51 protein-coding genes (2 of these 51 running past the window's edge) are annotated in these 57296 nt (G+C 56.1%); 21 read left to right on the top strand and 30 right to left on the bottom strand.

Annotation, left to right across the window (positions count from 1 at the left end; translation table 11 throughout):
- A protein-coding gene (locus ACQG0S_RS11315) for a flavin reductase family protein (RefSeq protein WP_045622528.1) crosses the window boundary here: on the bottom strand, positions 1 to 310 show its 5' portion. The gene continues 263 nt to the left of window position 1, outside the view; the window shows 310 of its 573 coding nt (coding positions 1-310); its start codon is at positions 308 to 310; its stop codon lies beyond the left edge, outside the window.
- 105 nt (positions 311 to 415) lie between these two features.
- Between ACQG0S_RS11315 and nhoA the strand changes: the two genes are divergently transcribed.
- Positions 416 to 1261 carry an N-hydroxyarylamine O-acetyltransferase gene (nhoA, locus tag ACQG0S_RS11310; RefSeq protein WP_048965892.1) on the top strand — a complete coding sequence of 282 codons (846 nt, stop codon included), beginning with the start codon at positions 416 to 418 and terminating at the stop codon, positions 1259 to 1261.
- Between the two features lie 78 nt (positions 1262 to 1339).
- Here nhoA and narI read toward each other — a convergent pair whose 3' ends face one another.
- The 6 genes from narI to ACQG0S_RS11280 all read right to left on the bottom strand — a co-directional run bounded on the left by narI (position 1340) and on the right by ACQG0S_RS11280 (position 10232).
- Positions 1340 to 2020: a respiratory nitrate reductase subunit gamma gene (gene narI / locus ACQG0S_RS11305; protein WP_022648214.1), complete on the bottom strand. Its 681-nt coding sequence runs from the start codon at positions 2018 to 2020 to the stop codon at positions 1340 to 1342.
- Positions 2017 to 2712 (bottom strand): nitrate reductase molybdenum cofactor assembly chaperone, encoded by a 696-nt coding sequence (narW, locus tag ACQG0S_RS11300; protein ID WP_048965893.1) that lies wholly within the window; start codon positions 2710 to 2712, stop codon positions 2017 to 2019. Before narW ends, narI begins: the two co-directional genes overlap by 4 nt.
- Complete coding sequence (gene narH / locus ACQG0S_RS11295) at positions 2712 to 4256, bottom strand: nitrate reductase subunit beta (protein ID WP_023306263.1); 1545 nt, start codon at positions 4254 to 4256, stop codon at positions 2712 to 2714. The genes narW and narH overlap by 1 nt, the downstream gene beginning before the upstream one ends.
- Positions 4253 to 7993 (bottom strand): nitrate reductase subunit alpha, encoded by a 3741-nt coding sequence (locus ACQG0S_RS11290; protein WP_048965895.1) that lies wholly within the window; start codon positions 7991 to 7993, stop codon positions 4253 to 4255. The genes narH and ACQG0S_RS11290 overlap by 4 nt, the downstream gene beginning before the upstream one ends.
- A gap of 67 nt (positions 7994 to 8060) precedes the next feature.
- Positions 8061 to 9446 carry a NarK family nitrate/nitrite MFS transporter gene (locus tag ACQG0S_RS11285; RefSeq protein ID WP_063137776.1) on the bottom strand — a complete coding sequence of 462 codons (1386 nt, stop codon included), beginning with the start codon at positions 9444 to 9446 and terminating at the stop codon, positions 8061 to 8063.
- A 210-nt stretch (positions 9447 to 9656) separates the two neighbouring features.
- Entirely contained in the window at positions 9657 to 10232 is a 576-nt protein-coding gene (locus ACQG0S_RS11280; protein ID WP_015570471.1) for a TetR family transcriptional regulator, read from the bottom strand.
- A gap of 116 nt (positions 10233 to 10348) precedes the next feature.
- On the opposite strand from ACQG0S_RS11280, the gene ACQG0S_RS11275 reads away from it, so the two are divergent.
- Positions 10349 to 11839: an MFS transporter gene (locus tag ACQG0S_RS11275; RefSeq protein ID WP_063137775.1), complete on the top strand. Its 1491-nt coding sequence runs from the start codon at positions 10349 to 10351 to the stop codon at positions 11837 to 11839.
- Between the two features lie 44 nt (positions 11840 to 11883).
- Here ACQG0S_RS11275 and ompC read toward each other — a convergent pair whose 3' ends face one another.
- The gene (gene ompC, locus ACQG0S_RS11270) at positions 11884 to 12957 is read right to left on the bottom strand and encodes a porin OmpC (RefSeq protein WP_022648207.1); all 1074 of its coding nucleotides are present in this window, start codon (positions 12955 to 12957) and stop codon (positions 11884 to 11886) included.
- A gap of 624 nt (positions 12958 to 13581) precedes the next feature.
- Positions 13582 to 14460 (bottom strand): aromatic amino acid DMT transporter YddG, encoded by an 879-nt coding sequence (gene yddG, locus ACQG0S_RS11265; protein WP_032624206.1) that lies wholly within the window; start codon positions 14458 to 14460, stop codon positions 13582 to 13584.
- A 220-nt stretch (positions 14461 to 14680) separates the two neighbouring features.
- On the opposite strand from yddG, the gene fdnG reads away from it, so the two are divergent.
- The 3 genes from fdnG to fdnI are packed head-to-tail and all read left to right on the top strand — an operon-like array spanning position 14681 to position 19273.
- Entirely contained in the window at positions 14681 to 17728 is a 3048-nt protein-coding gene (fdnG, locus tag ACQG0S_RS11260) for a formate dehydrogenase-N subunit alpha (RefSeq protein ID WP_154850452.1), read from the top strand.
- An 11-nt stretch (positions 17729 to 17739) separates the two neighbouring features.
- Positions 17740 to 18624, top strand: a complete 885-nt coding sequence (fdxH, locus tag ACQG0S_RS11255; protein WP_003857048.1) for a formate dehydrogenase subunit beta — start codon at positions 17740 to 17742, stop codon at positions 18622 to 18624.
- Entirely contained in the window at positions 18617 to 19273 is a 657-nt protein-coding gene (gene fdnI / locus ACQG0S_RS11250; RefSeq protein ID WP_023300174.1) for a formate dehydrogenase-N subunit gamma, read from the top strand. The genes fdxH and fdnI overlap by 8 nt, the downstream gene beginning before the upstream one ends.
- A gap of 51 nt (positions 19274 to 19324) precedes the next feature.
- Here the strand turns inward: fdnI and ACQG0S_RS11245 are convergent, their stop codons facing one another.
- Genes ACQG0S_RS11245 through ppk2 form a run of 3 tightly spaced genes read right to left on the bottom strand, consistent with a single transcriptional unit; the run spans position 19325 to position 20756 of the window.
- Entirely contained in the window at positions 19325 to 19648 is a 324-nt protein-coding gene (locus ACQG0S_RS11245; RefSeq protein ID WP_023300173.1) for a CcdB family protein, read from the bottom strand.
- A complete protein-coding gene (locus ACQG0S_RS11240; protein ID WP_126514228.1) occupies positions 19648 to 19941 on the bottom strand; it encodes a hypothetical protein in 294 nt (97 codons plus the stop codon). Before ACQG0S_RS11240 ends, ACQG0S_RS11245 begins: the two co-directional genes overlap by 1 nt.
- Positions 19938 to 20756, bottom strand: a complete 819-nt coding sequence (ppk2, locus tag ACQG0S_RS11235; protein WP_022648203.1) for a polyphosphate kinase 2 — start codon at positions 20754 to 20756, stop codon at positions 19938 to 19940. The genes ACQG0S_RS11240 and ppk2 overlap by 4 nt, the downstream gene beginning before the upstream one ends.
- 161 nt (positions 20757 to 20917) lie before the next feature.
- Between ppk2 and araJ the strand changes: the two genes are divergently transcribed.
- Entirely contained in the window at positions 20918 to 22093 is a 1176-nt protein-coding gene (araJ, locus tag ACQG0S_RS11230) for an MFS transporter AraJ (protein ID WP_063137774.1), read from the top strand.
- Between the two features lie 39 nt (positions 22094 to 22132).
- On the opposite strand, the gene ACQG0S_RS11225 is transcribed toward araJ, so the two are convergent.
- The gene (locus ACQG0S_RS11225; RefSeq protein WP_032624210.1) at positions 22133 to 23335 is read right to left on the bottom strand and encodes an NAD(P)/FAD-dependent oxidoreductase; all 1203 of its coding nucleotides are present in this window, start codon (positions 23333 to 23335) and stop codon (positions 22133 to 22135) included.
- A 130-nt stretch (positions 23336 to 23465) separates the two neighbouring features.
- On the opposite strand from ACQG0S_RS11225, the gene ACQG0S_RS11220 reads away from it, so the two are divergent.
- The gene (locus tag ACQG0S_RS11220; protein WP_022648200.1) at positions 23466 to 23975 is read left to right on the top strand and encodes an RrF2 family transcriptional regulator; all 510 of its coding nucleotides are present in this window, start codon (positions 23466 to 23468) and stop codon (positions 23973 to 23975) included.
- Positions 23976 to 24014: 39 nt separating this feature from the next.
- Here ACQG0S_RS11220 and adhP read toward each other — a convergent pair whose 3' ends face one another.
- The 7 genes from adhP to ACQG0S_RS11185 form a co-directional block, all read right to left on the bottom strand.
- Entirely contained in the window at positions 24015 to 25025 is a 1011-nt protein-coding gene (adhP, locus tag ACQG0S_RS11215; protein WP_023306254.1) for an alcohol dehydrogenase AdhP, read from the bottom strand.
- 205 nt (positions 25026 to 25230) lie between these two features.
- Positions 25231 to 26940: an ABC-F family ATP-binding cassette domain-containing protein gene (locus ACQG0S_RS11210; protein ID WP_023306253.1), complete on the bottom strand. Its 1710-nt coding sequence runs from the start codon at positions 26938 to 26940 to the stop codon at positions 25231 to 25233.
- A 706-nt stretch (positions 26941 to 27646) separates the two neighbouring features.
- Positions 27647 to 29344, bottom strand: coding sequence for an NAD-dependent malic enzyme (locus ACQG0S_RS11205; RefSeq protein ID WP_022648194.1), 1698 nt, complete (start codon positions 29342 to 29344; stop codon positions 27647 to 27649).
- A 176-nt stretch (positions 29345 to 29520) separates the two neighbouring features.
- A complete protein-coding gene (gene sra, locus ACQG0S_RS11200) occupies positions 29521 to 29658 on the bottom strand; it encodes a stationary-phase-induced ribosome-associated protein (RefSeq protein WP_023300167.1) in 138 nt (45 codons plus the stop codon).
- A gap of 95 nt (positions 29659 to 29753) precedes the next feature.
- Entirely contained in the window at positions 29754 to 29969 is a 216-nt protein-coding gene (gene bdm, locus ACQG0S_RS11195) for a biofilm-dependent modulation protein (protein WP_022648192.1), read from the bottom strand.
- Positions 29970 to 30110: 141 nt separating this feature from the next.
- Positions 30111 to 30632 (bottom strand): VOC family protein, encoded by a 522-nt coding sequence (locus ACQG0S_RS11190; RefSeq protein ID WP_169441122.1) that lies wholly within the window; start codon positions 30630 to 30632, stop codon positions 30111 to 30113.
- 51 nt (positions 30633 to 30683) lie between these two features.
- Positions 30684 to 31535: a Vmh family MBL fold metallo-hydrolase gene (locus tag ACQG0S_RS11185; RefSeq protein ID WP_063137772.1), complete on the bottom strand. Its 852-nt coding sequence runs from the start codon at positions 31533 to 31535 to the stop codon at positions 30684 to 30686.
- A gap of 111 nt (positions 31536 to 31646) precedes the next feature.
- Here ACQG0S_RS11185 and ACQG0S_RS11180 point away from each other — a divergent pair, with 111 nt between their 5' ends.
- Positions 31647 to 32534, top strand: a complete 888-nt coding sequence (locus ACQG0S_RS11180; protein WP_072201089.1) for a LysR family transcriptional regulator — start codon at positions 31647 to 31649, stop codon at positions 32532 to 32534.
- A gap of 69 nt (positions 32535 to 32603) precedes the next feature.
- On the top strand, positions 32604 to 33032 hold the full coding sequence (locus tag ACQG0S_RS11175) for an OsmC family protein (protein WP_003857069.1): 429 nt from the start codon (positions 32604 to 32606) through the stop codon (positions 33030 to 33032).
- 30 nt (positions 33033 to 33062) lie between these two features.
- On the opposite strand, the gene ACQG0S_RS11170 is transcribed toward ACQG0S_RS11175, so the two are convergent.
- The 7 genes from ACQG0S_RS11170 to ACQG0S_RS11140 are packed head-to-tail and all read right to left on the bottom strand — an operon-like array spanning position 33063 to position 39891.
- Positions 33063 to 33989 (bottom strand): oligopeptide/dipeptide ABC transporter ATP-binding protein, encoded by a 927-nt coding sequence (locus tag ACQG0S_RS11170; RefSeq protein ID WP_063137771.1) that lies wholly within the window; start codon positions 33987 to 33989, stop codon positions 33063 to 33065.
- Complete coding sequence (locus ACQG0S_RS11165; protein WP_063137770.1) at positions 33982 to 34968, bottom strand: ABC transporter ATP-binding protein; 987 nt, start codon at positions 34966 to 34968, stop codon at positions 33982 to 33984. Before ACQG0S_RS11165 ends, ACQG0S_RS11170 begins: the two co-directional genes overlap by 8 nt.
- The gene (ddpC, locus tag ACQG0S_RS11160) at positions 34965 to 35861 is read right to left on the bottom strand and encodes a D,D-dipeptide ABC transporter permease (RefSeq protein ID WP_022648185.1); all 897 of its coding nucleotides are present in this window, start codon (positions 35859 to 35861) and stop codon (positions 34965 to 34967) included. Before ddpC ends, ACQG0S_RS11165 begins: the two co-directional genes overlap by 4 nt.
- Positions 35858 to 36880 (bottom strand): ABC transporter permease, encoded by a 1023-nt coding sequence (locus ACQG0S_RS11155; protein ID WP_426750343.1) that lies wholly within the window; start codon positions 36878 to 36880, stop codon positions 35858 to 35860. The genes ddpC and ACQG0S_RS11155 overlap by 4 nt, the downstream gene beginning before the upstream one ends.
- Before the next feature lie 23 nt (positions 36881 to 36903).
- Positions 36904 to 38436 carry an ABC transporter substrate-binding protein gene (locus ACQG0S_RS11150; protein WP_063137769.1) on the bottom strand — a complete coding sequence of 511 codons (1533 nt, stop codon included), beginning with the start codon at positions 38434 to 38436 and terminating at the stop codon, positions 36904 to 36906.
- Between the two features lie 15 nt (positions 38437 to 38451).
- Positions 38452 to 39024: a D-alanyl-D-alanine dipeptidase gene (gene ddpX, locus ACQG0S_RS11145; protein ID WP_063137768.1), complete on the bottom strand. Its 573-nt coding sequence runs from the start codon at positions 39022 to 39024 to the stop codon at positions 38452 to 38454.
- 12 nt (positions 39025 to 39036) lie between these two features.
- Entirely contained in the window at positions 39037 to 39891 is an 855-nt protein-coding gene (locus ACQG0S_RS11140) for a MurR/RpiR family transcriptional regulator (protein WP_063137767.1), read from the bottom strand.
- 267 nt (positions 39892 to 40158) lie between these two features.
- On the opposite strand from ACQG0S_RS11140, the gene ACQG0S_RS11135 reads away from it, so the two are divergent.
- The 11 genes from ACQG0S_RS11135 to dsbG all read left to right on the top strand — a co-directional run bounded on the left by ACQG0S_RS11135 (position 40159) and on the right by dsbG (position 53127).
- On the top strand, positions 40159 to 41655 hold the full coding sequence (locus ACQG0S_RS11135; protein WP_048966627.1) for an alpha/beta hydrolase: 1497 nt from the start codon (positions 40159 to 40161) through the stop codon (positions 41653 to 41655).
- Between the two features lie 66 nt (positions 41656 to 41721).
- Positions 41722 to 42933 (top strand): diguanylate phosphodiesterase, encoded by a 1212-nt coding sequence (locus tag ACQG0S_RS11130; protein WP_048966628.1) that lies wholly within the window; start codon positions 41722 to 41724, stop codon positions 42931 to 42933.
- Between the two features lie 88 nt (positions 42934 to 43021).
- Complete coding sequence (locus tag ACQG0S_RS11125; protein WP_048966629.1) at positions 43022 to 43918, top strand: aminoimidazole riboside kinase; 897 nt, start codon at positions 43022 to 43024, stop codon at positions 43916 to 43918.
- A gap of 171 nt (positions 43919 to 44089) precedes the next feature.
- Positions 44090 to 45607 carry a carbohydrate porin gene (locus ACQG0S_RS11120; RefSeq protein WP_048966630.1) on the top strand — a complete coding sequence of 506 codons (1518 nt, stop codon included), beginning with the start codon at positions 44090 to 44092 and terminating at the stop codon, positions 45605 to 45607.
- A gap of 66 nt (positions 45608 to 45673) precedes the next feature.
- Positions 45674 to 47044: a sucrose-specific PTS transporter subunit IIBC gene (locus ACQG0S_RS11115; protein ID WP_038416083.1), complete on the top strand. Its 1371-nt coding sequence runs from the start codon at positions 45674 to 45676 to the stop codon at positions 47042 to 47044.
- Entirely contained in the window at positions 47044 to 48450 is a 1407-nt protein-coding gene (locus ACQG0S_RS11110) for a sucrose-6-phosphate hydrolase (RefSeq protein WP_048966631.1), read from the top strand. Before ACQG0S_RS11115 ends, ACQG0S_RS11110 begins: the two co-directional genes overlap by 1 nt.
- Before the next feature lie 28 nt (positions 48451 to 48478).
- Entirely contained in the window at positions 48479 to 49495 is a 1017-nt protein-coding gene (locus ACQG0S_RS11105; protein WP_048966632.1) for a LacI family DNA-binding transcriptional regulator, read from the top strand.
- 95 nt (positions 49496 to 49590) lie between these two features.
- Entirely contained in the window at positions 49591 to 51141 is a 1551-nt protein-coding gene (locus ACQG0S_RS11100) for a methyl-accepting chemotaxis protein (protein ID WP_045308137.1), read from the top strand.
- Between the two features lie 191 nt (positions 51142 to 51332).
- Positions 51333 to 51746, top strand: a complete 414-nt coding sequence (locus ACQG0S_RS11095; RefSeq protein ID WP_045622692.1) for a hypothetical protein — start codon at positions 51333 to 51335, stop codon at positions 51744 to 51746.
- Positions 51747 to 51751: 5 nt separating this feature from the next.
- Complete coding sequence (locus ACQG0S_RS11090) at positions 51752 to 52309, top strand: RNA polymerase sigma factor (protein WP_169441116.1); 558 nt, start codon at positions 51752 to 51754, stop codon at positions 52307 to 52309.
- Between the two features lie 41 nt (positions 52310 to 52350).
- The gene (dsbG, locus tag ACQG0S_RS11085) at positions 52351 to 53127 is read left to right on the top strand and encodes a thiol:disulfide interchange protein DsbG (RefSeq protein WP_022648169.1); all 777 of its coding nucleotides are present in this window, start codon (positions 52351 to 52353) and stop codon (positions 53125 to 53127) included.
- Positions 53128 to 53165: 38 nt separating this feature from the next.
- On the opposite strand, the gene ACQG0S_RS11080 is transcribed toward dsbG, so the two are convergent.
- From ACQG0S_RS11080 to ACQG0S_RS11070, 3 genes are all read right to left on the bottom strand, one after another.
- The gene (locus ACQG0S_RS11080; RefSeq protein WP_045622689.1) at positions 53166 to 54455 is read right to left on the bottom strand and encodes a glycoside hydrolase family 10 protein; all 1290 of its coding nucleotides are present in this window, start codon (positions 54453 to 54455) and stop codon (positions 53166 to 53168) included.
- Positions 54456 to 54462: 7 nt separating this feature from the next.
- Positions 54463 to 54750 (bottom strand): VF530 family DNA-binding protein, encoded by a 288-nt coding sequence (locus tag ACQG0S_RS11075; RefSeq protein ID WP_023300148.1) that lies wholly within the window; start codon positions 54748 to 54750, stop codon positions 54463 to 54465.
- Between the two features lie 129 nt (positions 54751 to 54879).
- Complete coding sequence (locus tag ACQG0S_RS11070; protein ID WP_048966635.1) at positions 54880 to 56361, bottom strand: UbiD family decarboxylase; 1482 nt, start codon at positions 56359 to 56361, stop codon at positions 54880 to 54882.
- Between the two features lie 111 nt (positions 56362 to 56472).
- On the opposite strand from ACQG0S_RS11070, the gene ACQG0S_RS11065 reads away from it, so the two are divergent.
- A protein-coding gene (locus ACQG0S_RS11065) for a LysR substrate-binding domain-containing protein (protein ID WP_048966636.1) crosses the window boundary here: on the top strand, positions 56473 to 57296 show its 5' portion. Its footprint extends 61 nt past the window's final position; 824 of the gene's 885 nt are visible here — the first part of the coding sequence; the start codon lies at positions 56473 to 56475; its stop codon lies beyond the right edge, outside the window.

Raw genomic sequence — 57296 nt, 5'->3', positions numbered from 1 at the left:
TCCCGTAGCAGTTAAATTTATCCTCGTCGCGCCCGCTGACGCTGCCGACCGCCCAGGTCCAGTTGGCTGCCGCCACGCCGGGGATCACAATGCCGAATTTCCCGCTGCGTTCGATCAACTCCCGTGACCACGCGCTTTTGTCTACCACGATCGCGATACGCGGGGGTTCAAATTCCACCGGCATAGACCATGCGGCGGCCATGACGTTGCGACGATCGATGGTCTCATCCCGGCTGGTGATGAGCACGGTTGGACCGTGATTCAGAAGACGGCTGGCATGACGTAATTCAACAGGACGAAAGTGGCTCATAGGATCTCCTCATGTACACGATGAGTATGCCGAAAAAGCACTTTTGCGCATATGCATAAGGGAAAATAGTTTATAAACAGGGGATATCACATCATGGAGCAAATCATGTCCCCATTTCTGAGTGCTTATTTTGCCCGCACGGGCTGGCAGCAGCCCGTACAGGTTAATATCGATACCCTGCGGGGGCTCCATTTACACCATAACTGCGCGATCCCTTTTGAAAATATTGACGTCGTTTTGCCGCGGGAAATTCATCTGGACGACGGGTGTCTGGTGGATAAACTGGTCACCGCGCGTCGGGGGGGATATTGCTTCGAGCAAAATGGCCTGTTTGAGCGGGTGTTGCGCGAAGTTGGGTTTACGGTACGCAGCGTGCTGGGGCGGGTTGTACTGGCGAATCCGTCGCAGATGCCGCCGCGCACGCACCGGTTGCTCCTGGTTGAGCTGAACGGCGAGTGCTGGATCGCCGATGTGGGATTTGGCGGACAAACGCTGACGGCGCCGATTCGTTTGATCGCCAACGAGGAGCAGAAAACCCCGCACGGGAGTTATCGTTTGCTGAGCGAGGGTAATGACTGGGTACTGCAATTCCGCCATCACGAGCACTGGCAGTCGATGTACCAATTTGACCTGGGGACGCAGTACTTCAACGATTACGTGATGGGTAACTTCTGGTCGGCGCACTGGCCTCAGTCCCATTTTCGTCATCACCTGCTGATGTGTCGCCACCTGCCGGACGGGGGCAAGCTGACGCTGACCAACTTTAATTTTACCCACTGGCAGAACGGTCATGTGGAGGAGCAGATCCATTTGCCGGATGCGGAGGCGCTATATAAGCTGATGCAGGACCGGTTTGTCCTGGGCGTTGATGACCCGAAGCACGGCTTTACACTGGCAGAGCTGACGGCAGTAATGGCAGGGTTTGATACGCATCCGCAGGCGGGGAAATAGCCCGGTGGCGACTACGCCTTACCGGGCCTACGGGCGTGTGAACATAGGTCGGGTAAGGCGTAGCCGCCACCCGACAAATCAACGGCGCGATCTCACCACCTGATACCGACGCGTGAAGTACTCAAACGGCGCGCTCCACACGTGCACCAGGCGGGTGAACGGGAAGATGAGGAAGATCGTCATCCCCAGCACCAGATGCACGCGGAAGATCGGCGCGACGCCGCTCAGCATTTCCGACGAGCCGCCCTTAAACGTGACGATCCCCTGCGCCCAGCCGACCAGCTTCATCATCTCGCTTCCGTCAGGGTACTGAGCGGAGAAAGGAATGGTCGACAGCCCAAGGATGCACTGAAGCAGCAGGATACTCATGATGATAATATCCGGCGTGGTGGACGTGGCGCGCACCCGCTGGTTGAACAGGCGTCGGATCAAAAGCATCGACCCACCGATCAGCGTCAGCACCCCGCAAATACCTCCCGCAATCATGGCTAACTGCTGTTTAACCGCGACGGGTAAAAACCAGGCGTACATCCAGTGCGGGGTTAACATGCCGAACAGGTGCCCGAAGAAGATCCCCAGAATCCCAATATGAAACAGGTTCGAAGCCCAGTTCATCCCGCGCTTGCTGAGCATCTGGCTTGATGACGCCCGCCAGGTGTACTGCCCATAGTCGTAGCGCAACCAACTGCCGAGGAAGAAGACGGTGGCGCAGATGTACGGATAAATGTCATAGAAAAACACGTTCAGGTAATGAGTCATTTTGGGCCTCCGGCGCTGACGTCCACGTACTGCGGCGCGACGTCCTGGCTAAAGCGTCGTTGATATTGCTGCATCGGCGAACTGTCGCACGATGTGGCGTTGTCTTCGATAAACTTGACCTGTTCCTCTTCCCACACGGCGTCCAGCGCCTGACGGGTATCATCACGTTTTTCACCGGATACCTGTTTCGCCACGCTGTCGCTGGAAAGCCGTGTTTCCGCCAGCGACAGCAGGGCGTCAAACAGCTGGTAATGCGCTACCTCGCGCTGTTTCAGGCGGCCTCCAATCAGCGCCAGTATAGGCGCGACGTTTTGCAGCCCTTCACGCGCCTCGTCGTCGCTGACGATACTGAGATATTCCAGATATAGCGGCAGATAGTCCGGCAGCTCGCGGCAATCCAGCTCCAGCCCGGCTTTCTCATACTGGCTCATCAGGTCGACCATCGCCTGACCGCGATCGCGGGACTCGGCGTGAACGTGCTCGAACAGCAGTAGTGAAGTCGCGCGCCCCCGCTCGAAAACTTCACACCATTCGGCCTGCTTATCCAGCAGCGGGGCGCTCAGGTGCTGCTGCGCAAACGGCAGTAGCATGGGCGCATCCTGTTTCACCAGGGAAAGCGCTTCTTCACGGTTATCCCAAAGCAGCTCATCGGGATACTCAATCAGTAGCGCGATGATTTTAAGGATCTGCATTATTCTCCCTCCCCGTGATCGCGCACCTCGGTAATGTTGATCGCGTCGATGCGGCTGCTGTTGAAGAGGTTGAACCTGGTGTCGGAGCCGTGACAGCCGTCACCGAAGGTGAAGCCGCAGCCGTTTTTCTCAGGGAAGGCGTCGCGCGCCATTTCGCGGTGGCTGGTCGGGATCACGAAGCGGTCTTCGTAGTTAGCGATGGCCAGATAGCGGTACATCTCCTCAACCTGCGCTTCGGTCAGGCCCACTTCCTCAATGGCGCGGGTATCGGTCACGCCTTCCACCGTCTGGGAGCGTTTGTAGTGGCGCATCGCCATCATGCGCTTCAGAGCGCGCAGCACCGGGCCGGTATCGCCCGCGCTGAGCATATTTGCCAGGTATTGCACCGGGATGCGCAGGCTTTCGACCGCAGGCAGTACACCGTCGCTCTGCGGCAGGCCACCCGCGTCCGCGTAGGACTGAATCGGTGACAGCGGCGGCACATACCAGACCATCGGCAGGGTGCGGTATTCCGGATGCAGCGGCAGGGCGAGCTTCCAGTCCATCGCCATTTTGTAAACCGGGGAACGCTGCGCTGCGTCGATGACGTTCTGCGGGATGCCCTGCTTCAGGGCTTCTTCAATCACCGCCGGATCGTTCGGGTTAAGGAACACGTCGCACTGGCGCTCATACAGATCGGTTTCATGCTCGGTGCTGGCCGCCTCTTCAATACGGTCCGCGTCATACAACAGCACGCCAAGGTAGCGGATGCGTCCAACGCAGGTTTCTGAGCAGACGGTCGGCTGGCCGGACTCGATGCGCGGATAGCAGAAGATGCACTTCTCTGACTTGCCGCTTTTCCAGTTGAAGTAGATTTTCTTGTACGGACAGCCGCTAATACACAGACGCCAGCCGCGGCATTTGTCCTGGTCGATCAGCACAATGCCGTCCTCTTCGCGTTTGTAAATCGCACCGCTCGGGCAGGTGGCGACGCAGCTCGGGTTGAGGCAATGCTCGCACAGGCGCGGCAGGTACATCATGAAGGTGTTTTCGAACTGGCCGTACATCTCTTTCTGGATCTTCTGAAAGTTTCGATCGCGGGCGCGTTTTTCGAACTCGCCGCCCAGCAGCTCCTCCCAGTTTGGTCCCCAGACGATCTTATCCATCCGCTTACCGTCAATCAGCGAGCGGGGGCGGGCGGTAGGGAGGTGATCCCCCTCCGGGGCGCGGTGAAGATCCTGGTAATCGAAGGTGAAAGGTTCATAGTAATCGTCAATCTGCGGCAACACGGGGTTGGCGAAAATTTTCGACAGGACGCCCATTTTTCCGCCGAGGCGCGGGGTCAGCTTGCCGTGAATACTGCGGATCCATCCGCCTTGCCACTCATCCTGATCTTCCCAGTTTTTCGGATAGCCGATACCCGGTTTGGTTTCGACGTTATTAAACCACGCATACTCCATCCCTTCGCGCCCGGTCCAGACGTTCTTACAGGTGACCGAGCAGGTGTGGCAGCCAATGCATTTATCGAGATTCAGTACCATGCCAACCTGTGAGCGTATTTTCATTTTTTCGCCTCCTGAACCTGATCCCGACCTTCGCCGTCCAGCCAGTTAATGTTTTTCATTTTGCGGATCATAATGAACTCGTCGCGATTCGAGCCGACGGTGCCGTAATAGTTAAAGCTGTACGCCAGCTGCGCGTAGCCGCCAATCATGTGGGTCGGTTTCGGACAGACGCGGGTGACCGAGTTGTGGATCCCGCCGCGCCGTCCGGTCACTTCTGACCCCGGAATGTTCAGAATGCGCTCCTGAGCGTGGTACATCATGGTCATGCCCGGCGGCACGCGCTGGCTAACCACCGCGCGGGCGGTGAGGGCGCCGTTGGCGTTGAAGGCTTCGATCCAGTCGTTGTCCTCAATCCCCAGCTCGCGCGCGTCGGTTTCGCTGATCCAGACGATTGGCCCCCCGCGTGACAGGGTCTGCATCAGCAGGTTTTCGCTGTAGGTGGAGTGAATGCCCCATTTCTGGTGCGGCGTCAGGAAGTTAAGCGCTTTTTCCGGGAAGCCATTCGGCGGGATCTCGCGCATATGGGTGACGCTGCGGGTATCAATCGGTGGACGATAGGCCACCAGACTTTCACCGAAGGCGCGCATCCAGGCGTGATCCTGATACAGCTGCTGGCGGCCGGAAATCGTGCGCCACGGGATCAGCTCGTGAACGTTGGTATAGCCTGCGTTATACGACACGTGCTCGCTCTCAAGGCCGGACCACGTTGGGCTGGAGATAATTTTGCGCGGCTGCGCCTGAATATCGCGGAAGCGGATTTTCTCGTCTTCTTTGTTCAGCGCCAGATGGGTGTGATCGCGCCCGGTCAGTTCGCCGAGGGCCTCCCAGGCTTTGACCGCGACTTGACCGTTGGTTTCCGGCGCAAGAGCGAGGATCACCTCTGAAGCATCAATGGCGGTTTCAATGCGCGGTCGGCCTTTGGCCGGGCCGTCGAGCTTGACGTAATTGAGCTTGCCGAGGAAATCGACTTCGTTTTGCGTGTTCCACGATATGCCTTTTCCGCCGTTGCCGAGCTTGTCCAGTAGCGGACCGAGAGAAGTGAAGCGCTCGTAGGTTTCCGGATAGTTGCGCTCGACGACCGCAATGTTTGGCGCGGTTTTACCGGGGATGAGATCGCACTCGCCTTTGCGCCAGTCCAGAATATCAAAAGGCTGCGACAGTTCCCCCGGGGAGTCATGCTGTAGCGGCTGTAGCACCACGTCAGTTTCGGTGCCGAGATGCCCGACGCACACTTCAGAGAAGACTTTGGCGATGCCTTTGTAGATCTCCCAGTCGCTGCGGGACTCCCACGCCGGGTCAACGGCGGCAGAGAGCGGGTGAATAAACGGATGCATGTCCGAGGTATTCATATCGTCTTTTTCATACCAGGTGGCGGTCGGCAGGACGATATCGGAGAACAGGCAGGTGCTGGACATACGGAAATCGAGCGTCACCAGCAGATCCAGCTTGCCCTCAATGGCGGCGGTTTGCCATTCCACCTCTTCAGGTTTGACATCATCCGTTGAGCCTAAATCCTCGCCCTGAATCCCGCTCTCGGTGCCAAGCAGGTATTTGAGCATGTACTCATGGCCTTTTCCGGACGAGCCAAGCAGGTTAGAACGCCAGACAAACAGGTTGCGCGGGTGGTTCTTGCCGTTGTCCGGCTGTTCGCAGGCAAAGCGAATATCGCCCGATTTTAACGCCTGCACGGTGTAATCCTGCGGCGACATCCCGGCGGCGTCGGCGCGGGCCTTAACGTGCAGCGGGTTGAGGTTGAGCTGCGGCGCGGAAGGGAGCCAGCCCATGCGCTCGGCGCGGACGTTGAAATCAATCAGGTGACCGGTGAATTTCGACGCGTCTGCAAGAGGAGAAAGCAGCTCCTGTGCGGTGAGCTTCTCATAGCGCCACTGGCTGGCGTGGTTGTAGAAGTAAGAGGTGCTGTTCATCTGGCGCGGCGGGCGGTTCCAGTCCAGTGCGAAGGCCAGCGGCAGCCAGCCGGTTTGCGGGCGCAGTTTCTCCTGGCCGACATAGTGCGACCAGCCGCCGCCGCTTTGCCCGACGCAGCCGCAGAAGACCAGCATGTTGATCATCCCGCGGTAGTTCATGTCCATGTGGTACCAGTGGTTCACACCGGCCCCGAGGATGATCATCGAACGACCATGGGTTTTGTGCGCCGTGTCGGCAAATTCACGGGCGATTTTTTCTATCAGGTAAGCGGGGACGCCGGTAATTTGTTCGCCCCAGGCCGGGGTGTAGGCTTTGATCTCGGCGTAGTTTGCCGCCGCGTTACTGTCTTCCAGACCGCGATCGAGACCGTAGTTTGCGAGCACCAGATCGTACACGCTGACCACGCGTCTCTGGCTGCCGTCGGCCAGCGTCAGGGTTTTACTCGGTACGCGGCGCGTCAGCACCGGCTCCTGCTTCACGCTGCGGAAATGCGGGTTCTCGTTGCCCCCGAAGTAAGGGAAGGCCACGTCTGCCACACTGTCGTGGGTGATGAGCAGGGAAAGCGTCAGCTCGGTCTCCTGTCCCGCGGCCAGCGACTCCAGGTTCCATTTGCCTTTTTCGCCCCAGCGGAAACCGATAGAGCCGTTCGGCGCCACCAGATTTCCGGCGACGTCAAAGGCGATGGTTTTCCACTCCGGATTATTGGTTTCACCCAGACCGTCGGCCAGATCCGACGCGCGCAGCATGCGGCCCGGCACCACGCGACCGTCAGCCTGTTCATCCAGCAGGACCAGCATCGGCATGTCGGTGTAGCGGCGGCAATAGTTGAGGAAGTAATCGCTCGGGTTATCAAGGTGGAACTCTTTGAGGATCACATGCCCCATCGCCATGGCGAGGGCGCTGTCGGTACCCTGTTTGGGGGCCAGCCACTGGTCGCTGAGCTTCGCCACCTCCGAGAAGTCCGGCGTAATGGCGACGGTCTTGGTGCCTTTGTAACGTACTTCGGTAAAGAAGTGGGCGTCCGGGGTACGCGTCTGCGGCACGTTCGAGCCCCAGGCAATGATATAGCTGGAGTTGTACCAGTCCGCCGATTCCGGCACGTCGGTCTGCTCGCCCCAGGTCATCGGCGATGCCGGAGGCAAATCGCAGTACCAGTCATAGAAGCTCAGGCAGGTGCCGCCGAGCAGGGAGAGATAGCGCGTACCGGCGGCATAAGAGACCATCGACATGGCCGGGATAGGGGAAAAACCGGCTACCCGATCCGGGCCGTAGTTTTTGATGGTCCAGACGTTGGCGGCAGCAATCAGCTGGTTAAGCTCTTTCCAGTTTGAGCGGATAAACCCGCCTTTACCGCGCGCCTTTCTGTAGCTTTGCGCTTTCTGTGGATCGTTCTGAATGGCATCCCAGGCCAGCACCGGATCGGTATGCTGCGCCAGCGCCTCGCGCCAGAGTTCGATCAGCCTGCGGCGTACCAGCGGGTACTTGAGACGGTTGGCGCTGTAGAGATACCAGGAGTAGCTTGCGCCACGCGGGCAGCCGCGCGGTTCGTGGTTAGGCAGGTCAGGGCGGGTACGCGGGTAGTCGGTCTGCTGGGTTTCCCATGTCACCAGGCCATTTTTGACATAAATCTTCCAGCTACAGGAGCCGGTGCAGTTAACGCCGTGGGTGGATCGCACAATCTTGTCGAACTGCCAGCGCTGACGGTAGCTGTCCTCCCAGTCGCGGTTGGTGTGGTACACCTGGCCGTGCCCATCGGCGAAACTGTCGCCTTTTGTTTTGAAGTAACGGAAGCGGTCCAACAGTTTGCTCATGACATTTCTCCTGCTTCGATAACATGGCCGGAGGGTGAGGCATCACGCTCCGGCGAAGAGGTAGTTATTATTTTTGTGAGGATTTGCGGCCGTACACCAGCCAGGTGACGAGCACGCAGACGATGTAAAACACGAGGAAGACTTTCATGGCGCCCACCGGGGAACCGGTCATCGCCAGGGAGGTGCCAAAGGCTTTGGGAATAAAGAACCCGCCCACCGCACCGATGGCAGAGATAAAGCCCAGCGCCGCAGCCGTTTCGGTCACCGCTTCATGCTGTGCCTGTTCATCGCTCCCGCCCTGTTTTTTCACGCGGTCGAGGGTGATTTGGCGAAAGATAATCGCGATCATCTGGAAGGTCGAGCCGCTACCCAGGCCTGCGGTCAGAAACAGGCCCATAAAGACCAGATAGAAGGCGATAAAGCTGCCTGAACCAGACCCGGTGAGCGTCAGGAAAATCAGGGCGCTAAAGATGGCCATAAAGACGAAGTTGATCAGCGTCACCCTTACGCCGCCCAGTCTGTCCGAAATCATTCCGCCAGCCGAACGCGCCAGGGCGCCGATCAGTGGGCCAAAGAAGGCGAGGTGGAGGATATTAACGTCCGGAAACTGGGTTTTCGACAGCATGGCAAAGCCTGCCGAGAAACCGATAAACGAGCCGAAGGTTGCCAGATAAAGCAGGCTCAGCAGCCAGAGATGAAAGCGCTTAAGCACCGGAAGCTGGCTGGCAATGGACGCTTTCGAGCTGGCGATGTCATTCATGCCAAAAAACGCCGCAATGGTGGCCAGAATCAGCAGCGGCGCCCAGATCCACGCCGCGTTCGCCAGCCACATCGTCGAGCCATCCTCCTGCGGTACGCCGTGCACGCCGAGGAAGGTAAACATCGGCAGGAAAATCACCAGCGGCGCAACCAGCTGCATCACACTCACGCCCAGGTTACCCAGCCCGCCGTTAATGCCCAGTGCGCTGCCCTGTCTGGCTTTCGGGAAGAAGAAGCTGATGTTTCCCATACTGGAAGCGAAGTTGGCACCGGCAAAACCGCAAAGCAGCGCGATGATGATGAAGATCCAATAGGGCGTGGCGGTATTCTGGATGGCGATCCCAAGCCAGACACAGGGTACGACCAGGATAACGGTGCTTAACACGGTCCAGTAACGCCCGCCAAATATCGGCACCATAAAAGAGTAGGGGACACGCAATATCGCGCCGGAGAGAGAAGGTAATGCCGTTAGCATAAAAAGCTGATCGGTGCTGAAATTAAATCCGACCTTATTAAGATTTACCGCAATAGCGCTAAACAACATCCAGACGCAAAACGCCAGAAGCAAACATGCCACGGAAATCCACAGGTTTCTTCGTGCGATATGTTTCCCTTTATTCTCCCAAAATTGCGCGTTTTCCGGTTTCCAGTTACTCAACAGATGCTGATTACTCTTCTCGCTTTGATGTGACATATCACCCTCTTGCTTACCGAAGTGGAGAGAAAAAAGAAGGAAAAACAGAAAGATACCTGTCAGTGGTTTATGAAATTTATAGGATGTTATGGGATACATCTGAAAGGATAGATAAAAAAGCGAATCCCTGAGTTTGGAATGGGAATCAGGGTTCGCTTTATGTGTTACTAATTGTAACTCTTTGCGGAAATTAATACTCCGATGGGAGTATTAAAACAATTCGAGGGAGATAAGTTTATCCAGATGCTTATTAAATGCCGCGTCGTCCATTTCAGGCATATTTAAGACGTATATGCCATCCAGGCCACATACCAGACCAATTAAACGCCAGGCGATATTTTCCGGCTGATCAGCAAGCGTAAAGGCGTTGGCCTCCGCCCCGGCGCGGATAATTGCGACCGTTTCCTGGTGCCACATCTCCATGGTCAAAACGTAGGCGCCTTTGATATCGCTATCCCGGCTGGCGAGAATTTGCGCCTCCCGCCACAGCCGAATGTAGGGCTCAAACCCGCCGTCATCGCTGCCGAGCATGGCATGCAGGCGCTCGCGCCAGCCTGCGTTTTCGCCAACGATTTCAGCATCCAGCAAATCGCGGATCAGCCTGACAAACGCCAGCGACTTAAGCTCGCCCGCCGACGCAAAGTGGTGATGCACCTGCCCGGTGGCGACGCCCGCTTCGGTAGCGATTCGGCGCACGGTCATCGCAGCGAATCCTTCGGTCAGCGCCACGCGCATTGCGGCCTGTAGGATCTCTTCCCGCCGCTCGTCCTTGCTCAGATAACGCATAATTTCTCACTCTCAATGGCAACGAAACGAGTGTAACAAAGAGCTGGACAAGTGTTCAACTTTACGTAGGATCGCAATCTGGACATGTGTCCAGTTTTTAAATGAAAAGGAAATTTATGTTTCGTCAGTGGTTAGCGTTAGTGATTATCGTGCTGGTGTATATCCCGGTGGCGATTGACGCGACGGTGCTGCACGTGGCGGCGCCAACATTGAGCATGACGCTGGGTGCCAGCGGCAACGAATTGTTGTGGATTATTGATATTTACTCGCTGGTGATGGCGGGGATGGTGCTGCCGATGGGCGCGCTGGGCGATCGCATAGGTTTTAAGCGCCTGCTGATGATCGGCAGCGTGCTGTTTGGCCTGTCATCGTTAGCGGCGGCTTTTGCGCCGTCCGCGTGCTGGCTGATTGCCGCCCGCGCGTCGCTGGCGATTGGCGCGGCGATGATCATTCCGGCTACGCTTGCAGGGATCCGCACGCTGTTTATTGACGTGCGGCACCGTAACATCGCCCTTGGCGTCTGGGCTGCCGTTGGGTCGGGCGGCGCGGCGTTTGGCCCGCTGATTGGCGGCATGCTGCTGGAGCACTTTTACTGGGGTTCGGTCTTCCTGATTAACGTGCCGATCGTGCTGATCGTGGTTTCGCTTGCTGCGCGCTTTGTGCCTGCTCAGCAGGGTCGGCCCGAGCAGCCGCTCAATATCAGCCATGCCATTATGCTGATTGTCGCCATTTTACTGCTGGTCTACAGCGCCAAAACCGCCCTGAAAGGGGTGCTGTCGCCGTGGATGGTGGCCTCTACGCTGCTTACCGGGGCGGTGATGCTGTTTATTTTCGTCCGTATCCAGCTGCGCGCGCGCGTGCCAATGATCGACATGCGTCTGTTTTGCCATCGCATTATTTTAAGCGGCGTGGTCATGGCGATGACCGCCATGATTGCGCTGGTGGGCTTTGAACTGCTGATGGCGCAGGAGTTGCAGTTCGTGCATGGTTTTACGCCGTTTGAAGCAGGGATATTTATGCTGCCGGTGATGGTGGCGAGCGGATTTAGCGGGCCGATCGCGGGTGTGCTGGTCGGGCGTCTGGGGCTGCGCATTGTCGCGGCCGGAGGCATGGGGCTAAGCGCGATCAGTTTTATCGGCCTGTCGACGCTCGATTTCAGCACCCAACAGTGGCAGGCGTGGAGCCTGATGGTGCTGCTGGGCTTCAGTGCCGCCAGCGCACTGCTGGCATCGACGTCAGCGATCATGGCTGCCGCGCCGAAAGAGAAAGCGGCCGCGGCAGGCGCGATCGAAACCATGTCCTACGAGCTGGGCGCTGGTCTCGGGATCGCCATTTTCGGTCTGTTGTTAACCCGCAGCTTTTCGGCGTCAATTGTACTGCCGCAGGGGCTGAGCGCGTCGCTGACCGATAAAGCCTCGTCGTCCATCGGTGAAGCGATGAAGGTCGCGCAGGAGCTGACGCCGTCACTGGCCGAGCCGGTGATGACGGCGGCAAAAACCGCGTTCATCACCTCGCACAGCGTGGCCCTGGGCAGTGCGGGAGCCATGCTGATGATTCTGGCGATCGGGATCTGGTTTAGTCTGGCGAAGGTCGGAGGGCAGCAGTAAAAAAAAGGCCAGCCGCGAGGGCTGGCCTTTTGAACTAACACCTCTTAGAACTGGTAGGTCAGACCTACAGCCACGATGTTGTCGGTAGCCACTTTGGCATCTTTGGTGAACTGGCTGTCATCCACGAGGTTGATTTTGTAATCAACGTAGGTGGACATGTTTTTGTTGAAGTAGTAGCTCGCGCCAACGTCAACGTATTCAACCAGGTCCTGGTCGCCATAAGAACCGATGTCTTTACCTTTGGATTTCAGGTAAGCGATGGATGGACGCAGACCGAAGTCAAACTGGTACTGAGCCACAACTTCGAAGTTCTGTGCTTTGTTGGCAACGTGACCGCTACCGAACGCCGTCATGTTGCGGGTTTCAGAGTAGGTGGTTGCCAGGTAGATGTTGTTCGCATCGTACTTCAGGCCAGCAGCCCAGACTTCTGCGTTTTCGCCACCGGCGTTCAGGTTGCTTGCAGCACGAACCTGACGGTCAGTACGGTCAGATTTCGCGTAGGTCGCACCCACACCGAAGCCGTCGAATTCATAGGTAGAAGACAGACCCCAGCCGTCACCGTTGGATTCGGTGATCTCTGAACGGTCGTTTTTACCCTGGTACTGGGCAGCCACGTTCAGGCCGTCAACCAGACCAAAGAAGTCGGTGTTACGGTAGGTGGCAACGCCAGTGGTACGACCGGTCATGAAGCCGTCAGTCTGCGTCCAGGTATCGCCACCGAACTCTGGCAGAACGTCAGTCCATGCGCCGATGTCATAAGCAACACCGTAGTTACGACCGTAGTCGAAGGAACCGAATTCATCGAATTTCAGACCAGCGAAGGCCAGACGGGTTTTGTTGCCGTCGGAACCCTGAGCTTCAGAGCGGTTGCCCTTGAACTCATATTCCCACTGGCCGTATCCGGTCAGCTGATCGTTGATCTGAGTTTCACCTTTGAAGCCCAGACGAACGTATGTTTTGTCGCCGTCGCTACCAGCATCATCAGAAAAATAGTGCAGACCAGTAACTTTGCCGTACAGATCCAGTTTGTTACCGTCTTTGTTAAAAACTTCAGCCGCGTTAACAACGCCAGCCGCCAACATGGAAGTCACTGCCACTGCAACTAATTTAAGTTTCATCTTAACTAACCCTTATAATTTTATTTAGGTATTTCCTAAGCCACCTGAGCGATTTTTAAACGAGGCTTATCGTCAATGGCAGACTATTTTTAAAATTCCGTAGACTGCTTTCAATAATAAGTTTCAAAATATTAAAGATAATTTCAATTAGTGTGATCCTGATCCGATAAATTTCCCTTAAATCGCTCAGTAAGGTTAATTTATATACATAAATTGATTATTAACAAAACACGATAATAAGGCTGGAAATAGTTGCCATGCGTTTTTGTTTTTAGAGAGAGATAAAAGGGCTTGGCAGGTAATGTCAAGGAATTGGCCGCGTTATTGACTTTTAAAACAGTGGCTTGTGGATTTATCCTGGAGCCTGCAACTGTTTTTTAAAAGAAACATCCAGAAATAAACTATTGCACTATGTGCTATATAGTGCGGGAATATTGGGGTTGAATTAATTACCTGCGTTGTCAGTTTATGTCAATTTCCACAACGGATCTGACTTTTTATGAGTACTCTATACAGAAATAGAAATACATACGAATGTTATAAATAATATTCTTTACTGTGATCACATATTAAAATAATGTTAATTTTTACCGGGCATAATTCGTGCCCGGTAAAATTAAAATGCTATTTGCGGGTGGCATACCAGCAAAGTAATGATCCTGCGCAAACCATTAATGCACCTTGCCAGAATGAGAATGAAAGCGGAGAGCTCAGCATAATAGCCGCCAGCGCGGCAGAGAGTACCGGGGTGAAGTAGGAGACGGCCGCAAGCACCGTGACGTTACCGTGGAGGATCCCAATGTTCCAGGCGGCGTAGCCAAAGCCAAGGGCAACACCACACATCAACAGCTTCACGACTACCGGCACGCTGAATACCATTTCAGGCTGATCGCTGACGGCATATTTGACCCACAGGCTCAGGGCGGTCAGCAGGACGAAAAGAGTAATGCCATTTTGCCCTCTGGCATACCTGCTGGTGACGGTGCAGTAGGCGGCCCAGATAAAGGCACCGGCAAATGCCAGCCCGTAGCTCAGCGGGCTGGAAACGATGTTTAGCATGATGTCGTGAACGTGCAGCCCGTTTTCGCCGCCTAAGACCCAGCCCACGCCCAACAGGGAGATCGCTAAGCCGGGGATCACCCACAGGGTGGATTTTTGACCGTTGAACAAAATGGCGAACACAATCGTCAGGCTTGGCCAGAGATAATTGACCATGCCCACCTCAATTGCCTGCGAGCGCGTCGCGGCAAAGCCAAGCGACAGGGCAAGGCACATTTCATAGCTGACAAACAGGACGCTGCCCGCAATGAGATAGCCTTTCGAAAACCGTTTAATATCAGGGAAACCTACCGTCGCCAGACACAATAATCCGCTGACGGTGTAGATCATCGCTGCGCCCCCCACCGGGCCAAGTCCCTCACTGACGCTGCGGATGAGACCCACCATGGTGCTCCACAGCAGTATGGCCACCAGGCCAATCAGCGTTGCTCTTTTTCTGTCCATTACCCTGCCAGTCTCATAAAAATCAAAGGGTAAACTTATAGCATCTAACCCATTCACCAGGCGAATTTTCTGTTTCGCGGTTAACCCGAAAGGAGTAATAAATCATACCGGCGGTGACTATTAAGGGGGCGAAGTTCGGCGACCTTGATTTGACGCAAAAAAAACAGGGGCTTTGCTGTTAGTTTGCGGCGCGAAGTCTTATCAGATAACGAGGACAGCAATGGACGTCAGCCGCAGACAATTTTTTAAAATCTGCGCGGGCGGTATGGCCGGAACAACAGCCGCAATGCTGGGATTCGCTCCCAAAATGGCGCTGGCTCAGGCACGCAACTATAAACTGCTGCGCGCGAAAGAGATCCGTAACACCTGCACATACTGCTCCGTGGGTTGTGGGCTATTAATGTATAGCCTGGGTGATGGCGCGAAGAACGCCAAAGAAGCGATTTATCATATTGAAGGGGACCCGGACCATCCGGTGAGCCGCGGGGCGCTTTGCCCGAAAGGGGCGGGGCTGCTGGACTACGTCCACAGTGAAAACCGTCTGCGCTATCCGGAATATCGTGCGCCGGGCTCTAAGAAATGGCAGCGCATCTCCTGGGACGAGGCCTTCTCACGTATTGCAAAACTGATGAAAGCGGATCGCGACGCCAACTTTATTGAAAAGAACGAGCAGGGCGTGACGGTAAACCGCTGGACCTCCACCGGGATGCTGTGTGCATCTGCGGCAAGTAATGAGACCGGCATGCTGACGCAAAAATTTGTGCGCTCCCTCGGCATGCTGGCGGTTGATAACCAGGCGCGCGTCTGACACGGACCAACGGTAGCAAGTCTTGCTCCAACATTTGGTCGCGGTGCGATGACCAACCACTGGGTTGATATCAAAAACGCAAACGTCGTGGTGGTGATGGGCGGTAACGCCGCTGAAGCCCATCCGGTGGGATTCCGCTGGGCGATGGAAGCGAAAAACAACAACGATGCGACGCTGATTGTCGTCGATCCACGCTTTACGCGTACGGCATCGGTGGCTGATATTTATGCGCCGATCCGCTCCGGTACGGATATTACGTTCCTTTCCGGCGTGCTGTTGTACCTGATCGAAAACAATAAGATTAACGCGGAATACGTTAAGCATTACACCAATGCCGGCCTGCTGGTGCGGGAAGATTTCGCCTTCGAAGATGGCCTGTTCAGCGGCTATGACGCAGAGAAACGTCAGTACGATAAATCGTCCTGGAACTATCAATTCGACGAAAACGGCTACGCGAAACGCGATGAGACCCTGAGCGATCCGCGCTGCGTGTGGAACTTGCTGAAACAACACGTTTCCCGTTATACGCCAGACGTGGTGGAAAACATCTGCGGTACGCCGAAAGCAGACTTCCTGAAAGTATGTGAAGTGCTGGCCTCCACCAGTGCCGCCGACAGAACAACCACCTTCCTGTACGCGCTGGGCTGGACGCAGCATACCGTGGGCGCGCAGAACATCCGTACCATGGCGATGATCCAGCTGCTGCTCGGCAACATGGGGATGGCCGGTGGCGGCGTGAACGCCCTGCGCGGACACTCCAACATTCAGGGCTTAACCGATCTCGGCCTGCTGTCGACCAGCCTGCCGGGTTACCTGACCCTGCCGTCGGAGAAGCAGACCGACTGGCAAAGCTGGCTTGACGCCAACACGCCAAAAGCGACGCGTCCGGACCAGGTGAACTACTGGAGTAACTACCCGAAGTTTGCCGTCAGTCTGATGAAATCGTTCTACGGCGATGCGGCGCAGAAAGAGAATGACTGGGGCTTTGAGTGGTTGCCGAAATGGGATCAGGCTTACGATGTCATCAAGTATTTCAACATGATGGATAAGGGCGACGTCACGGGGTATATCTGCCAGGGCTTTAACCCGGTGGCGTCATTCCCGGATAAAAACAAAGTCGTTCGCAGCCTGAGCAAGCTGAAGTACATGGTGGTTATTGATCCGCTGGTCACCGAAACGTCTACGTTCTGGCAGAACCACGGTGAGTCTAACGATGTCGATCCGGCATCCATTCAGACCGAGGTGTTCCGCCTGCCCTCGACCTGCTTTGCGGAAGAGGACGGTTCTATTGCCAACTCTGGCCGCTGGCTACAGTGGCACTGGAAAGGTCAGGATGCGCCGGGTGAAGCGCGTAATGACGGCGAAATTCTGGCCGGTATTTACCATCGTCTGCGCGAGATGTACCGCACCGAAGGCGGCAAAGGCGCAGAGCCGCTGCTGAAGATGAGCTGGAACTACAAGCAGCCGGATCATCCTGAGTCTGAAGAGGTGGCAAAAGAGAACAACGGCGTGGCGCTGGCCGATCTGTACGATGCCAACGGCAATATGGTCGCGAAGAAAGGCCAGTTGCTCAATAGCTTCGCGCTGTTGCGTGACGACGGAACCACGGCCTCGTCCTGCTGGATCTACACCGGCAGCTGGACGGAGCAGGGTAATCAGATGGCCAACCGTGATAACGCAGATCCGTCAGGCCTGGGCAACACGCTGGGCTGGGCATGGGCGTGGCCGTTGAACCGCCGCGTACTGTACAACCGTGCCTCGGCAGACGTGAACGGTAAGCCGTGGGATCCGAAACGCATGCTGATCGAGTGGAACGGCACGAAGTGGACGGGGAACGATATCCCGGACTTCAGCACCGCCGCGCCGGGCAGCAACACCGGGCCGTTTATCATGCAGCCGGAAGGGTTGGGACGTCTGTTTGCCATCGACAAGCTGGCGGAAGGGCCGTTCCCGGAACATTACGAGCCGATGGAAACGCCGCTCGGCACTAACCCGCTGCACCCGAACGTAGTTTCCAGCCCGGTAGTGCGTATCTATGAAGATGACGTGCTGCGTTTAGGTAAAAAGGACAAGTTCCCGTATGTCGGAACTACCTACCGCCTGACTGAGCATTTCCATACCTGGACCAAACATGCGCGGCTTAACGCCATCGCGCAGCCGGAACAGTTTGTGGAGATAAGCGAAACGCTGGCGAAGGCGAAAGGCATTGCCAATGGCGATCGCGTGACGGTGAGCAGCAAGCGCGGCTTTATTCGCGCGGTAGCGGTGGTCACCCGTCGTCTGCAAAGTCTGAACGTACACGGCCAGCAGGTAGAAACCGTCGGCATCCCGCTGCACTGGGGCTTTGAAGGGGTGGCGCAGAAAGGCTACATCGCCAATACCCTGACGCCAAACGTCGGCGATTCCAACTCGCAAACGCCAGAGTATAAAGCGTTTCTGGTCAACATCGAGAAAGCGTAAGGAGCGATTAAATGGCGATGGAAACACAAGACATTATTAAACGCTCCGCGACCAACCCGATAACGCCCGCGCCTCGCGCGCGGGACTACAAGGCAGAAGTCGCCAAGCTGATCGATGTCTCCTCCTGCGTGGGCTGTAAGGCCTGCCAGGTGGCCTGCTCGGAGTGGAACGATATCCGCGACGAGGTGGGGCACTGCGTTGGCGTTTACGATAACCCGGCTGATCTGAGCGCCAAGTCCTGGACGGTGATGCGCTTTAGCGAAACCGACCAGAACGGCAAGCTGGAGTGGCTAATCCGTAAAGACGGCTGTATGCACTGTGAAGATCCGGGCTGCCTGAAGGCATGCCCGTCTGCGGGTGCAATTATTCAGTACGCCAACGGGATCGTCGACTTCCAGCAGGATAACTGTATCGGCTGCGGCTACTGCATCGCAGGCTGTCCGTTTAATATCCCGCGCCTCAATAAAGAAGATAACCGGGTCTATAAATGCACGCTGTGTGTCGATCGCGTCAGCGTCGGACAGGAGCCTGCCTGCGTGAAGACCTGTCCTACCGGGGCTATCCACTTCGGCACCAAAAAAGAGATGCTGGAAGTGGCGCAGCAGCGGGTGGATAAGCTCAAAGCGCGCGGCTATGACAAGGCCGGGATTTATAACCCGCAGGGCGTGGGCGGTACGCACGTCATGTATGTTCTGCACCACAATGACCAGCCGGAGCTGTATCACAATCTGCCGAAGGATCCGGCGATCGATACCTCAATCAACCTCTGGAAAGGGGCGCTTAAGCCGCTCTCAGCGGCGGGCTTTATCGCCACCTTTGCCGGGCTGATTTATCACTACATCGGTATCGGGCCGAATAAAGAGGTGGATGACGACGAGGAGGAGCATCATGAGTAAGTCGAAAATGATAGTGCGCACAAAATTTGTCGATCGCGCCTGTCACTGGACGGTGGTCATCTGCTTCTTCCTGGTGGCGGTATCCGGCATTTCGTTCTTCTTCCCGACGCTACAGTGGCTAACGGAAACCTTCGGGACACCGCAGATGGGGCGCATACTGCATCCGTTCTTCGGCGTACTGATTTTCGTGGTGCTGATGTTTATGTTTGTACGTTTCGTTCATCACAACATCCCTGACAAGCAGGATATTCCGTGGCTAAAAGGGATTGTTGAGGTTCTGAAAGGCAACGAGCATAAAGTCGCGAAGGTGGGCAAATATAACGCCGGGCAGAAGATGATGTTCTGGACCATCATGAGCATGATTTTTGTGCTGCTGGTGACCGGGGTGATCATCTGGCGTCCGTATTTTGCGCACTATTTCCCGATTCAGGTGGTGCGTTATGCGCTGCTGATCCACGCGACCTCGGCCATTATTCTGATCCACGCCATTCTGATCCATATGTATATGGCATTCTGGGTGAAAGGATCGATTAAAGGCATGATTGAAGGGAAGGTGAGCCGCCGCTGGGCGCAGAAGCACCATCCGCGCTGGTACCGCGACATTGAGCGTCTTGAAGCGCAAAAAGAGAGTTCAGAAGGGTTGAAGTAAACCTTGCGCCGTCGGCATTGTCCGGCGGCGCTGCGCTTGCGCGGCTTTTAGCTACGTATTGGTAATTAACGCATCAATTCCTGCAAGAACACTGCTTCTTGTACTGCGCAGATTACATACATAATCCTTATTATTAAGTTTTTTTGTCTCCACGTGTGTGATGTTGGCTGTATTAAGAAAATATGTCTGGAATTCAAGGTTCACCAGTGGCGTTGCAGCGTTTGAATATCCTCTTAAATGATTGTGATAGCTTAACGGGACAATAAGTCTCGTTGATAAGTCGTCATAATAATCGTGCTGAATAATCATAAAATAGGGTTGATATTCACACGTTCTGTTTGATGGATTGCGGTAAACGTCAAACTGAAAACACATCAAAGCCCTCCGAAATAAGGGTCATCCGATAATAGCCCGGCTTTGGCCGTTAATTCATTCATTGCTTTAATAAATCCTTGATCCTGTTGACGCTGCCGCTTGAGCTCTCCTGCTGTAGAGAGTGGGCGAGGTCTATTCCCCGTAGGGCGCTCTGTCGTAGCACATCTTTCTGTGCGGTTCGGTTTCATGTTTTCTCCTTTGTTGGTGCGGTCATTATCAACCGCAGCCAACAAAAAACAATACTGTTTCCCCTGGTAATCTACATTATGCGAGCCGTCTTCCAGTAATATCAAAACCGCTCTGCAATATACCGGAAGGGATATTTTGTTGGCTTCACTTTGCCGATCTTGCGTTTCGGTAAATCCACCTTGTCAACGTGAATTTCTTTATAGGGGATCTGTGAAAGCAGATGCGAAATAATATTCAACCGAACCCGTTTTTTATCTTCTGAGCGCGCCACAAACCACGGCGCCCAGGCGGTGTCGGTCGCTTTAAACATCGCATCACGGGCGAGGGTATATTCATCCCACAGATTGAAAGATTTTATGTCCATTGGAGACAGCTTCCAGATCTTGCGACCATCATTAATGCGATCGCGCAGGCGGCGTTCCTGCTCTTTTGGCGTTACTTCAAGCCAGTATTTCAACAATATGATCCCGGCATCGACCATCGCTTTTTCCATCACCGGCGTTCCATCAAGAAATTTGTCGGCCTGCTCTTCGGTACAGAAACCCATTACTCTTTCCACGCCTGCGCGGTTGTACCAGCTCCGGTCAAAAATGACGATTTCACCAGCAGAGGGCAGATGGGGAACGTAACGCTGAAAATAGAGCTGACTTTTTTCTTTATCGGTGGGGGCCGGTAACGCAACAACGCGAAACACCCGGGGGCTGACGCGTTCGGTGATGGCTTTGATGGCGCCGCCTTTACCCGCGCCGTCTCGCCCTTCAAAAACAATACAGACCTTTAACCCTTTGGCGACCACCCATTGCTGGAGCTTAACCAGTTCAACATGGAGTCGGCGAAGCTCTTGCTCGTACGCTTTGGTTTTGAGCGGCGCGTTTTTAACGACATCATCAACAACACGGGTTTTCTTCTTACTGACCATGGCGGGTCTCCCTATGGGTCCGGTCGCGGGATCGAGGCCGTACTAAGCGTGTAATCGGCCTGAATGAATGGATTAATGTGTCAGAAAGCTGATTTGAACTGGTTCACCATACAAGTTTAATCAATAATGCACGCTGCGTATTTTTTAACAGTGGTCGCGGTATGAAAAAAACAATTTTTTCGTTAGCACTGGCTACCTTTGGCCTGGGGATGGCTGAATTTGGCATTATGGGCGTGCTGACAGAACTGGCTCATGATACGGGCATTTCGATTCCCTCCGCCGGAAATATGATTTCGTTTTACGCTTTTGGCGTAGTGATCGGCGCGCCGATTGTGGCGCTGTTCTCCAGTAAATTTTCGCTGAAAACAACGCTGCTGTTTCTGGTGGCGATGTGCGTCGTCGGTAACGCGCTCTTTACCTTCTCTGACACCTACATAGGGCTGGCGACGGGGCGCTTAATCTCTGGTTTCCCGCATGGCGCGATTTTCGGTGTGGGGGCGATAATCCTGTCAAAAATTGCGCCACCGGGTAAGGTGACGGTTGCTGTAGCAGGGATGATTGCCGGGATGACCGTTGCCAATTTGCTTGGCGTCCCGCTCGGGACGTGGCTGGGACATGAATTTAACTGGCGTTACACCTTCTTTTTGATTGCCGTCTTTGATGCGCTGGTGATCCTCTCTGTTCTGCTGTGGGTGCCAGACATTCACGACACGACAACCACCCGGCTGACAGAACAATTCCACTTCCTGAAAAAACCGGAACCGTGGCTAATTTTTGCCGCAACGATGTTTGGCAATGCCGGGGTGTTTGCCTGGTTTAGCTTCGTGAAGCCGTTTATGGTCAACGTGTCAGGCTTTTCCGAGGGCGTCATGACCGCGATCATGATGCTGATGGGGCTGGGCATGGTGCTGGGTAATGTCTTCAGCGGCAAGCTGTCGTCGCGCTTTAGCCCGCTGCACATTGCTGCCACCACCGACATGGTGATTGTGGCTTCGCTGCTGTTACTGTTCGCGTTTGGCGAGCTTAAAACAGCTTCACTGGTAATGGGATTTGTTTGCTGCGCCGGGCTGTTTGCGCTCTCTGCGCCGCTGCAAATACTGCTGCTGCAAAATGCGAAAGGCGGCGAAATGCTGGGGGCCGCAGGCGGGCAAATGGCGTTTAACCTCGGCAGCGCAATAGGCGCGTATTTCGGTGGAATGATGATTACGCTCGGCTTTAGCTGGAGCTATGTCACGCTTCCGGCAGCGATCTTATCCTTCTCAGCAATGACCTCTCTGTTGATGTACGGTTTTTTATGTGCCAAAAAGCGTCAGGCCAACGCAGGAGCGCTGGCCTGATTTCACGCTTTGCCCGCTGGTCGCGGGCACAGGAGGGGACTACACGAATTTCGCCAGCGGGTCAGCGGCGGCAAATGCGACAGCTTTGTCTGCTGCTGGCGGGTAAATCAGTTCGTTGGTGATGGCGACCTTGATCTTTTTGCCTTCCTCGCGCACGGATTTAACACGCTGTTCCCAGCCCTCGGTGTACACCGCGCCCCAGCCACCCAGATCCAGACAGGTGACGTAATTCACCTGACGGTAAGGGTACGGCTCCAGATTTAACAGGCTGGCAGCTGCGTTATGTCCGGCGAATTTCCCCAGCTGGATCGCGTGCTGGCAGGTCATCAGTGCCGTGTTGCCCGCATCGTCCGTTTTGGCGTGAGCCATATCACCCGTCGCGTAAACCTCCGAATGCGCAGGGACCTGCAACGTGTCGGTGACGATAAGGCGTCCCTGAGTGTCGCGTTCCCCGTCAATTTGCAGGCTGAGGGGGTTAGCTTCTACCCCTGCCGTCCACACTACAGTCGCGCTGGCAATGCGCTCTCCGTTTTTCAGCGTCACGCCGCTGGCATCAATAGCTTCAATTTCACTGTTTAAACGCCATTCAACGTCCAGAGCGTTGCTTGCTTCTTCAATGGTGTTACGCAGCGCCTCGCTGTAACGCCCGCCAATGGTTGCACCTCTTTCAACTACGATCACTTTAGTCTTTGTATCGGCGCCGAAGCGGGTGCGAAGACGATCAGGGAGTTCCGTTGCCAGCTCAATGCCGGTAAAACCGCCGCCACACACGACCACGGTATTGCGTTCTGGGGTGGAGGGGCGCGAAACCAGCGAATCAAGATGTTGCTCGAACAGCCTGGCGGAGTCGAGTTGGTCGATATCAAATGCGTATTCAGTCAGACCGGCAATCGGCGGACGTTTAGTCTGGCTACCGGTTGCGAGGATCAGACGTTCCCAGTTGACTTCGGCAATGGCGCCGTTTGAATCGCGATACAAAACGGTTTTAGATGAGGTATCAATACGTTGTGCTTCGCCCGAAATAAAGGCAATACCCAGCTCAGCAAACAGTTCGGTCAGTGGCGCGACCATCGTCGACACGTTCTCTTCATAAAAACGTGGACGAACGCGCAGTTCCGGCACCGGGGCCAGCACGGCAATGCTGAGGCTATTATTACCTTCCAGAGCAGAAAGACGCGCGGCGCTGACCGCAGCCCACATACCGGAAAACCCACTACCCACAATTAAAATCTGCTTTTTCATACTCGATCCTTTTGTTCGTCAGGCTGTGTGTCTGACATAACTGCCACTATACTTGTCGGAGTTAACTGCGACAACTTCTTTCTGAGTTAAAATTCGTTATAATGCAGCGAACAATGACCCGGAGTGAGCCATGGCGTTTTACAGTTCTGGTGTGGAATATGGCATTCATAGCCTGATGTGTATGGTGGATGCAAAAGGCAATGAGCGTGAGATGAGCGTCCGGGAGATGGCGGCCTTGCAGGGCGTACCGTACGACTATCTTGGGAAGATTTTCACTCGTTTGTCACGCGCGGGGCTGGTTATCAGCACCGAAGGCAAGGGGGGAGGATTCCGGCTGGCGCGTCCGGCAGAGCTGATCAGCGTGCTGGACGTGGCGCACGCCATCGACGGCGATAAGAATATGTTCGAATGTCGGGAAGTGCGTCAGCGCCTGGCGGTATTTGATGAAACGCCACCGGCCTGGGTCTGTGACGGACCGTGCGGGGTGCGATCGGTTATGGACAGCGCGCAGCAGCGGATGGAAGAGGAGTTAGGACGCCATACCATCCTGGATCTGGCGCGGAAGATGTATCGAAAAGCGCCGGACACGTTCCAGATCGAGGTTCAGGAGTGGATTTCCGATCGCCGTTCGTCTACGTGACAGGCCGGGCAGGGCAAACCCGCTACCCGGCCACCGCGGTTAAGAACGTAAATCAATCACCATACGGCCACGGATCTGGCCCTGCTCCATCTCTTTAAAGATGGCGTTGATATCTTCCAGTGGGCGCATCGTGACTTTCGGAACCACCTTACCTTCAGCCGCAAACTGGAAGGCTTCGAGCAGATCCTGACGAGTACCCACCAGAGAGCCCACCACCTGAATCCCATCCAGGACCAGACGTGGAATATCCAGGCTCATCGCTTCCGGCGGCAGGCCAACAGCCACCACGCGGCCTCCGGCGCGAACCGCGTCAACAGCAGAGTTGAAGGCCGCTTTCGCTACCGCCGTCACCACTGCCGCATGTGCGCCGCCGGTTTTCTCCTGAATCACTTTTGCCGCATCTTCACTGCGGGAGTTCACGGTTAAGTCTGCGCCCATGCTGGCAGCGAGCTTCAACTGCTCGTCATTCACGTCAATGGCGATAACTTTCGCATTAAAGACATTTTTGGCGTATTGCAGTGCGAGGTTGCCCAGACCGCCCAGGCCATAGATCGCAATCCACTGGCCGGGTTTGATCTCAGAGACTTTTACCGCTTTGTAGGTGGTGACCCCGGCGCAGGTGATGCTGCTGGCCGCCGCAGAGTCCAGCCCCTCCGGGACTTTAACCGCGTAATCCGCGGTCACGATGCACTCTTCCGCCATGCCGCCGTCGACGGAGTAACCCGCGTTTTTTACGTCACGGCACAGAGTTTCGTTGCCGGTATTACAATATTCACAGTGGCCACAGCCTTCGAAGAACCACGCCACGCTTGCACGATCGCCAACTTTCAGTGACGTGACGCCCGGACCAATCTCTTTGACAATACCAATCCCTTCATGGCCGAGGATCACCCCGGTCTTGTCGCCAAAATCGCCATTTTTAACATGGAGATCGGTATGGCAAACGCCACAGCACTCCATCTTCAGCAGCGCTTCACCATGTTTGAGCGCGCGTAAGGTTTTCTCTGTAACGTTAACCTGATGATCCTGAGTGACAACAGCAGCCTTCATGTGTTTCTCCTTTTACTAATGAGTATCTGCATAGCAGGTGTAATACCCATTAAGGATTAATACTTTGGCGGTGTAATGCAAGGCAACCGCAACATAATGTCATCAATTAATTCAGTTTCAGATTAAGAATACGGTGATCCTCTAATAATCAGTAGGGGAAAACGCTAACGTAAAAAACCCGGCGTAACGACCGCCGGGTACAGATTTATAGTTGGGCTTCTATCTCCTCAATCTCTCTTCGCCATTGCGCCTGCAACTGCGGTTTTTGGTGTTTTGGCTTGCGCGCCAAATCCTCTTCCAGCAGCGTTTCCAGGGCAACCAGGCGTTCGAGCAGATCGTCAGACGCTGAAGGTGGTGCCTTCGATGCAGTCTTCGATGCCCCAGGCACCACCGGACCGGTGCCCGCACGCAGGCGCTCAAACACCGCCTCCGCATCGTGCCATTCGCTAAGCCTGCCGTCCTCAATCAGCCAGTAGCGGTTACAGCTCTGGCTAATTAACTGACGATCGTGGCTCACCAGCAGCACTCCGCCTTCAAACTGTTGCAGTGTTTCCGCCAGCGCCTCTTTGCCTTCCATGTCCAGGTGGTTGGTTGGCTCATCCAGCATCAGAAGGCTATAGCGAGCAAGCGTCAGGCCGATGAACAGCAGGCGCGAACGTTCCCCACCGCTCAGCGTACTGACTTTTTGCCCGTGACGCGCCCACGGGAACCCGGCACTGATGAGGGCCATTTTACGGGTCTGCGGATCTGGCGCGAAAGGCTCCAGCGCGTCAAAGATTGTTGCCTCCTCCGAAAGCTGATTCAGCGTCTGATCGTAATAGCCTGGCGACACGCGAGGATGAAGTTTCAGGCCAGCCTCTGAAGGTTCACCTGAAAAATGCCGCCAGATAAGCTTCATCAGTGATGATTTGCCGCAGCCATTACGCCCGACGATAGCCACGCGATCGCCACTTCTAAGCCGCGCAATGTCGACGTGAAACAGCTCAGACAGGCCAGGCTCAGGCGCTACGCTTAGGTTTTCCATCTCCAGTAGCCGGTCTGCCCGCAGGGCGTCACCGCGCAGGGTTAATGTCCACGGACTGCCTGCGGTGAGCTCTGTCTGACTCTCCTTAAGCCGTTCGACCTGCTTTTCCATCTGTTTGGCTTTGCGGGCCAGATCTTCGTTATCGTAGACCTTGCCCCAGGTGGCCAGCCGTCTGGCACTGGCGGTTACGCGGTCAATCTCCTTTTGCTCCGCCTTATGCCGCAGCGCATCACTTTCGTCTTTGGCTACCAGCGCCTGACGCGCGGCGGTGCAGGGAAGGGCGAAGTAGTGCAACATCTTATCGCGCAGGATCCAGCTGCCGTTGGTGACGGCATCCAATAGTTGCCTGTCGTGTGAGACCAGCACAAAGCTGCCGGACCAGTTCTGTAAAAACTGTTCCAGCCAGAGCAGGGTCGGCAAATCGAGGTGGTTACTCGGTTCGTCCAGCAGTAACAGATCCGGATCGCCGATCAGCGCGCGCGCCAGCAGGAGACGCGTGTGCTGCCCGCCGCTCAGCGTTGCCGACGTTAAGGCCATGTCCTGGGGTGTAAAGCCCATACCCGCCAGCAGCGTTTCAGCTTTCCAGTGCAGACTCTCGCGTTCAGTCGCGGGCAGTTGCGCCAGCACGGCATCCAGCATGGTCAGGGGATAAATGGCTTCTGGCAGGTGTTGCTCAACGCGCGCCATCAGACAGTATCCGGCCAATGCGACGGTTCCGGCAGCAGGGGAGTCTGTGCCGTCCAACACCTTCAGCAACGTACTTTTGCCGCAGCCGTTGTCGCCCAGCAGGCCAATACGGTCGCCTTTTTTCAGCGTAAAGGAGAGGGAGTCGAATAGCGTGCCAAACGCCGTATCAACACGTAAAGATTGTGCAGTGAGTAAAGTGCTCATTGTTGCTTACCCAAGAGTTACAGGCATGTTTATGCCTCGTCAAACATCGCTGACGATAACTCAGTAAGCCCGAGAGAAGGGATTTCAGGGGTTGGTGTCTTCGCTCAAGCGGAAGTTATCGCAGCACGATACCGATAACGCTTGAGCTGGTGCGATCACCAAATGTATGTGAAACATTGAAAATTTCACAGTACAGCATAATTGGCCTCCTTATATTTTCAGTAGGTTAATGGATGAAGGGAGTGTAGCGGGGGAAAATGGGTTTGGCTAGTGGAAGAAGGGCATGATGTCTCACCCTCTTCCAAAGGACTGAGGGATCCCCACAAATAAATATGGGTAGAGAACATCCCCTCGCCCCTCAGGGGAGAGGGCCAGGGTGAGGGGAACATACGGCTGTGGTGGTCATTCCGTTCACTTTACGTTCCTTGCTACTCTGTTATGACATGACCGGTGAACGTGCCAGGGTGGCTCAGTCGCCACCACCCTGGCAACCCGGGCTTCCGGTGGAAAATCGCCGCTTCGCGGTCCCTTCGGCTTATTCCTTCCGGCTTATCGGGGACGGGAGGAAACGCCTCAGCGATTTACAGCCGGACCAGGGCCTCGCTGAAAGCCTTCGGTTATTCCGAAGGCAAGGTTATCGCTTCTGCTTTCAAATTACTGAGATCCCTCAGCCCCGGAGGGGCGAGGGAACGGTCAGCACCCGGATTTAAATCGAAGTACGACGATAGCTACGGTATTCCGGCATCCAGAAGTTATCATCAATCGCCTGCTGCAACGCATCGGCAGAGGTTTTCACCGCGACGCCTTGCTGCTGCGCCATTTTGCCTACCGCGAAGGCAATTGCGCGGGACACTTTGTGAATGTCTTTCAGCTCCGGCAGTACCAGGCCTTCACCGTTATTCACCAGCGGAGAGTGACCTGCCAGCGTTTCGCTCGCGGACATCAGCATTTCGTCGGTGATGCGGGACGCGCCGGAGGCGATAACTCCCAGACCAATACCCGGGAAGATATAGGAGTTATTGCACTGCGCGATGGGGTAGAGTTTGTCCTTCCACACCACCGGATCAAACGGACTGCCGGTTGCGACCAGTGCCTTACCTTCGGTCCATGCGATGATGTCCTGCGGCGTTGCCTCCACGCGTGAAGTCGGGTTAGACAGCGGCATCACGATAGGGCGTTCGCAGTGCTTGTGCATCTCGCGAATAATCTCTTCCGTGAAGAGGCCGGTCTGCCCGGACACGCCGATCAGAATGTCCGGCTTAACGTTGCGCACCACGTCAAGAAGCGAGAGCACTTCGTTATCCGTATCCCAGTTTTTCAGGTTTTCGCGTTTCTGCACCAGTTTGGTCTGGAACGGGAGTAAGTTTGGCATGCCGTCGGTCAGCAGGCCAAAACGGTCCACCATAAAGACGCGGGAGCGGGCCAGCTCTTCGCTTAAGCCTTCGCGCTGGGTCTGGGCAATAATTTGCTCGGCGATGCCGCAGCCCGCGGAGCCTGCACCCAGGAAGACAATTTTCTGATAGCTGAGCTGGCTGCCTGCCGCACGGCTCGCAGCAATCAGCGTACCGACGGTCACTGCCGCAGTGCCCTGAATGTCATCGTTGAACGAGCAGATCTCATCGCGGTAGCGGTTCAGCAGCGGCATGGCGTTTTTCTGTGCGAAGTCTTCGAACTGCAACAGCACGTCAGGCCAGCGGTGCTTCACGGCCTGGATGAAATCATCCACAAACTGATAGTACTCGTCGTCGGTAATGCGCGGGTGACGCCAGCCCATGTACAGCGGATCGTTCAACAGTTGCTGGTTATTGGTCCCCACGTCAAGTACCACCGGCAGGGTGTAGGCCGGGCTGATCCCGCCGCAGGCGGTATACAGCGAGAGCTTACCGATGGGGATCCCCATCCCGCCAATGCCCTGGTCACCGAGGCCCAGAATACGTTCGCCATCGGTCACCACGATCACCTTGATGTTGTGGTTAGGCACGTTTTGCAGAATGTCATCCATGTTGTGACGGTTCTGATAAGAGATGAACACACCGCGGGAACGACGGTAGATCTCTGAGAAGCGTTCACACGCCGCGCCGACGGTGGGGGTGTAAATGACGGGCATCATCTCTTCAAGATGGTTCTGCACGAGGCGGTAGAAGAGGGTTTCGTTGGTGTCCTGAATATTACGCAGGTAGATGTGTTTATCGATTTCGGTTTTAAAGCCCTGATACTGGATCCAGGCACGTTCTGCCTGTTCTTCAATGGTCTCAACCACTTCAGGCAGCAGGCCCAGCAGGTTAAAGCTGCTGCGCTCTTCCATGCTAAAGGCGCTGCCTTTGTTCAGAAGGGGGAACTCCAGTAAAACCGGACCGGCGTAAGGAATATAAAGGGAACGATGTTTTTTCAGTTTGTTGTCCATGTCACTCACTCTTTTTAAGAAGATCCGTCCCTGACACTGCTGTTTGTCATCTTTCTGGCCTGTGCTACGGGGTGCGGTCGGTTGGTATTATAAAGGAGCTGAATATTAATTACCGCAACACATAAAGAAAAACACCACCGGGGTGACCGATGGTGTTGTGAATATCGTGCCGGAACTTACTTGCCGGAAGGGCGTTTTCTGCCGGTAGCGTGGGTAACTTGCGTTTCGCTACCCTCCTCAATAACCACTTTACGCTGGTTAGAGAGCTTGTAGTTCAGTCCCAGAATATGGCGTGCCTGACGGTTCGATTTCATGTTAACTCCTCAATCCTGTTGATAGTTTTAAGGACAAGCTTGCTTACGCAAACGAAATGTAACCCCTTAGGTTGCAGATCCAGCTTAGCAGGTTTTTACAGAGGTGCGTTTCGCCCACTAACCACATAGTTGATGGTTTGCTGGTAGATGTCACTGAGGATGTCATTGTCCGTGGCTTCCACCCACTTGGTCAGTTCCATCAAAATGTCATCTTCAGTAACAACACCGTGCTCGGCGTGAAGACCTTGTGCGATCGCGTTAACAAGTTCCGGTTGTGCTGCTGTGGTATGTGCCGGGTAATAAGTAAACATGCTGCCTCCGTGTCGTTGTCTGTTTAATGTTACGGCGTGCAAAATCGTAATTCACATTCAGATTGGCAAATATTTTTGCCGTTGTGGTTCAGATTCGTCCTGGAATTAAAAATAACATCTCCCGTAGCACAGAAATAAAACTCAGGGTTTCCAGCGGCGTAAATTCGTGGTTTTTTCATAAGGCATGGGCGTCGGCCAGGAGATCAATTCCACAATGCTGCCCCAGGGGGTTTGACCATAGCAGAAAGCATTGCCTTCACCTTGCTCATCCGGAAAGCTAAGCGGCTTCGGCGCGGTGAACATCTCGCCGCCGGCGGCGGTGAAAGCCGCGATGGCACTATCAAAATCATCAACATAAACAGCAAAATGCTGAAGTCCAAAGTCGCTGGCGCGAGCGGGCAATCCCTGTTCAGGGCCATGCATTTCGAAAAGTTCTATGCCTGGTCCGTGCGGCATAACAAGCATGCGAATGGCATGAATTTTAGTGCCGGGAAATAATTTTAAGGTGTGTTGCTGGGCGGGCTGATCGATATTATCGGTTTCTGCATCGACAGAATGATATAAAACCTGTGCGCCGAAAGCGCGTTCAAAAAATAGGGTGGCTTTTTCAATGTCGGGCACCGTAATACCGATATGGTCAATACCCCTTACTGACGATGTCATAGTAAACTCCTGCTATAAAAAATTTAAATATAGCAGGAGATAGTCAGCTTATTACCACTTCATTTCGCCGGTATTCACTTTGGCACTCAGTTCCAGCGAACTGGCTTCCGCAAGGTTCGGCCACTGTTTTTTCATCGCGATGATGACGTCGGTAGACGCTTTATGTGTCGTGAGGGCCTTTTCAAACTGCTGTAGATAGCGACGGGTAAAGTCGATAGCGCCGGTACCCGCTGGCGGTGTCCCAAGGTAGTGGCCCGGAATAACGCGTTCGGGCTTAAGGGCAGCCATGCTATCCAGCGTCTGCTGCCACTGTTTACGGCTTTCCGGCGTTTGGGTATCCGCCGTCCAGACGTGAATGCCCCATGAGACGCCCGTGCTGCCGAGGATGGTTTTGGCGGATGGGATCCAGACGTACGCCGCATAGCTTTCAGGCTCTTCAATGCTTACTCTCTCACCGTCAATCATAAAGGTGGTTGAGGCAAGCACTTGCGGCACGTAGAGCTGCGTCGGCGCGCCATCTTTCATCTGTGGCCCCCAGAAGGCGAGCTTCGCGTCTTTTGTGGCCCTGATATGGTCCACCACCTGTTGCGTGGCGACAACTTTGGCATTAGGGAAGGCTTTCATAAGCGGTTGCAGGCCGAAATAGAAATCCGGATCGCCGGAAGTGATCACGATTTTGTTCAGCGTTTTACCGCTGTGGCGAATTTTTTCTACCAGCGCTTCGCCATCTTTCACGCTGAACTGGGCGTCAAACAGTACCGCCTCTACCGGACCAGATACCAGCGTGGAAGAAACGGCAAAAATGCCTTTTTCCTGCGGGTTATACGTATCAACGGCCAACGGCGCGGCAAAGACGGCCGGAGTGAAAAGGGTTGTCAGCAAAGCAAGGCGGGCGATTGTCATGGTCAGGTCTCTGTTCTTCAGGAAAGTCTCTATTGTACGGATCTCTTCATTTGCCAGAATTCCTGAAACAGGAGATGCTTAGTTTCGTAGATCGAGCAAATGGAGGTCAAAATGGATCGCGTTATTGCCGCCCAGGTGTACAACCGCATCTGTGAGCTGGGGAGTTTAAGCGCGGCGGCGCGGGCGCTGGGGATCTCCCGTCCAATGGTGAGCCGTTATCTGGAGCAGATGGAGAAGTGGGCCGGGGCGCGGCTGGTTAACCGCTCCACCCGCAAGCTGACGCTGACGGCGGCGGGGGAGAAGGTCCTGCAAAAGACGCGCACGCTATCGCAAATTTCTCAGGAAATTGAAGATCAGTCAGTGAAGGATTTACCCTCAGGCACGCTTCGCGTCGCCTGCGCGCATTTTACCGCGATGCAGATTATCGCTCCGGTGCTGCCCGATCTGTTGCAGCGTTACCCTCAACTGCGCATTGAGCTGGATGTTAACAACCATCCGGTGAGCCTGGTGGGCGAGCGAATTGACGTGGCGATCCGCATTACCGATAACCCCGAACCGGGTATGATCGCTCGCCGGTTGGGAGAGTGTCGGTCCGTGCTTTGCGCTTCGCCGCACTACCTTGCAAGCCGGGGCGTTCCAGAGGAGCTGGAAGACTTAGCCCGGCACAACTGCCTGCATTACAGCTTTTTTGCCGGTCAGTCGTGGCGTTTTTTAACGCCGGCAGGGGAGCCGATCACGACGGCGGTCAGCGGCAATCTCAGCGCCAGCATCTCATCTCTGCTGATGGAGGCGGCGATAAATCACTGTGGTATTGCCATGCTGCCCGAGCGCGAGGCCGACGCGGCGCTACGGCAGGGAAGCCTGGTGCCGGTGCTCAGCGCCTATACGCCAAAACCGATCGGCATTTTTGGTATTTATCAGTCGCGAGACTATCAGCCTGCGGCACAGCGTGTGTTCCTCGACGCGCTGGCAAACCACCTTGCCACGCGATCGGACTAGTCTGTCTTCCCTGCAAAATGGATTATGCGTCCTATACTTATCCCTTTGTAAGCCAAAAGGAGAGCAAGCATGACGATTCATAAGCACGGTTCAGCACACTGGTCTGGCGACATCAAACGCGGCAAAGGGACGGTTTCGACCGAAAGTGGCGTCCTTAACCAGCAACCTTACGGCTTTAACACCCGCTTCGAGGGCGAGAAAGGGACTAACCCGGAAGAGCTGATTGGCGCAGCGCACGCGGCCTGTTTCTCTATGGCCCTGTCGCTAATGCTGGGCGAAGCGGGTTATACCGCCGATTCCATCGATACCACGGCGGATGTCTCGCTGGATAAAACCGACAGCGGTTTTGCCATCAGCAAAGTCGCGCTGCAAAGCAAGGTGACGGTACCGGGTATCGATCCGCAGCAGTTCGACGGCATTATCCAGAAAGCCAAGGCCGGTTGCCCGGTCTCGCAGCTGTTGAAAGCGGAAATCACGCTGGATTACAAACTGAACTGATATCGGGCCGGGCGCATGTCCGGCTCATTTTTAACGGTTACGCCAGCAGCGCACGTGTCGGCTTGCGGAAGAGGGCTGGAGTTGTTGCGGCTGTTCACATCCCTGCGTCGCCAGCGAACAGCGGTCGCGGAAATAGCACCCAACGGGCAGGTGGCGATTACCGGGAAGATCGGTTTTTCGCAACGCCAGATCCTCATCCAGCGGTTCTCCGGTCCGGGGAACGGAGTCAAGCAGCAGCTGCGTATACGGATGGCGCGGCTGACCCAGCACCTGGTCCGTCGGCCCCAGTTCCACGATTTGCCCCAGATACATTACCGCCACCCGGTCGCTCATGTGCCGGACCACCGAGACGTTGTGCGAGATCAGCACGTAGGTCAGATTTCGCTGCTGTTGCAGGGCAACCAGCAAATTGAGGATCTGTGCCTGGACGGAAATATCCAGCGCGCTGGTGGGTTCATCCAGCACGATGATGTCCGGATCCGAAGAGAGCGCCCGGGCAATAGCGATGCGCTGGCGCTGTCCGCCCGAAAACGCATGCGGCAGGCGGTCAAGATATTCCGCTCGAATCCCAACCTGCTGCGCCAGCGTTTCAGCCAACTGACGACGCTCCCGTTCGCTGCGACGTTGCTGTATCCACACCGGCTCGGTGATGGTGCGCCAGACGGGTAAACGCGGATCGAGGGACGAGAGCGGGTCCTGAAATACCATCTGCATACCACCCGCCGCATTCGCGCGCTGACAGGCACCGGTACTCGGTTTGAGCATGCCCATCAGCAGCTGCGCCAGCGTGCTCTTTCCACAGCCGGATTCCCCCACAACGCCCAGCGTTTCGCCGCGATGGATCCGGAGATCCATGCCGTTAAGGGCGTGTACCTGTTCCGTCACGCGCCCCAGCCAGTTTTTGCGCGCAGGAAAATTCACATGCACGCTATCCAGTTCCAGCAGTACCTCAGACATGGCGTCTCTCCTGTTGTGGGTACCAGCAGGCAGCCTGCTGGCCTTCTGCGCCCGTGGAAATTAAGCGCGGCGTTTCGCTGCATTTCGCCCCGGCAGCAAAACAGCGTTCGCGAAAAGCACATCCGCGCGGGAGGTGGCTGAGGTTAGGTACCGTGCCGGGAATGGCCGGGAGGATCTCGCGCGGTTCACCATTTTCCGGGGCACACCGCAGCAGGCCAATCGAATAGGGGTGCACAGGATGGTGGATCAAGGTCTGCGTGCTGCCGCTTTCGATCACGCTGCCCGCGTACATAACGTACATCCGGTCACAAAGCTGCGACACCACCGCCATATCGTGACTGATAAACAGCACCGACGTTCCGCTGGCGCGCGCTTTATGTTTCAGCAGACGCAGCACCTGAAGCTGGACGGTCACATCCAGCGCGGTAGTGGGTTCATCAGCGATGATTAGCTCCGGCTCGCAGGAGAAGGCAAGGGCGATCATTACCCGCTGGCGCATACCGCCGGAAAGCTCAAACGGATAGCGATCCATTACCTGCGCCGCATCCGGGATTTGCATCTCGCCCAGCAGGGAGATCGCCTTCTGCTGCGCGTCGCGGCGGGAAAGCGACTGATGCTGGCGGATCACCTCCACCATCTGCCTGCCAATCCGGCGCGTGGGGTTAAGCGCCGTCATCGGCTCCTGAAAAATCATCGCCACCCTGGCGCCGCGCCACTGACGAAGCTGTTTTTCCGATGCGTTCAGCACATCTTCCCCGAGCAGCGTGACACGGCCATGGTGAACATGGTAACTGCCTTCCGGCAGCAGGCGCATCGCCAGCATCGCGGTGACCGATTTTCCCGAGCCGGATTCGCCCACCACGCCGACAATTTCACCCCGGCCAATCTCCAGCGAGACGTGGTTGAGCGCGTGGACGTCACCGCGAAAAATGGGGAAGCTCAGGTGCAAATCTTCAATCGATAATACGGAATCACTCATGACTGCTTCCCTCCTGATTTGGGATCCAGCAGGTCGCGAAGACCATCGCCAAACAGATTAAAGCCAACCGCCGTGATCAGAATTGCCGCCCCCGGAAACGCGCAGTACCACCACTGGTCAAGCACGTAGTTACGCCCCACGGCCACCATTGCCCCCCATTCGGCGGTCGGCTGCTGCGCGCCTAATCCAATAAAGCCCAGCGTGGCGGCCATCAGAATGGCGCTGCCGATATCCAGCGACGCTTGTACGATCAGCGGCGGCAGGGCGTTACGCAGGATATGCCAGCTGATCAGGTGCCAGCGCGATGCGCCAAAGGTGCGGGCGGCCAGCACGTAGGTGAACTGGCGCACCACCAGCGTTTGCCCGCGTGCCAGCCGCACGTAAAACGGAATGCGTACAATCGCAATCGCTAGCATCGCGTTAAACAGGCTTGGGCCGAGCGCGGCGGCCAGGGCCATCGTCAGCACCAGCGAGGGGATGGAGAGCATAATGTCCATGATGCGCATAATGATGGCGTCGCCGCGCCCGCCAAGTACGCCGGACAAACAGCCGAGCAGCGAACCGATGCCGCCCGCAATCACCACCACCGCCAGCCCCGCTGTGATGGACTGCTGGCTGCCCACCAGCACGCGGCTGAACAGATCCCGGCCCACCTCATCGGTGCCAAACCAGTGCTGGGCTGACGGTGCCTGCAAGCGCGCGGTCAGATCCAGCGCGTTCGGATCGTGCGGGACTATCCACGGCGAGACCACCATCATCAGCAGCATCACGATCATAATGACCCCGCCGATCAGCGTGAGCGGGCTTTTGCGTAACATCCAGAACAGCTTTGCCCAGTTGATGCGCTGTTTAGCGGTGCTGACAGGGACGGGCGTTTCCTGAGTTAACATCATTCGGCACCTCCGCGCCCGATTCGCGGGTCGATCCACAGGTACAGCAGATCCACCACCAGATTAACGAAGACATAGGCCAGCGATACCACGACCGCGAAGCCCATGACGGCGGGGAAGTCCAGCGCCTGAATGGAGGTCACCACCCAGGCCCCCATTCCCGGCCAGGCAAACACGGTTTCGGTAAGGACTGCCCCATACAGCAGATCGCCCAGCGCCAGCCCGAGCACGGTAATGGAGGGGATCATGGCGTTGGGTAAGGCGTAGCGCAGGACGATGTACCAGCCCGGCAACCCGCTCGCGCGGGCGGTACGAATATAATCCTCGCTCAGTTGCTCCAGCATCGCGGAACGTACCTGACGCGCCACAATACCCAGATGCACAAAGGCCAGGGTCAGGGAGGGTAAAATCAGGTGCTGCAGGGCGTTGAAAAACACCTCGCCGTTGCCTTCCAGCAGAGCGTCCAGCAGATAAAAACCGGTAACGTGGGCGGGCGGATCGAGCCAGTCGTCCAGCCTGCCGCCGCCGGGCAGAATTTGCAGTTGACCGTAGAACAGAACGATAACTCCCAGTCCCAGCCAGAAGGCAGGCGTCGAGATGCCCGTCATCGCCATCAGTCGCACCAGGTGATCCAGCCAGCGGTTACGGTACACCGCCGATAAAATGCCCAGCGGCACGCCAATCACCAGCGCCAGCAGCAGGGAGCAAAAGGCAAGCTCCAGCGTAGCGGGGAAAAAAGCTTTCAAATCTTCCGCAACGGGGCGACCGGTGCGAATAGACGTGCCCAGATCGCCATGTGCCAGCGCCTCAACGTAGCGGCTAAACTGAATATAGAGTGGTTGATCCAGCCCCAGCTGCTGGCGGATGCCCTGCACGATTTCATCGCTGGCGCGATCACCGGCCAGCAGGCGGGCCGGATCGCCGGGGATCAGGTGTGAAATAATAAAAGTAATAATACAGACACCGGCCACCACCAGGATTAACCCCCAGCAGCGCTGGCGCACAATGCTCCAGAACGTCATACACTTCCCCCCGGCGTGGGCCGTTACTTACTCATGGTGGCGATGTTAAAGACCTGCTCAAGCATCGGATTAAAGGTGAAGCCTTTGACCTCTTTGTTCATCGCCAGCTGGTAGTTCTTCTGGAACAGATAAACGTAAGCCGCCTCGTCAATCACCACTTTCTGCGCCTGCTGGTAATCTTTGGTGCGTTCCGCCTGATCGGTGGTTTTCAGTGCCGCCTGCAACAGCGCATCGACCTCTTTGTTCTCATAGAATGAGCGGTTCCCCGGCAGCCCTTTTTTGTCCGATTCGAACCAGTAGTTCATGAACATGTACGGGTCAGCGAAGTCCGGGCTCCAGTTACCAATCGCAATGTCATAATCACCTTTGCCGACGCGGTCGCGCATGGTGGCGTTCGCCAGTTTCTCGAGCTTGACGTTAATCCCCAGCTTGCCCAGGCTCGCCTGCGTGGAGAGGGCGATAGGCTCCCAGTTCGGGTCGTTATCGGAGTAGAGGAACGTCAGGCTGGCAGGTTTATCTTTGACTTTCTCCAGCGCCGCTTTGGCTTTGGCCTCGTCAAAGCTGTACTGCATGGCGTTCGCATCGAAGCCCCACATGCCCTCCGGGATCGGGCCGCGCATCTGCTTGCCGTTCCCGCTGAGAATGCCTTCCACCATCCCCTGGTAATCGGTCGCCCAGGAGACCGCGCGGCGCAAATCCACCTGATTCATCGGAGGCTTACTGTTGTTCAGATAGAGGTAGGTCACCCGCAGGGACGGGTATTCCGCCACGGCCACTTTGCCTTCCTGCTTCAGAGCAGCAAGCTGATCCACCGGCAGGGCGTCGGCGATATCCAGATCGCCACGGGAAAGTTGCAGGCGACGCGAGGCGCTTTCACCGATAATCTTCACCGAGACGCGCTTAAAGTGCGGCTTTTCACCTGGCCAGTGTGGGTTGGGCACCATCACCAGCTGTTGACCTTTCCGCCAGCTTTTCAGCATAAACGGTCCGGAACCCGCGGTGTTTTGCGCCAGGAACCCGCGTGCGTCGTCGGCGGCATTGGCCTTCAGCACCGCCGGGTTGACGATCGACGCGCCGTCATTGGCCAGCGTGTAGAGGAACGGGGCAAACGGCTGGCTGAGGGTGAATTTCACCGTATGCTCATCCACCGCGTCCACTTTCAAATCTTTCGGGAACGCTTCGGAAGGTCCCTGGTTGATTTTAAGCAGACGTTCAAACGACAGCTTGACCGCTTCGGCGGTCACCGGCGTGCCGTCGGAGAATTTTGCATTATCTGCCAGGGTGAACGTCCACACTTTCTGGTCGTCTGACGCCTTCCAGCCCGTCGACAGATCGCCTTCCACCTCCGTGGTGCCAGGCTTGTATTTCACCAGACGCTGGTACGAGGGGTAGGTCACCGTCCAGTCGTTGTTATCGATAGTGACCGCCGGATCCAGCGTTTGCGGATCGGCAGCTTTCCCTATCACCAGCATATCTTTTGGCACCGCCGCCAGCGCGAGAGGGGCGCTCAGGGCGAGCGTAGCGGCAATCAGGGTAGTAAGCAGCGTTGTTTTCATGGCCGGGCTCCAGAATTACAGTGAGTGTGTGATCGGATAACAGGCGAACTGGTCATCTAACAGCGGATAGCTGGCGGCGTTCGGCAGCTCGAAATGCCACCATTCGCTGCTGATGCCCACAAAACCGCCGCCGTACATAACGGCGTTCAGGAGCAGACGATTTCGCTGCGCCTCGGGCGGAACGGAAGGGTGCCAGGCGTGAGAACGGTCGTGCATTTCGTCAAACCCGGCGCCCATATCCAGCACGTTGTCGTGTTCATCCATCAGCGTAACGTCAATGGCAGTGCCCCGGCTGTGGTTCGAGCCAATCGCGACATCCACCACGTATTCCGGATTGGGGCAGGCATCCCAGAGTTGCGACTGTGCCTGTTGCGGGCGATAGGCGTCGTAGACCACCAGCTTCAAACCGGACAGCGCGGCGATACTGATCGATTTCGCCAGCGCGGTGGCGGCATCCGTGTGCAGCAGGCACGCGGCGTGCTGATAGATCGGGCGGCCGGTAATGTTATCGGCGGTCGCGTATTTCAGATCGATATGCAGCGTGGGAAAAGTTTTCGCCACATCAATCAGTTGACTCTCTTCAGGCATAGCTCCGCTCCTTTAGCGTTCAAATTGACCAAATTCTTGTTGTAGTTGTCGGTTGATTGCCAGACGTTCCGGCAGCGCATCTCCCAGCGCCTCCACGACGCCCGACAGCAGCAGGTTGAACAGACAGCTCACCGGCGCCAGCGAGTCCCAGAAATGGCCGGTATCGGTCTTCACCTGGAGTAAATCAATCGGGTAATCCCGCGCCCACGGGCACCAGATATCGGTGATCAGCGCCATCGCCAGGCCTTTTTCGCTCGCCACGCGGCAGTACTGGCGGGCAATGGCGGAGTAGGCGCGGGTATCGGTCAGCACGATATACGGGTTAGCAAAGCCGGAGTTAAGCGACTCCACCCAGCTACCGGAGAGCCCTTCGGAATAGCTTACCCGCGGGCGCAGATACTCCAGATGGCTGAAGAACGCGTTGGCGATCCCGCGCGTGGACTGGATCCCCAGCACGAAGACGGCGTCGGCATGGGAAAGTTGCTGGACCACCTGCCTGAACGTTTCGCTTTGCGCCAGCTGGTAGACATGGGCAATGGCGTCCACCTCCAGTGACAGGGAGTGCTGAAGGCGATCCGACAGCGGCTGTTGCTGTTTCCAGGAGTCCAGACGCTCGTTAATGCCCCAGGGCTGATGGGGATCGCGCAGGCTTTTTTTGGCGTCATCAAGGTTGCGATAGCCCAGCTTGCGCAGAAAGCGTCCGACGGTGATCCCGCTGGTGGCCGTGGCCAGCGCCACGCTCTCAGCCGTTTCAAAAGGGATCTGCCCGACGTGCGCCAGCATCCAGCTTGCCACCCGCTTTTCGCTCGGGGTGAGCTGGCTAAAGGTCGCTTCGATACGGCTCAACACCTCTGGTTTGGTCGTCATACCGCCTCGCTGTTAACTGGCTGTCAAAAGCCGGGTTTCTGTTATCAGATTAACAATGCAGGACGCGTGCCATGTTCACATTGCGGCGAAAACGCGCTGTGCAGCAAAGTTAATGCAATATTTGTTTAACAGATGCTCAACATTTGTGCAGCGTAGTTCACTTTTGGTGCAGTGTCCGGCCTGAGCGATATCTATTTGGTGAATACGACAGCCTCTTCACATTTTTTGGTAAGATGAAAGCTCTGTGGATAAGAGAGGGAGCCTTACATGGCGAATTTGCCCTGGCGGGTCAGCGTGCGCCTGATGGCTCTCGCAAAAAAAATAGCGATGGTCATCGGGATCATTGTGCTCGTTCTGCTGGCGGTGCGGGTTTATCTTTCGCAGCAGGGGCCGGCTCTGCATCACTGGCATACCTGGCGGGCTGACGAAATGTCCGTGCAGGAGATGGATAACGCGACCTTCGCAGCCTATGTCGCGCGGGAAAACGCCATCTTCACCGCTCTTGATGCTGAGGTGACGGCGAAAGTCACCCCCGCAGAGCGCACGCCGCTGAACCGCTATTACCGTCAGAGCCTGGTGTGGCCAGGACACTTTACTCCGGATGCAAACCGGTCGTTTGTGCTGATGCCTGCCGGAAAGCCGCGCGGGGCGGTAGTGTTGTTGCACGGTCTGACGGATTCGCCCTACAGCGTCAGGCGTCTGGCCGTGAATTATCAAAAGCACGGCTTTGTGGCCGTAGTGCCTCGTTTGCCCGGACATGGCACGGCGCCGGGCGCGTTGACAGACGTTGACTGGGAGGCGTGGCTGGCAGCTACGCGCCTTGCGGTTCGTGAAGCAACACGCCTGACAGGGAACGATCTCCCCCTGCACCTGGCGGGCTATTCCAACGGCGGTGCGCTGGCGATGAAATACGCCCTCGACGCCCTTGATGCGCCTGAACTGCGTAAACCTCAGCAGATCGTTTTGCTCTCACCGATGATTGGCGTCACGGCGTTTGCGCGCTTTGCCGGATTCGCCGGGCTACCGGCTATGTTACCGGCGTTTGCCAAAGCCGCGTGGCTCAACATTTCTCCGGAATATAATCCTTATAAATACAATTCGTTCCCGGTGAATGCGGCACGTCAGTCCTGGCTGCTTACCCGGGCGCTGCATGAGCAGATAAACCGCGATGTTCATGATCACAAACTAACGCAGCTTCCGCCGGTACTGGCGTTTCAGTCGGTCATGGATTCAACGGTCAGTACCCGCGCCGTAGTCAGCGGGCTGTTTGACCAGCTTCCGGCAAATGGCAGCGAACTGGTGGTATTTGACATCAATCAGGCCGGGAGTTTCCGTCCACTGTTCAGGCCATCATCCTGGACGGCGGTGGCTGACCTGCTGCCCGAGGCGAAAAGACGTTACAGTGTCACAATCGTGACCAATGCCAGCCCTGACAGGTTTGATATGGTGGCAAAAACAACGCCTGCGGGCAGCACCCGGGAAACGGTGACGCCGCTGTCGGTCTCGTATCCGCAGGAGGTTTATTCCCTGTCGCATATTGCCATTCCGTTCCCGCCTGAAGACGATCTGTATGGCCGCCATCCTGAGGTGAAAAACCGCTATGGAATCAGTCTCGGGACGATAGCCCTGTGGGGAGAAACCTCAGTTCTGAGCGTCGGTAAAGATGCGTTAATGCGCGTAACGTCGAATCCTTTCTACGACTATATGCAGACGCGGATCGACAGCCGTCTCGGGGAGAATCAACCCCGAAGTGGAATAGACTAGGCCATCCCAGGGAACTATGTTAAACAGTACCGTTCAGGCGTTTACCGCATACCGGACCCCGTTTCTGTGCTGACAACTCTCATTTATCGAAGCCAGCTGAGCTTAACCTGCACCTCCGCAGCGTTAAGCGCGCTGGTTGAAAAGGCCAGGATCCGTAATACGGAGCAGGGCATCTCAGGCATTCTTCTCTCCAGTGGACGTGACGTTCTGCAAATTCTCGAAGGCACGGAACAGAGCGTCGTCGCGCTTTTTAACACCATCCGTGCGGATGACCGGCATACCGGCGTGGTGGAGCTGATGCGCGATTACGGCCCGCGCAGACATTTCGAAGACGTGGGAATGCTGCTGTTTGACCTGGATGTTCAGACCCCGAAAGCGGTTCTGGCGTCAGTTCTGCATTACAGCAAGCTGGAAAGCTATCTGACTTCTGAGGATCGGGTCTTCAAATTTATTCAGACCTTTATCACCGGCAAAACCGCTATCCCACCCGCTTCGGACTATGAGCCTGATAAATGGACGCTTTCGCGAGAGCGCGCGCCGTTTGGTAAAGGGTTAGGTCTGCTGGCGGGACAGCCCTGCCAGTTTGCGCTGCAACCCATTGTCGAGCCGTCCGAAGGCAAAATCAGTTCTCTCGAAGCGCTTATACGCGGAAACGACGGCGGCAGCCCGGAGCATTTCTTCCATAGTCTCGATCGTGAACAGATTTACGAAGTCGACCTGCAAACCAAAGCCTGGACCTTTGCGCTGGCGCAAAAGCTCGGCATCGGCAGCCACAAACTGGCGGTGAACCTGCTGCCAATGTCGCTGGTTAACGTGCCGGGCGCGGTAGAGTTCCTGGTAACGCAGATCAAAAAGCACAATCTACAGCCAGAGCAGGTGATCATTGAAGTCACTGAGAACGAGATGATATCCGGCTTTAACCAGTTTAACAGCGCCATTAAACAGCTGCGCGCGGAAGGGGTTGGGCTGGCGATAGATGATTTTGGTTCCGGCTATGCTGGTCTTTCACTGCTCACGCGGTTCCAGCCGGATAAGCTCAAAATCGACAGAGAGATCGTCAGCGATATCCACCTGAGCGGGCCCAAGCAGGCGATTGTGAAGTCGATAATCAGCTGCTGCACCGATCTGGAGATTACGCTGGTCGCAGAAGGCATTGAGAAGATAGAAGAGTGGTGCTGGCTTGAATCCGCCGGTATTCGCCGCTTCCAGGGCTTTTTGTTCGCCCGCCCGCAGCTCAATGGCGTGGGTGATATTCACTGGCCCCATCGGGTGGGTTAAGCAAATTGTCCCTCGCCATATTTCCCCGACACCCTGCCTGTGCTTAAATAGCTAAACCGGTTTAACATGATTTAGCTAAGAAGGTGATATGGAGACGATCTGGGTACTTGGCGATGCAGTGGTGGATCTGTTGCCCGACGGAGAGGGCAAACTGCTGCAATGTCCGGGCGGCGCACCGGCCAACGTCGCGGTTGGGATTGCGCGTCTGGGCGGCAGAAGCGCCTTTATAGGCCGGGTGGGCGACGACCCCTTCGGGCGCTTTATGCAAAAAACGCTTGCGGATGAGCAGGTTAATACAGAATGGCTGAGACGGGATCCGCGGCATCGCACCTCCACGGTGGTGGTGGATCTCGATAACGACGGTGAACGTTCCTTTACCTTTATGGTTCGCCCGAGCGCTGATTTATTCCTCGACTCTGCCGATCTCCCGCCATTCCGCGCCGGGGAGTGGCTGCACGTCTGCTCTATCGCGCTTAGCGCCGAACCCAGCCGTTCCGCGACGTTTCAGGCGATGGCCGCTATCAGACAGGCGGGCGGTTTCGTCAGCTTTGACCCCAATATCCGCGCCGATCTCTGGCACGATGAAGTCGAGCTGCGTCAGTGTCTTGAGCGGGCATTAGCCTGTGCAGATGTGGTGAAAATCTCGGTGGAAGAACTGGCGTTCTTAACCGGAAATGCGCAGGTCCATGAGGGGCTGGCGGCGCTGATGCGCACCTGTCCGGCCAGGTTGGTGCTGGTGACGCAGGGAAAAGAGGGCGTCACCGCCTGGCAGGGAGGCGCGTTGACGCACTATCCTGCATCACCCGTGGAATGCATTGATACCACCGGCGCGGGGGATGCTTTCGTCGCCGGGCTGCTGTTCGGTCTGGCTCGTGATGGCCAGGCCCGTCTCTCAGAGGTCATCACGTTAGCGCAGCGCTGCGGAGCGCTGGCGACAACCGCAAAAGGGGCAATGACCGCGCTGCCTTATCATCACGAACTGTAATTCACGTCGGCAGGCCTCCGGTCGGGGGCCTGAATTGTCGCCTCGATCACACTTACTAAAACGGTTTAGCAAAAAACGTTGCCGATTCAAAATTTAACGGTTTAGTATCACTTACCTAAACCGGTTTAGCAATTTAGCACTTTTACCGATAGTTATTAGGGATGCGACAAAATGTATAAAAAACGCAGACTTGCCGTGATGATAGGCATGCTGGCCGGCAGTACCTCTGTTTTTGCCCAGACGGATATGACCCGTATCGAAGCGCGCCTGGCAGCGCTGGAGCAGCGTTTGCATGAGGCGGAAACCCGTGCGCAGATTGCTGAAAAACGCGCCACGGCAGCGGAACAGAAAACGCAGCAACTGGTGGCTGCGCAGCAGGAAGCGCAAACCTCCACACAGGCGGTGGCGCAACGTACCACGGCGCTGGAAGAGAAAGCCGATCGGACAGGCGGTTTTGAGTTTCACGGTTACGCCCGTTCCGGGCTGCTGATGAACGACGCTGCCTCCAGCAGCAAAAGCGGTCCTTATCTGACACCCGCAGGGGAAACGGGCGGGGCCATTGGGCGTCTGGGGAACGAAGCGGATACCTACGTTGAGCTGAATGTTGAACACAAACAGACGCTGGAAAATGGCGCGACGACGCGCTTTAAGGCGATGCTGGCCGACGGTCAGAAAACCTATAACGACTGGTCGGCAGACAGCAGCGACCTGAACATTCGTCAGGCCTTTGCCGAGCTGGGCAATTTGCCGGACGTTACCGGTGCGCTGAAAGGCAGCACCTTCTGGGCGGGTAAGCGTTTTGACCGCGACAACTTCGACATTCACTGGCTGGATTCCGACGTGGTATTTCTCGCCGGGACCGGCGGCGGCGTCTACGACGTGAAGTGGAACGATACGCTGCGCAGTAACTTCTCCCTTTATGGCCGTAATTTCGGCAGCGAAGAGGAGATCGACAACAACGTCCAGAACTACATCTTAAGCATGAACCACTTCGCCGGGCCGGTGCAGTTGATGGTCAGCGGCTTACGGGCAAAAGATAATGACGACCGTAAGGACAGCAACGGCGATCCGATTAAAACCGATGCGGCGAATAACGGGGTGCATGCGTTGGTGGGTCTGCATAACGAGAGCTTCTACGGCCTGCGGGAAGGTTCCGCCAAAACGGCGCTGCTTTACGGCCACGGTCTGGGGGCCGAGGTGAAAAGCATTGGTGCAGACGGCGCATTGCTGTCAGAAGCCGATACCTGGCGTTTTGCAAGTTACGGTGTCACGCCGCTGGGCGGTGGCTGGCACATTGCGCCCGCCGTACTCGCGCAAAGCAGTAAGGACCGCTACGTGAAGGGCGACAGCTATGAGTGGGTCACGCTCAATACGCGTCTGATCAAAGAGGTGACCCAGAATTTCGCCCTCGCGTTCGAGGGCAGCTATCAATACATGGATTTAAACCCGGAAGGCTACAAGGATCGCAATGCGGTTAACGGTAGCTTCTACAAGCTGACCTTTGCCCCGACGTTAAAGGCGGGCAAGATTGGCGATTTCTTCAGCCGTCCGGAGCTGCGCCTGTTCGCCACCTGGATGGACTGGAGCAGCAAGCTGGATAACTACGCCAGCGATGACGCCTTTGGCAGTAGCGGCTTCAACGCGGGCGGGGAATGGAACTTTGGGGTGCAGATGGAAACCTGGTTTTAACCCTTCACGCTCCCGCATCGCGGGGGCGTTTCGAACATCATAAAAAGAGGTCAGGAAGAGGTATCTATGGATTTTAATCATATTGCGCGCGAGCTGATTCCGCTGCTCGGTGGCAAAGAGAACATTGCCAGCGCGGCACATTGCGCCACGCGCCTTCGTCTGGTGCTGGTCGATGATGCGCTTGCCGACCAGCAGGCTATCGGCAAGGTTGAAGGCGTGAAAGGCTGTTTTCGAAATGCCGGGCAGATGCAGGTGATCTTCGGCACAGGGGTGGTGAATAAGGTTTACACCGCGTTTATTCAGGCGGCAGGGATTAGCGAGTCCAGTAAATCGGAAGCGGCGGATATTGCAGCCCGCAAGCTGAACCCGTTCCAGCGCATCGCGCGTCTGCTCTCCAACATCTTCGTGCCGATTATTCCGGCGATCGTGGCCTCGGGTCTGCTGATGGGCCTGCTCGGGATGGTTAAAACCTACGGCTGGGTTAATCCGGATAACGCGCTCTATATCATGCTGGATATGTGCAGCTCGGCGGCGTTTATTATTCTGCCGATCCTGATTGGCTTCACCGCCGCGCGGGAGTTTGGCGGCAACCCGTATCTGGGCGCAACGCTCGGCGGCATCCTGACTCATCCGGCGCTGACCAACGCCTGGGGCGTAGCGTCCGGCTTCCACACCATGAACTTCTTCGGTCTTGAAATCGCCATGATTGGCTATCAGGGAACCGTCTTCCCGGTACTGCTGGCGGTGTGGTTTATGAGCATTGTGGAAAAACAGCTTCGCCGGGCGATCCCGGATGCGTTAGATCTGATCCTGACGCCGTTCCTGACCGTCATTATCTCCGGCTTTATCGCGCTGTTGATTATTGGCCCGGCGGGACGCGCGCTGGGCGACGGGATCTCCTTTATTCTTAGCACCCTGATTGCCCACGCGGGCTGGCTGGCCGGGCTGTTGTTTGGTGGGCTCTATTCGGTGATTGTCATTACCGGCATTCACCACAGCTTCCACGCTATTGAGGCCGGACTGCTGGGTAACCCGTCGATTGGCGTGAACTTCCTGCTGCCGATCTGGGCGATGGCGAACGTGGCGCAGGGCGGGGCATGTCTGGCGGTGTGGTTCAAAACCCGTGATGCCAAAATCAAAGCCATTACCTTACCGTCGGCGTTTTCCGCGATGCTGGGCATCACCGAAGCGGCAATTTTTGGCATCAACCTGCGTTTCGTGAAGCCGTTTATCGCGGCGCTGATCGGTGGCGCAGCGGGCGGTGCCTGGGTAGTGTCGGTGCATGTCTACATGACCGCCGTTGGGCTGACGGCGCTTCCCGGTATGGCGATCGTTCAGGCCAGCTCGCTGCTCAACTATATTATCGGCATGGTGATTGCCTTTGGCGTGGCGTTCACCGTCTCTCTGCTGCTGAAATATAAAACGGACTCTGAATAATGACCTTACCTTCCCGCTGGCCTGCCGTGTTGCAGGCCGTTATGCAAGGCCAGCCGCGTGCGCTGGCGGACAGCCACTATCCGCAGTGGCATCCCGCACCGGTGACAGGGCTGATGAACGATCCGAACGGCTTTATCTGGTTTGCCGGACGTTACCATCTGTTTTATCAGTGGAACCCGCTGGGCTGTGAACATCGCTACAAGTGCTGGGGGCACTGGAGCTCAGCAGATCTGGTGCACTGGCAGCACGAGCCAATGGCGCTGATGCCTGACGAAGAGTATGACCGCAATGGCTGTTACTCCGGCAGCGCCGTGGATAACAACGGCGTGCTGACCCTGTGCTATACCGGCAACGTTAAGTTTGACGATGGCGGCCGCACCGCCTGGCAGTGTCTGGCGGTGCAAAATGACGACGGCACGTTTGCCAAACTGGGACCGGTGTTGCCCCTGCCGGACGGGTATACCGGGCACGTCCGCGACCCGAAAGTGTGGCGCCATGACGGGCAGTGGTACATGGTGCTCGGGGCGCAGGATCAGCATAAGCGCGGCAAGGTGCTGCTGTTTACGTCAGCCGATTTGCACACCTGGGCGTCCTGCGGCGAAATCGCCGGTCACGGCGTCAATGGACTCACGGACGCGGGCTATATGTGGGAGTGCCCGGATCTGTTTGCGCTTGATGGCACACACGTCTTGATCTGCTGCCCACAGGGGCTGGCGCGCGAACCGCATCGCTATCTCAACACCTATCCGGCCGTCTGGATGAGTGGGGCATTTGATTATCAAACGCCTGCATTTGCGCACGGCGAATTGCATGAGCTTGATGCCGGTTTCGAATTTTACGCGCCGCAAACCACGGTGGCAGAAGACGGCCGCCGCATCCTCATCGGCTGGATGGGCGTGCCGGACGGCGAAGAGATGCTCCAGCCTACACGGGTCCACGGCTGGATCCACCAGATGACCTGTCCGCGCGAGCTGCGCTACCGCGACGGTAAGCTCTGGCAAACGCCGGTCCGTGAGCTGGAAACGCTGCGCGAGGATGAACATCACTGGCAGGGACGCGCCAGCGATGCCCCGGTGCTGGAGGGAACGCGTCTTGAGTTCGAACTGAGCGCCTCGCGCGTTAATGTGGATTTTGCCGGCGCGTTGCGGCTGATTATGGATGATGCGGGGATCCATCTGGAACGCGCCAGCCTGGAAACCGGAGAGAAGTTGACCCGCTACTGGCAGGGCACTGTTCATCATTTACGCGTGCTGTGTGACCGTTCCAGCGTCGAAATTTTCATCAATCACGGTGAAGGCGTCATGAGCAGTCGCTATTTTCCTGACCATCCGGCCCAGGTTCGCTTCGAAGGTGCGTCCGACATCACATTACGCTACTGGTCGCTGCGCAGCTGCATGATAGAATAGGGGTTTTGGCAGCCGGATCTAAGTCGTTGTGAGAAAAACAAAACGCGTCACCATTAAAGATATCGCGGAGCTGGCGGGGGTATCAAAAGCCACCGCCAGTCTGGTTCTGAACGGCCGCAGCAAAGAGCTTCGGGTGGCGGAGGAGACACGCGAGCGTGTGCTGGCGATTGCCAAAGAACATCATTATCAGCCCAGTATTCACGCCCGTTCGCTGCGGGACAACCGCAGCCACACCATTGGTCTGGTGGTGCCGGAAATCACCAACTACGGGTTTGCCGTTTTTTCTCATGAGCTGGAGACCCTCTGCCGCGAGGCGGGTGTTCAGTTGCTGATCTCCTGTAGCGATGAAAATCCGGGCCAGGAGACGGTGGTGGTCAATAACATGGTGGCCCGTCAGGTGGACGGGCTGATTGTCGCCTCCAGCATGCTCAACGACGCGGATTATCAAAAGCTGAGCGAGCAGTTGCCCGTTGTGCTCTTTGACCGTCATATGAACGACAGTTCTCTGCCGCTGGTCCTCACCGATTCAATTACCCCGACCGCCACGCTGGTGGCCGACATTGCGCGCCAGCATCCGGATGAGTTCTACTTCCTCGGCGGCCAACCGCGGCTTTCCCCGACGCGTGACCGTCTGGAAGGGTTTAAGCAGGGGCTGCGTGACGCTGGCGTCGAGTTTCGTCCGGAGTGGATTATTCATGGTAATTACCATCCGAGCTCCGGCTACGAAATGTTTGCCGAACTTTGCGCGCGCCTGGGCCGCCCGCCAAAAGCCCTTTTTACCGCCGCCTGCGGTCTGCTGGAAGGGGTGTTGCGCTATATGGGGCAACATAATCTGCTGCAAAGCGATATGCGTCTGGCCAGCTTTGATGATCACTATCTCTATGATTCTCTGACCATTCCTGTCGATACCGTTCGTCAGGATAACCGTCAGCTCGCCTGGCACTGCTTTGATCTGATTGGCAAACTGATTGAAGGGGAAACGCCGGAGCCTATCCAGCGTAAACTGGATGCCACACTGCAACGGCGGTACAAGGCCGTGGAGTGACAGGGTAACGTCTGACGGATATATCAATAACTTTAATTAATTAAAGATCGGATTCAGCCGATAACCAAAGGGAAATTAAATCCCTGAGGTGTGTTATGTCGTTGAAAAAATCATCCCTGATTATCCTGTTTTCTCTGCTTTTCTTCTTTGTGGCCAGCACTATCACCAGCGTTGGGCTCATCATTAAAAGTAATACTTCGCTGGATAATGTGAACAAAGAAATTCAGGTGGTCCTGTCCATTATTGATCCCATTAACCATAGCCGAACCCTGCGCGTCAGGGTTATGGAGTATGTAAAAATGGTGGAAGCGGGGGACGCCACCGACTCGTCTGCGAAACTGGCATCGGTTAAAGAGGCGCTGACCAAAGCCGATAGTGCATTTTCGGCGTTTATGGCCTCGCCGCGTTTGCAGGACGAAGCCCCGCTGGTCACTGCCTACCAGCAGGCGTGGCAAAACTACCGTAACCAGGGACTGGCACCGCTGATTGCCGCTGCCGCCGCTCACGATGTGTCGCGGTTCAACGCTCTTATTCCCGTGGTGTCACAACTCGATCGCCAATATGAAATTGTGCTCGATCAGGTTCTCTCCGTTCACCAGAAGTACGCCAAAACGCTGAACGAGGATGCGAGCCATAATTTTGTGTCGGGTCTGGTTATTATTGCCTGCATTGCGGTGCTGTTCGTGGTGGTGATCCTCGTCGTCAGCCTGCTGATGAAACGCGTGGTCTTTGCGCCAGTGAACCTGGCGCGCGAGCACTGTCGACAGATTGCGGCCGGGAAGCTGGACGTACCGGTACCGATCAAGCGTGATTCCGGGAATGAAATCGATCACCTGATGTCCTCGATGGAGCAGATGCGCCAGGCGCTGCTCTCCACCATTTCTCAGGTGCGCGATGCCAGCCACACCGTAACGCATGCGGCGCAGGAAATTGCTTCCGGCAATATCGACCTGGCCTCCCGTACCGAGCAACAGGCTTCTGCCCTGACCCAGACGGCCGCCAGCATGGAAGAGCTGAGCGCGACGGTGGCGAATAACACCGATAACGTGTTCCAGGCCGGTAAGCTGGTGCAGGATGCCGTGAAAAATGCCCATACCGGTGAAGCGGTAACCCGTGAAGTCATCGAAACGATGAATACTATCGCGTCCAACTCGAAGCGTATTGAGGACATCACCAGTGTCATCAACAGTATTGCTTTCCAGACTAATATTCTGGCGCTGAACGCGGCCGTTGAAGCGGCGCGTGCCGGTACGCAGGGGCGAGGATTTGCCGTGGTGGCAAGTGAAGTGCGCACCCTGGCCCAGAAAAGCGCGGTGGCGGCGAAGGATATCGAAAGCCTTATCGCCCAGTCTGTTTCCAGCGTGAAAAACGGTGCGGAACTGGTGAATCGTTCGGGAGAGGTGATTGATTCTATTATCAGCTCTGTGAATAAAGTGCATACGCTGATGGAACAGATTTCGGTTGCCTCAGAAGAGCAGAGCCGTGGAATTGGTCAGGTTGGGCAGGCCGTAACGGAGATGGACGGTGTGACCCAGCAGAACGCGGCGCTGGTGCAGCAATCCGCCGCAGCCGCGGCCTCGCTGGAGGAGCAGGCGCAGCAGTTGTCGCAGAGTATTTCGAGTTTTCGTCTGCCGGCAATTGCGTGATTAAATGAGGAAGGCTCCTGTTGGAGCCTTTTTAATGTCTGCATTCATCCGCTGCACAATCTCCTTCAGCCATTACTGTTATCCGTACAAAGCCGCTATCACATAAATTTTATCTTTCCCCGGCAATATTTCTGTTCCTCATCCGTCTACCTCATCAGAGACCATAATCATTCAACATAAACGAGGTACACATGAGAAATTTTGATATGCACGGAAAAGGTCACGGACGTGGTTTGGGCCGCCATCGTATGTACAAGGGCATCGTGATAGGCGCAGTCTTGTTCGTGGTGCTTGGCCTGCTGGTCATGTCCCTGTGGAACGCGTTGCTCCCGGCCATCCTGGGGGTTAAAGCCATTGGCTTCTGGCAGGCGCTGGGGATCCTGCTGCTGAGCCGCATTCTTTTCGGTGGGCTGGGTTTTCGTCCAGGCATGTTCGGTGCACACCGCCGTATGCACGCACAATGGATGAATATGACCCCCGAACAACGTGAAGCCTTCATTCAGCAGCGTCGGGCGGGATTTGGGCGTCATGGTCATTGCCGGTGGCACGATGACCGGGATGAGAAGCGAGATGATAACGCTGCGAAAGCGCCGGAAGCCGAGTGAGCGATATGAAAGCCGGTGAGGCGGGGGAATCATTACTGATCTCGGCACTCAATGCCTGCCGCGCACGGCTAAAAGCCTTCATTCGCGGACGGACTGCGGTTCGTGATGATGTCGATGATATTCTTCAGGAAGTGACCTGGCAGTTGATGAAAGTGGAACAACCGGTCGAGAACGTCGCCGCCTGGCTGTTTCGCGCCGCGCGAAATGAGATGATCGACCGGGCGCGAAAAAAGCATGAGGTTTCACTGCCGGGGTACCTGACGGCAGATGACGAGGACTTTCCGGAGCAGGAGATTGCAGAAACGTTATTCGGCGTACCGCAAACCCCGGAGGAGGAGTATCTCAACATCCTGCTGTGGGAAGAGTTGGGGCAAGCCCTGTCGGAACTGCCGCCACCACAGCGCGAGGTGTTTGAAAAAACGGAATTTGAAGGATACACCATGAAGGCGCTGGCGGAGGAAACGGGCGACAGCGTGCAGGCGTTATTATCCCGCAAACACAAAGCTGTGCGATTTTTGCGTAGTCGCCTCAAGGATATTTATGAAGCGTTGACAGGGCAATAAAGTTCGACCACTCTGAAAAACAATATCTTAGAGGGGTCGTTATGCTTCAACTGTTAGCAAAGAAAAAGATGCTGTTACTCTCTGCTCTGCTGTTTTCAGGGCTGGTCAGGGCAGAGGAGTCGCTTCCGGATGTGGTAAAGCACTTCAGTGAGCAGCAGGATATCAAAATCATTAAGAAAATTGATGCCCCCGGCGGCGCACCAGCGTGGCTGGGGCAGTATCAGGACATGGGCGTGACGCTCTTTCTGACCCCTGACGGAAAGCACGTGGTGTCTGGCTATCTGTATGATGAGAAGGGAACCAACCTCAGCGAGGCCTTTTTCCAGAAAGAGATCTACGCCCCGATGGGCCGCGAGATGTGGAAAAAGCTCAATGCGGCGCATCCGCTGAAAGAGGGCGCGGAGAGCGCCCCGCGCAAAGTCTTTGTTTTTGCCGACCCGTTCTGCCCGTACTGCAAGCAGTTCTGGGCTGAAGCGCAGCCGTGGGTGAAGGCCGGCAAGGTCCAGCTCAACACGCTGCTGGTTGCGTTTCTTAACCCGAACAGCGGGCGTAACGCCTCCGCGATCCTGAATGCCAAAGATCCGGTGTCGGCCTGGAAAGAGTACGAGCTGTCCGGCGGTAAAAAGCTGCCTAAACCTGAAGGGGCGGCTTCACGGGAAACCGTTGAGATCCTGCAAAATCACCAGACGCTTATGGACAGTCTCGGCGCAAATGCCACACCGGCTATTTATTACCTGAATGAGCAAAACGAACTGCAGCAGGTCGTGGGCATGCCAGACGCAAAACAGCTTGAGGCGATGTTCGGGCCGAAGCCGTAAAAAAAAGGCAGAAACAGGACGTTTCTGCCTTTTGTCAGTCAACTACCCCAGCGCCTCCGGAGGTAATTTACGGCTTCCTGCGTCTGCGGCTGGTTAAGATAGTCTTCACGGAACAGGATGGTGCCTTTTACGTCTGGCAGTGAATCGTTGAGGTCGAGCTGTTTTTTCAGCTCCGGTACGCCGCCGTTCACCGTCCAGTCCGGTTCGTTTCTGGAAGGCGCGCCCACTTTGTAGAACGCGATCCCGATATACAGGCGGGTATGGGTCGGTTTCACCACGTCAGCCCACCATTTTGTCAGCACATCGTATCGTGCCGCGTCGCGGGCGAAGGGCCAGTAGATCTGCGGCGCAATGTAATCCAGTAAACCCTGCTGTACCCATTTTCGCGTGTCAGCGTAGGATTCATCGTAGGCTGCGGCACCGCGCGTGTCCGATCCTGCCGGGTCGAAGGAGCGGTTGCGCCATACACCCGCTGGGCTGACGCCAAATTCAACCTCAGGCTTTGCCTGCTTGATCGCCCTTGATACCTGCACAATCAGCTGCTGCGTATTGTGCCGACGCCAGTCAGCTTTCGACGCAAATCCCTCGCCGTAGCGCCTGAAGGTCCAGGCATCGTTCAGGGTTGAGCCCGGCGTCTCGGTGTAAAAATAGTCATCGAACTGAACGCCGTCGACAGGGTAGCGATTCACCACTTCCATCACCACCTGGGTTATCCAGTCCCGCACCTCGGGAATGCCCGGGTCGAGAACAAAACGATCCCCCGAGGTGCGGATCCACTCCGGATGCTGGACATAGACGCTGGAGGGATGAAGCGACGAGGTACGGTTAAGCGCGGCGATGGTCGAGGGCTTCGTGTTGGTGGAGACGCGGTAAGGGTTGAACCAGGCGTGAACCTTCATCCCGCGCTTGTGCGCTTCATCCAGCATAAACTGGAGCGGATCGTAACCGGGGTCTTCCCCGATAGTCCCGGTAAGGGTATCTGACCACGGCAGTATTTCAGAGGCCCACAGCGCCGTACTGTCCGGTTTTACCTGAAAGAAGACGGTGTTGATCCCAAGCTTTTTCAGCTTATCGAGCTTGTCCGTCAGCGCCTTCTGTTGCTGGGCGATACGCTGGTCCGCGCTGCGGCCATTCACCGATGACACGGGGGGCCAGTCGAGACGGGAGACGGTCGCCAGCCAGATCCCGCGCATGGGTTCGTTAGTCTGCTGTACAGGTTTCGCCTGCGGCAGCGGGGTAACGAGTGATTTGGGTGGTTTGGAAGTGCAACTTACCAGTAAAAGCGCGCAGCCAAGCAGCGCGCCAGTCCGTTTTACGTGTCGCATCATTTGCGTGTTAGCTCCTGGGTGTCCGGCCATCCGTCCAGGGATTAAACGCCGGTTCGTCCTGTTCCTCGTTACCGTCATCGTGAAGGGAGTCGAGGTAGAGGGCTTCAACTTCCGCCCGCGCCCATGGGGTCCGGCGCAGGAACTTCAGACTCGATTTAACACTCGGGTCCTTGCGAAAACAGTTGATTTTGATTCGGTTGCCCAGTTCATTCCAGCCATATCGCGCAACCAGCGCGTTAACCTGCATTTCAAGCGTTACGCCATGCAAAGGATCGTTGGAAATATGTGCTGTCATAGGCGTCCGGTAGTCTCATTTTTTATGGGGATGTGATAAACGCTCAAAGGTTACAAGAAAGCAGGGGACGCGGCAATTTCAGCGTGAGGTTCTTCACCCGTAAAGGGTGAAGAGGATTTCCGGTTAATACTATTTTTTAAACAGTTCAGGTGCCCACGGCGTCGGGTCTACCTCCATAAAGGGTGCACGCTCAAAGCGGGACTTCAGCGCCCAGGGCACCGTACAGTCGAAAATCGTTTTGCAGGTGATCCCGTTGCCACGAATGGAGGGACTGTAGTCCGGCGCCTGAGACGGATCGAGCTGGTGACCGCGGATCCCCGGCAGATGGGTGATACTGACATCGCCCTGCATACGGGTCGTCATCGCCCACAAAATGTCGTCGCTGTCGAAAATATCCACGTCTTCGTCGACGAGAATAATATTTTTAAGCTCGGAATAGGTGGCTAACGCGATGAGGGCCGCCTGACCCTGACGCCCTTCGTCAGAAGGCTGGCGTTTTTTAACCTGCAATACCCCAAGGAATTTGCCCCCGCCAGCGGTATGCGCATAGACGTTTTGCAGGAAACCGGGGATGGCTTCTTCCACCGCATTCCGGATGCTGGCCTCCGTTGGCAAACCGGCCAGCGTGGTGTGCTCTTCGCCCGGTCCTACCAGGGTTTGCAGGATCGCCTGATGACGCATCGTGACGGCCTTCACTTTGATTACCGGCAAGGAGGGGTTAGCCTCCCCGCAGTAGCCGGGAAATTCCGGCATCGCGTGCCCGGTGTGGGTATGCTGATCTTCTTCTACGCGCACGCCCGGCAGCAGTTCGCCTTCGATGATTATTTCCGCCCGCGCAATCGCTTTTTCCTGTACGGCCACACCCTGCACCAGCTCGACGGGAGCCTGACGTAACGCACCGGCGACACCCAGCTCGTTGTAGCCGAAGGGCGTGGTAGGGGCTTCGAAACAGGCGCCAATATAGATAGCGGGATCGAGACCCATATTGATTGTGACCGGCAAGGGTTTGCCCGCCTCTTCGGCTTTCTTACGGAACACTTCAATATGGCGGCCCGCGGCAAGGAACATGGAGAGCTCATCGCGCTCCTGAACGCAAAGACGGTGAATAGTGACATCGGTCAGCGAGGCGTCTTCCGGATCGCTTGCCAGCACCAGCCCCAGACAGAAGAACGGACCGGCATCTATCGGCGTGTTGGTCGGTGCCGGAAGCAATTTACGCAGATCGAAGTCCGGATCGTCGGCATAAAACACCTGCTCCTGACACTGGGCCTGGGCCGCCGGGACCACAACGGGAGCAATCGGGTTTTTCACCGCCTGGCCGACATGTTTTGCCAGTTCAGAGGGCTCGCAGCCCAACAGGAGCGCCGCCCGCTCGCGGCTGGCGTGCATACCGACCAGAATACGGGAGTCGGGATACCCCTTAATAGCGTTAAACATCATGGCCGGGCCGATGCGCGTCGGACGTTTTACCGTGCCGCCAGCACCAATATGCCGGTACACACCCGCCAGCTCCGCGTCAGGATCGACCGGATGGTTGGTTTCAAGGTATTGACCTTCATGGCGTTTAAGCAGTTCGATAGCACTTCTGAGATCGTTGATGTGGTTTTCCATATTTTCCCCCTCGGATGATTGCATCCATTCTTAACCGGACGAAGAAGGCTATCAATTGCATCATTTGTGCTATTTTAATATGAATTTTATTATCAATAATGAAGGCACAGTATGCAGTTTCGACTGATGCGCAATTTTATCGTGGTGGCGGAAGAGCTTCACATGCATCGTGCGGCGGAGCGCCTTAACATGGCGCAACCGGCACTAAGCCAGCAAATCAAAACGCTTGAAGATCGTCTGGGGGTAATGCTCTTTAGCCGGGCGAATCGTCGCCTGACGCTGACGCCAGCCGGTGAGGCGTTTCTCAGTAAAGCCAGAGTGGCGATTTTTATGACCGATCAGGCGATTCTGGATGCCAGACAGACGGCCAGAGGGGAACAGGGCGTGCTGAATCTCGGATGCGTTTCAAGCGCGATATTCGACAGTAAGCTGCCCGACGCGCTGCGGCTTTTACATGAGAAATGGCCAGCCATCAGCCTTTCCATGATGACGGGAAACGTGCAAACCCTTTATACCGGCGTGCAAAGCAACCAGCTGGATGTGGCCATTATTCGTGCCCCGTTACCGCTGCTGCCTGACGATCTGCAAAGCCGTCCTTTTACAACGGAAAAAGCCGTGCTGGCCTTACCTCGTCAACACAGTCTGGCGGGCTCCGCCGCGCTGACGCTTGCGTCGGTGAAAGAGGAGAAGTGGATCGCCCTGCGCGACCCGGAGGGGATGGGGCTGGAGCAATATTTCTATGATGCCTGCCACAGCGCGGGCGTACAGCCTGACGTTGTGCAAAATGCCACCGATGTCCCCACGGTGATAAGCCTTGTCTCGGCAGGGTTTGGTATCGCCATGCTGCCAGCTTCAGCGAAGGCGATATGCGTACAAAACGTCGTCTTTGTGGATATTCTTGACCGACTCCGGGAGAGCGAGCTGACGCTAGTTTG

The sequence above is a fragment of the Enterobacter cloacae complex sp. 418I7 genome (assembly GCF_050030705.1).
In the GTDB taxonomy this organism is placed as follows: domain Bacteria; phylum Pseudomonadota; class Gammaproteobacteria; order Enterobacterales; family Enterobacteriaceae; genus Enterobacter; species Enterobacter intestinihominis.
The sequence above is the reverse complement of the archived record's forward strand: the minus strand, read 5'-3'. Positions and strand labels throughout refer to the sequence as shown.

What these genes read in the sequence shown, in the direction of transcription:
- nhoA (WP_048965892.1), top strand. Translation starts at nt 416, where the DNA reads ATGTCCCCATTTCTGAGTGCTTATTTTGCCCGCACGGGCTGGCAGCAG.
- narI (WP_022648214.1), bottom strand. Translation starts at nt 2,020, where the DNA reads ATGACTCATTACCTGAACGTGTTTTTCTATGACATTTATCCGTACATC.
- narW (WP_048965893.1), bottom strand. Translation starts at nt 2,712, where the DNA reads ATGCAGATCCTTAAAATCATCGCGCTACTGATTGAGTATCCCGATGAG.
- narH (WP_023306263.1), bottom strand. Translation starts at nt 4,256, where the DNA reads ATGAAAATACGCTCACAGGTTGGCATGGTACTGAATCTCGATAAATGC.
- ACQG0S_RS11290 (WP_048965895.1), bottom strand. Translation starts at nt 7,993, where the DNA reads ATGAGCAAACTGTTGGACCGCTTCCGTTACTTCAAAACAAAAGGCGAC.
- ACQG0S_RS11285 (WP_063137776.1), bottom strand. Translation starts at nt 9,446, where the DNA reads ATGTCACATCAAAGCGAGAAGAGTAATCAGCATCTGTTGAGTAACTGG.
- ACQG0S_RS11280 (WP_015570471.1), bottom strand. Translation starts at nt 10,232, where the DNA reads ATGCGTTATCTGAGCAAGGACGAGCGGCGGGAAGAGATCCTACAGGCC.
- ACQG0S_RS11275 (WP_063137775.1), top strand. Translation starts at nt 10,349, where the DNA reads ATGTTTCGTCAGTGGTTAGCGTTAGTGATTATCGTGCTGGTGTATATC.
- ompC (WP_022648207.1), bottom strand. Translation starts at nt 12,957, where the DNA reads ATGAAACTTAAATTAGTTGCAGTGGCAGTGACTTCCATGTTGGCGGCT.
- yddG (WP_032624206.1), bottom strand. Translation starts at nt 14,460, where the DNA reads ATGGACAGAAAAAGAGCAACGCTGATTGGCCTGGTGGCCATACTGCTG.
- fdxH (WP_003857048.1), top strand. Translation starts at nt 17,740, where the DNA reads ATGGCGATGGAAACACAAGACATTATTAAACGCTCCGCGACCAACCCG.
- fdnI (WP_023300174.1), top strand. Translation starts at nt 18,617, where the DNA reads ATGAGTAAGTCGAAAATGATAGTGCGCACAAAATTTGTCGATCGCGCC.
- ACQG0S_RS11245 (WP_023300173.1), bottom strand. Translation starts at nt 19,648, where the DNA reads ATGTGTTTTCAGTTTGACGTTTACCGCAATCCATCAAACAGAACGTGT.
- ppk2 (WP_022648203.1), bottom strand. Translation starts at nt 20,756, where the DNA reads ATGGTCAGTAAGAAGAAAACCCGTGTTGTTGATGATGTCGTTAAAAAC.
- araJ (WP_063137774.1), top strand. Translation starts at nt 20,918, where the DNA reads ATGAAAAAAACAATTTTTTCGTTAGCACTGGCTACCTTTGGCCTGGGG.
- ACQG0S_RS11225 (WP_032624210.1), bottom strand. Translation starts at nt 23,335, where the DNA reads ATGAAAAAGCAGATTTTAATTGTGGGTAGTGGGTTTTCCGGTATGTGG.
- ACQG0S_RS11220 (WP_022648200.1), top strand. Translation starts at nt 23,466, where the DNA reads ATGGCGTTTTACAGTTCTGGTGTGGAATATGGCATTCATAGCCTGATG.
- adhP (WP_023306254.1), bottom strand. Translation starts at nt 25,025, where the DNA reads ATGAAGGCTGCTGTTGTCACTCAGGATCATCAGGTTAACGTTACAGAG.
- ACQG0S_RS11210 (WP_023306253.1), bottom strand. Translation starts at nt 26,940, where the DNA reads ATGAGCACTTTACTCACTGCACAATCTTTACGTGTTGATACGGCGTTT.
- ACQG0S_RS11205 (WP_022648194.1), bottom strand. Translation starts at nt 29,344, where the DNA reads ATGGACAACAAACTGAAAAAACATCGTTCCCTTTATATTCCTTACGCC.
- sra (WP_023300167.1), bottom strand. Translation starts at nt 29,658, where the DNA reads ATGAAATCGAACCGTCAGGCACGCCATATTCTGGGACTGAACTACAAG.
- bdm (WP_022648192.1), bottom strand. Translation starts at nt 29,969, where the DNA reads ATGTTTACTTATTACCCGGCACATACCACAGCAGCACAACCGGAACTT.
- ACQG0S_RS11190 (WP_169441122.1), bottom strand. Translation starts at nt 30,632, where the DNA reads ATGACATCGTCAGTAAGGGGTATTGACCATATCGGTATTACGGTGCCC.
- ACQG0S_RS11185 (WP_063137772.1), bottom strand. Translation starts at nt 31,535, where the DNA reads ATGACAATCGCCCGCCTTGCTTTGCTGACAACCCTTTTCACTCCGGCC.
- ACQG0S_RS11180 (WP_072201089.1), top strand. Translation starts at nt 31,647, where the DNA reads ATGGATCGCGTTATTGCCGCCCAGGTGTACAACCGCATCTGTGAGCTG.
- ACQG0S_RS11175 (WP_003857069.1), top strand. Translation starts at nt 32,604, where the DNA reads ATGACGATTCATAAGCACGGTTCAGCACACTGGTCTGGCGACATCAAA.
- ACQG0S_RS11170 (WP_063137771.1), bottom strand. Translation starts at nt 33,989, where the DNA reads ATGTCTGAGGTACTGCTGGAACTGGATAGCGTGCATGTGAATTTTCCT.
- ACQG0S_RS11165 (WP_063137770.1), bottom strand. Translation starts at nt 34,968, where the DNA reads ATGAGTGATTCCGTATTATCGATTGAAGATTTGCACCTGAGCTTCCCC.
- ddpC (WP_022648185.1), bottom strand. Translation starts at nt 35,861, where the DNA reads ATGATGTTAACTCAGGAAACGCCCGTCCCTGTCAGCACCGCTAAACAG.
- ACQG0S_RS11155 (WP_426750343.1), bottom strand. Translation starts at nt 36,880, where the DNA reads ATGACGTTCTGGAGCATTGTGCGCCAGCGCTGCTGGGGGTTAATCCTG.
- ACQG0S_RS11150 (WP_063137769.1), bottom strand. Translation starts at nt 38,436, where the DNA reads ATGAAAACAACGCTGCTTACTACCCTGATTGCCGCTACGCTCGCCCTG.
- ddpX (WP_063137768.1), bottom strand. Translation starts at nt 39,024, where the DNA reads ATGCCTGAAGAGAGTCAACTGATTGATGTGGCGAAAACTTTTCCCACG.
- ACQG0S_RS11140 (WP_063137767.1), bottom strand. Translation starts at nt 39,891, where the DNA reads ATGACGACCAAACCAGAGGTGTTGAGCCGTATCGAAGCGACCTTTAGC.
- ACQG0S_RS11135 (WP_048966627.1), top strand. Translation starts at nt 40,159, where the DNA reads ATGGCGAATTTGCCCTGGCGGGTCAGCGTGCGCCTGATGGCTCTCGCA.
- ACQG0S_RS11125 (WP_048966629.1), top strand. Translation starts at nt 43,022, where the DNA reads ATGGAGACGATCTGGGTACTTGGCGATGCAGTGGTGGATCTGTTGCCC.
- ACQG0S_RS11120 (WP_048966630.1), top strand. Translation starts at nt 44,090, where the DNA reads ATGTATAAAAAACGCAGACTTGCCGTGATGATAGGCATGCTGGCCGGC.
- ACQG0S_RS11115 (WP_038416083.1), top strand. Translation starts at nt 45,674, where the DNA reads ATGGATTTTAATCATATTGCGCGCGAGCTGATTCCGCTGCTCGGTGGC.
- ACQG0S_RS11110 (WP_048966631.1), top strand. Translation starts at nt 47,044, where the DNA reads ATGACCTTACCTTCCCGCTGGCCTGCCGTGTTGCAGGCCGTTATGCAA.
- ACQG0S_RS11100 (WP_045308137.1), top strand. Translation starts at nt 49,591, where the DNA reads ATGTCGTTGAAAAAATCATCCCTGATTATCCTGTTTTCTCTGCTTTTC.
- ACQG0S_RS11095 (WP_045622692.1), top strand. Translation starts at nt 51,333, where the DNA reads ATGAGAAATTTTGATATGCACGGAAAAGGTCACGGACGTGGTTTGGGC.
- ACQG0S_RS11090 (WP_169441116.1), top strand. Translation starts at nt 51,752, where the DNA reads ATGAAAGCCGGTGAGGCGGGGGAATCATTACTGATCTCGGCACTCAAT.
- dsbG (WP_022648169.1), top strand. Translation starts at nt 52,351, where the DNA reads ATGCTTCAACTGTTAGCAAAGAAAAAGATGCTGTTACTCTCTGCTCTG.
- ACQG0S_RS11080 (WP_045622689.1), bottom strand. Translation starts at nt 54,455, where the DNA reads ATGATGCGACACGTAAAACGGACTGGCGCGCTGCTTGGCTGCGCGCTT.
- ACQG0S_RS11075 (WP_023300148.1), bottom strand. Translation starts at nt 54,750, where the DNA reads ATGACAGCACATATTTCCAACGATCCTTTGCATGGCGTAACGCTTGAA.
- ACQG0S_RS11070 (WP_048966635.1), bottom strand. Translation starts at nt 56,361, where the DNA reads ATGGAAAACCACATCAACGATCTCAGAAGTGCTATCGAACTGCTTAAA.